Raw genomic sequence first — 57,671 nt, 5'->3', positions numbered from 1 at the left:
GAAACGAAAAAAGCAGTTTGTATGATGTGCGAAAGCTGCTGGGAAACCTTTTTAGATAAAACGGATGACGACCTAGAGGATTTTTTCGATGGAAAGAAGTAAGAAAAAATAGAGAGCATATTAGTGACGCACTCTATCACTAATATGCTTATTCAGCCTCGACCAGGAGAACAACTAGAGCGCTTTAGTCGAAACTATTTTCAACCTTTTCATTTTTATAGTGGTGCTTACATATTCCATAATATTATAATTAACTTAAAAGATACTGCCTAATAATCGAAGCAATAACATAAATTTACACCACAATCATATAGAGGTGAATTCTATGCTCGAAACATACAACCCAACAGATTTGACGCTTCAACGAAAATACCTGCAGCGCTTCCAACGAGTTGTTATATTGCAAATTATTCCTGGATTTTTTAATGAGGAGGGAGCGAAGCACTATTTTGACTATGCAGTTTATGCAGAAGAAAATAATCGTTGGTTATTAAAGCCAATCGCTTATGAGCATGCCAATCAACAGCTAATCATGATCTATGAAGATTTCGCTGGACAGCCATTGCCCTATTTAATTCAAAAGGGCATACCAGTAAATCAATTCTTATATATTGCCATTGAACTTGTAAATGCTCTTATTAGTCTTCATCAAAAGGGACTGCTAATTGGGCATTTAAACCCAAGGAATATTCTAATACATTCGACTTCCTTACAAATAAAGCTCGTTTCAGCATCTATGCTAACGAAATGGAACGCTAATACAGAGAATGCAGTAGAATTAGCCGTTTCTACGGAGGAGCTACCGTATATTGCTCCTGAACATACGGGCCGACTTCCGATTGAGGTAGATGAACGCTCTGATTTATATGTGCTTGGTGTACTCTTCTACGAAATGATTTCAAAGAAGCGTCTATTCAATGCGGACAATTCAGTGGATTGTATTTTTGATATTTTAACGAAAAAGCCGGATTTCACCCATTTCGAAAAAGAGAATGATTTGAAGATTTTAAAGATGATTGTAGAAAGGTTACTAGAAAAAAATCCAGACAACCGTTATCAAAGTGCAGTCGGCTTAAAGAAAGACTTAAAGCGTGTTAGGCAGCAATTAGCCGATGGTGTGAATGAAATTTTATTCCCACTTGGGCAGGATGATAAAAATTTGCAGCCTAAGCCTTCCACTAAGCTATACGGAAGAGACGATGAAAAAGCAATATTAAGCAGAACCTTCGCTAGAGTCCAAGCAGGTGAAAAGCAAATCGTCTTTATAAACGGCACGTCAGGCTGTGGAAAGTCTGCGCTAGCACTGGAGCTGCAAAATGACGTCGCGATGACGAAGGGCTATTTCGTTAGTAGCAAATATGATCAGCTTCCAAACCAAGAAACATTTTCACCTATTATTCAACCGCTTAGAAGGCTGTTAAAGCAAGTATACGTTGAAGGAGAAGGTGCTATTGTGCAGTTCCAAAAAGGGCTGCAGGGAGCAGACTTTATGATAACCGAAAGCTTATTATCATTAATTCCTGAATTAAAATGGTTTTTATCGGACAATACAGAATTGCTGAAAGAAAATTACCATTACACCCTGCAATTAAACGCCTATATATTTGCATCCATCAAAAAAATATTAGCCATCTTCTCTCGTCAGCGAATACCAATCGTCTGGGTAATCGATGATTTACAATGGGCAAACGCGATTACAGTCGATATTATTAAGCAAATATATGAGCAGCATCAAGGCGGATACTTTTTATTAGTCATTACGGTCCGAAACGATGAAGCAAGCATGCTGGAGCCCATTACAGAATGGCAGCAGGAGCTAGAATCTTTTTGTGCAGTTTATCCTCATTACTTATCTCCGCAGGATGTATCGGAGTGGCTAGAGGATTCATTAAAAGCAAAGTCCCCTTTTATAAGTGATGCAGCCCAGAGACTGTATCACATCACACAAGGGAACGCCTTATTTATGAATGAAGTATTTCGGGTTCTCCTAAATTCTAGAGCACTTTATTTCGATGCTGGCGAAAACATATGGAAGTTTGATGGGCAAAGAGTACAAAATACGATCTTCAATCAGGAGCTATTGGGCTTTATTAGTAACCGAATCGAGATGCTTTCTCCAAAAGCACAATCGATACTACAGGTTGCTTCCTGCTTTGGACGAGAATTCGAATTAAAGCTATTACTTAAGCTAGTCGAGCTACCTCCATATGAGTTAATTGACCAGCTAGAGGAAATGATTCAACAAGGGTTTATTATAGCGCGCGACCACCACTTTAAATGGAAAAATTCCGTAGCATTTGAGGATGGTCTTCAGCTTGCCGAGGTCAAATTCCAATTCGTACATGACCGTATCCAGGAAACTGCCTATGAGGCGCTATCACAGAAAAAACGAGAGGAAATTCACTATAAGATCGGTCAACTGCTTATAGGAATAGACGAGCATATAGAAGAAAGCGACTATTTACAAGAGATTGTTCGACAATTTAATTATTGTAACGGTCGATTATCGCTCGCAGAGAACCAGCAGTTAGCGATTTGGAACTATACTTTAGGCGTTAGACTGAAAAATGCCGGTTTATTTAAAAATGCCCTGCAATTTTTCGTTGCGAGCTTGAAGCTATTACCTTCAAATCATTGGGTTAGCATGCGTGAAACCGCACTCGAAATTTATACTAGCTTAGGAGAGTGCGAGTATTTAGTAGGCGATTATCAGGATTCTAAAAAGCATATTGAAGAGGCCTTAGAGCATACAGAAACAGTGCTCGAGAAGCTCATCATCTATCGCCTAATGACGCTTATTTATATTGAATCTGAAAGCTCAGAGCTAGTAATCAATGCTGGCTTCGCTGCCTTTGAGCTATGCGGTATGAGCATTAGCCGTGAACCGACCAAATTACAAGTTTTAAAAGAGGTTTTACTGTTAAAATGGGAGCTGAAAAATGTATCAGACCAAAAGCTCTTCAACCTACCAGCCATCGACGAGCAGGAGATGGATGTATTAATTCAAATAATGATTTACATCGTAACGGGTACCTATAGAATGAACCCGAATTTAACCGGTATGTTAATCCTACGAGTGTTTCGTTTACAGCTAAAATACGGGGCCACAGCAGAAAGCGCCATGGTGTATATGAATTATACCCTTATACTGATTTCTGGATTTAATGATATTAAGCAGGCGATGCGTTTTGGCAAATTGGCGATGTCTCTAGCGGATAATCAGAGCACTATGATTATTAAGGCACGTATTTATTTTACGTACGGCATCTTTTTAAATCATTGGGAGGAGGATTATGAATCAAGCATTCGAATTATGCGTCTGACGCAACAATACTGCGAGCAAGTAGGACTCAAATATCAAGTAACGGTGACCTCTTGTTTTTTATGTGCTACAAGGCTTGCAAATGGCGCTTCACTGAAAGAATTAGACGAGGAATTACAATATCAGCAGGATCGCTATGCGGAAATTCCCCATATATTATCGAGTGATTATTTAACAGAATTTCAAAGCTGGATTTCAGCGCTGCGCAATCCAGATACCATGCCCGATTGGGATAGCCATATTACGCTAAAGGATGAGGAAATGGTCGTAGGGATGCACTCTATCCTACGTTTACAAATGGCTTATCTGCTTCAAAATGAACAGCAGGCTGCCCTTATTTTAGAAAATATTTCTACGTCCATTGATACGATGACCTCCCTACCAACTGCACCGAGCTATTATTTTTACCGCGCACTTTGGCAGTTTGATTTTTTAAAGCAGCCTCGGAAGCATCGAGAAAAACGTCGTCAATATGTAACTGAAATTAATGAAAGCGTTCGAAAGTTTAAAAAGTGGGCAAAGGTGGCGCCTCATATTTATGAGCATTTATATATGCTGCTTCTAGCGGAAAATTGCCGTATGAAAAAATTAGACGGAGAAGCCCTACTCTATTTTGACCGTGCCATTCAGCTAGCAAAGGTAAATAAATTCCCGCAGGACGTCGCGATTATTTACGAGCGCGCGGCCAAATATTATGAGGGGTTTAAGGATATACCCAAAACAAGCGACTATATTACACGCGGTATTAAAGAAATGCGAAGATGGGGTGCTGAAACAATCGCCCGCAAATGGGAGGTGCTTTACGGAGAATACGTTCAAATTCAGCTGCAAAAGCAAGAGTATGCCTTATCCTTCGATATGATTACAGTACTAGAGGCTACACAATCATTGGCAAAGGAAGTACGAATGGAGGACCTATTACAAAAGCTGCTGTTTTCTCTGTTAAAGCAGGCGAATGCAACAAGCGGATTTTTTATTCGTTTCCAGCACGGTCGACTTCATGTTCAGGCAATGGCACAGGCAGAGGACATGCAATTCAAGTATTATAACCCTCCTGTCGAGCTTGTTTCACACATTAAAATGATTGCTGAACTGACTTTGCAAAGCAATGAACCGGTTATTATTTCTAATACACAGAAAAGTCCCCTCTTCTCGCATATTAAGATGGATACAAAGTCGATTTTATGCTTACCTGTGCACCATAAAGGGGAAGTAAAGGCGCTACTTTATTTAGATAACGCATTGTTACAAAACGCCTTTAACTCTACACAGGTCGAATTATTGACGATGATTTCTACACAAATTGCTGTATCGATTGAAAATGCAGAAATTTATCAGGATTTAGAGCAGCGTGTTGAAAATCGCACAAAGGAGCTTGGTGAAATCAATTTACATTTAAAAGAAGCGAACGAAAAGCTTGAAATGAATGAGCTAGAGCGAAAAAAATTGCTGCATAGCATTTCTCATGAGCTCCGTTCACCGATTACTTCTTCACTCGGCTATATTGAGGCCATTTTAGACGGACTTGTAACGACTGAGGAGGAGCAACACCATTATTTAATGCGAAGCAAGGATCGATTATTATCGTTAAATTTATTAATTCAAGACTTATTTGATTTAGCCAAGCTCGAAGCCGGGCGCTTAGAATATTCGTATTCTAAGGTGGCTGTACAAGATTTTTATGAGCAGCTTGCCATTTCCTATGGAGAGGACGTCCAACGGGCCAACTTAACCTATAAAACGGATGGTCACTTCGAACAAGAGACGTATATTTTAATTGATATAAATCGAGTGAAGCAGGTTGTCACGAATATGATTATGAATGCGATTAAATATACGAAGCACGGTGAGATTTCATTTAGGATGATGACGACAGATGAGGATTTAATTTGCGTTGTAGAGGATAGCGGCATCGGCATCCCAGAGCAGGAAATTCAATTTATATTCGACAGCTACTATAGTGCATCTAATATTAAAAACTCAGACTCACACGGCATCGGCTTAGCCATTTGCAAAAAAATCATCGAACAGCATCACGGCAAAATTTCTGTGGAAAGCATTGAAAAGCAAGGCTCACGCTTTAGCTTCAAGCTGCCGCTGATGAAGGAGATGGAGTAACGAAAATCCCTTACGCTATGCGTTTAGTTTTTGCAGCTTGCACAAATAAATGGCGAACAGGAGGCTCTATCTCGAATTTATAACGCTGCCATAGTCGTTGATTGGTATGGAAGGCGGCGACTCAAGCAAGTACCCTATCTAAAAATGATAGGGTACTTATTATTTGGCGTTTATTGCGCTTCATAGCGAACCATTGTCCACATGCTGATATCTACGAATCCTAATCGCTTATAAATACTTCCCGCCGCCGGATTATCATAAAATAAACATAGAGATTTTCCTTCCCCTAATAATTCACTGCAGAGCTTTTCCATACATAGTGTTGCATACCCTCTTTTTTCATACCCGGGTTTCGTCCCCACGCCTACAATCATAGCAGACTGGGAATTTTCTGCTGTGGTCGATGCAGAGGCAACCATAACACCATGCTGATCTCGTACAGTATACGTTCGACCTGTTTTATACTGTTCAGCTCGCTCCCTCCCTTGGACACTAAACGTCCCTTGTGCAAACTCAGGTATAGACTTTAGCATTTCGATATTTTCCTGATAAGAGGAAGGCAATAAATAATGCGTATGTTGGAATCTTTCTTCATCTATTTCATAGCTTAATTTTGTACATTTCGCATAATACGTTTCACTATATCTTCTAACCGATCTGTGAATAAGCGGATGCAGAGGCTCGATTAAATGCTTTAAGCCACTAATCTCCACCCGATTTGGATTTTGATTAATAATGTCAGCAAATCCTTGCACATCATAAGTAGACTCACAGTATGGAATATAGTTTTGATCATAACGTAACAGCACGGCAACCAACTGATCATTTTGGAATTGTCCCCAAATGTCCTGAATATCTGAATCGTAACCGTACGCTTCAATATCCCCAATAATAAAGAGATTTTCTGCAGGCTTAGAACTAATAAGCGCCATTACTGCCTCGTGGTCCTTGCTGTTTAGCTTTCTGATCATGATTGTTCCCCCTACTTTTTCAATTTCCTATGGTTAATTTTGTTAAATTATAGCATATTGATATTTTTATGGGTTGAGTATAAAAAATCGGGGGGGGTGCTATATGCACCGCACACTACACTCCGAGCGGACGCTTTCCGCGGGCTTGGCTTCAATCTCCTCGTCACTTCGTTCCTGCGGGGCTTTCAGCTCAAGCTCATCCCGCTGGAGTCGCCGCTCTCCGTTACGTGTGCTAAAATTGCAAAAATAGTTCTGGATATATCACTTATACACCTCTGTCTCGCAACCATTTTTCCAATTTACCTCGCATACGGTCATACCATTGTGAACTTAAGGCAAATTTTTTACCATTATATTCATAGAAACCTTTTTTATAATATCGAACATAACCTTGTTGATCCATTATTTGCTGGTTAATATTAGCTGTCACTGTGACCTCTTTTAATACTGGAAAATTCATATCAAATGTCTGCTTACTATACCGAGCATCTGCTAATCTTTCAATGTCTTCAGAAGATAATAAACCATGCCTTAGCATAAAAGGAAAGGCTGTTTGAATAAGTTCCCCTATTTTCATCGTAGGGCGGTTGCTGAACTTTCCAGAGTACTCCGTTGAAATAGCGTTTACAGTTGGTGGTCTATCAGGAACTGTAGGTATGGTATTCTGCTCCCGCATTCTAGGTTTAGGTAGTTGCTTTTCTGGTGACTTTGACACTGTTCTCTCGTCGTAAATTGGATGGAATAGCTTTATCAGTTGTACACTTCGCATAAATAGCTCTGAAGTATCCGCAACATTAGAAGAGTGATTTAATATCGGCGTTAATATTTCTTCATCAAAACTCTCATTAGCAATAAATCGAACGCTAAAATTGAATTGAAAGGTTTTTAAAATTCCTTCTATAGCCACTAACACTGGCCGAATTTCTTCTAAATAGCTATTATGTACTTTAGGTGATGTGAAAATAATCTCTCCCTCTCTTACTTGAAAATAGCCATATAAACAAATAACTGTTCGAAGTATTTTTTTAGCAATTCGAGCAGCTGTATCTGTTTTATTTCCATACGATAATCCACCCTCGTGAAATGCCACATCCACTGCGTACATTTTTTGAAGTTGTCCTTGCTGTAGCTCAATACCGAGCACATCAATCTCTGCCTGACGAATCGTTTGTAAGATAGATGCCGAATTTTTAAAAAGAGCGATCTTATATTCTTTTTGAAAATAGTCACTTGCAAATCCAACAACACGTTCAATTTCCTGTAGATTTTCCAGCTCCCATGACGCAATTGATGGCTTCCAATTTGCTTGAACAACCTGACATTTCTTTATGTGCTTTAACCAAGAAGTAATGAGTGATTCACCAATTTCCAATTTCATATTAACCCTCCACTAACTGCCTTATTTAGGAAGATAATAACACATAAATATGCTGCTGTGTCTTAGCGTTTTTCCGGCTGTTAACGGTTGATAGCTTAAGGATGGTTAACAATGAAAAGAAAAGCATCTCTACCCTAAAGTAGAAATGCCTAAAATCTTTGTCACTCGCTCAAAAATTTCATATAAAGGGCGTTCGGCATACGCAATTTCTAAGCCATCACAAACAAGTGCATCCTCCTGAAGAGCGAAGGCTTTATCCCCTACAATAAATCTAACCACCCTATTCGTGCCAGTAATTTGATGCTGATCTAACTGCACTTGTACGTCTTTTGAAATACGGCGGAACATCTTTAATAATTCAAGCTCTCTTCCTTGGACAAAAAGCTCCACAAACTCATCTGCCAAATCAAAGCTTTCTATATCAACAATAAAAGGTGTCACCCATTCATAAGGCTCTTTCAAAAGCAGCGTATGTGACTCTATATGGTCTAAATAAAACTTCACTTCGGTTGCATTACTTTGTATAAACTGAGCATTCGTAATCGTATGCACTCCTTGATCTTTGCCAATCGCTATCTGCTTAACAGCCTCGTATCCTTCCGGCAATGATTCATTTTCTAACGTGATAAATGTAGAAACGGAATCCTCTACTAATGCCTCCGGATTCACAATATTTCTTTCATGCACAACAAGCACGGTGCCTTCCTGCTCCTGCAAATAGCTCATTGCACCTCTTGGTAAAATACCTTCACGTTGCAATTCGTCGGCGTTTTTATGCAGTAAATTATCGATGACTTCTTCTACAAGTCCTGTGTGATGCGGTAAAAACGGAAGACCTCCGATATTGACTTCCCCAATGCTCTCATATAGTGGATGCTTACGGTACTCCTTTTCATTATTCCAAGGAAACAGCACGTATGCCCCAAAAGCCGTTCGCTCGTATTTACCACCCTGTTTCACGACAATCGAATCCCGGTAACGGTGCATCGTGTTAATATCCTCTTCCATTGGTCCAGGTTGCCCCTCTGCATTAATCCGGTACTTCGCATCAAAAATATATTGGAATAAATAATCTTTCCCCTTCTTCGCAATACTGAGCATCGAATCTGGATTTTGCCGCACTGTAGGCAAACTGTTCCCCGTATTATATTGATAGCGAAGTGTTACCTCTTCTTCTGTTATTGGGTGCTTAAACCTACGAGTAGCCGTTTGATTTTGCTTTAAGCTCACATATAAGCCACCACGGTCCACCCTTACAATATCCTGCTCTAAGCCAATACATTTCTTCGCTAAAATTTGCCCGAGCTTGAGGAATGTCCAGTATTCATAAAGTGTCGCAATATCCTTAACCGACATTTTATAAATATCCCCGTGCAGCACAAGACTTTGTGAAAGAATAGCATAGATTTGAAAGACTTCCCGGTAGCCCGTTCCCATCTGCATGACTAAACTATATACAGAACGGTCGAGCTGCCCAACCTGCTTCCATAGGGGTTTTCGTAAATGAACACAGATTCTTTGCTCCATATGCTCTAACAGCTGTAGCAATGCCCGATCCGGATTCACTTTTCGAGCTTTACACGATTTCAACACTTCTTCCTTTACATGACCAACCCGCGCCCGAATTCGTTGCATCGACCATTTTACATAGCGATTTTCGTGTGTATCATGGGTTTGTTGCTTCTTGACGAGCAAGCCTTTTTCCGGCATCACCGTTCGATTCGCTAACGGCAAACCATTCGCCACATCCACAAAGCGATGTGCATTCTTACGTAAATACGCCCGTCCCTTACTATCCTGTTTACGCAAACGGTCGCCGCGTACTTCCTCATACGTTGTCACAAGCCTATGATGTGGAAACCGTTCAACATTATTAACTGCCTTTATGTACTCATCAAAATGCTCCCTCAAAATACGATAAAACTCAGTCAGTGACGGTTCTTTATATTGCTTTCGACTTGCACGTAAATGAGTACGACGAATAAAACTAAACGCCAAATTATAAATTTCTGCATTCACTTCATCGAGTAGCGCCGTATAATCCTTTTGATAATCCAGCTTTGTCGGAAACACTTCAATGGTGAATGAAAAAAGCTTCTGACCATTTTTGTGGATCTCCATCGTCGATAAACCGACTTCATTTCGAAAATGAAGATTCCCAGTTAAAATATCTGACCTTGAAAGCTTGGTGACGGCATTTCGAAAGGGCTCATATTCATGATAAAAACTAAAAATATCCTTCGTTTTCGGTGGAGGCAAAATAATGAGCTCATAATTGCCATTCTCGAAAAAAATCGGTGCCATTGTATTCGGCTCAAAAGGTGTTAACTGCTCTCTTTCCGTATGATATATTTGCACATCGGCATCGATGGCATCTGTAGAAAATGTCATCGGTATGAACCCCGATGCGGAACGATGCTTTCTTGTGTCGAGTTTCCCTTTCAATACAACGGTTACCTCCGTCGTCTCAATGACTAATATTTCTATTTCTTTTGTCGTTTGGAGCATGGTATCTCCTCCTTACGATATCCAAAATGACGTGAAGCTATCTTTATGTAATCGTTTCAGCATCTCCGCCACTTTTTTAGCACTACGTGGATAAGGTGCATCTTCTGACACTGCTTTATCCTTCTCATATGCTTCTCCTGCAAACTGCTCAAATAAGTTTTTGAGCAAGTCTTCTACAGTCGAATCCGCACCAGAAATACGCGGTAAAATCTTTTGCATCACACAAAAATCGAAGGCTTCGTTTTCAGAAAGCAAATTCATTTCATCGTTATACAGCATGTAGAAGCAAATTTCATCACGTACACGATAGCCGACCTGTGCATAAATTGTTTGTAACTGTTGATTAATTAACTCAAGCTGTGTTGAAACTTTTTGGACAAGCTCCTTATTTTGTGGATAAGCCTGCTTTAAATACAGATACTTTGATTCAAATTGCTCGTTCCCTACACGGACTGCAGCTACCTCTTCTGTTTCCTGCTCAAACATATCAAAGTTGGTTAATCTAATATCATTAAATTCAATTGTATTCGCACGATCTAGCACCTTTTTACTGAACGGATGCGTCGTCTCATCCATATTCACCGTCCCGATGATGTACAAGTTATTCGGCAACGAAAACTCCCTATCATTCGTTGTCACAAGTGTCGAGGAAACCACTTCTCCATCCTCACCCACTCGGCGGCTCTCCATAATACTTAAAAACTCACTCAAATAATACTCCACTCGCGCCAAATTCATCTCATCCAGCACAACAAAATGCGGAAGCTGCGGATTATCATGTGCCCGCTTCACCATCTCCGTCAGCTGCCCCTCCACAAACTCATCCTGCAAATTTTTATACCCAAGTAAGTCCGAACTATCACTCCAATCCGGACGCACCGAAATCAACTTAAACTGCCCATCCTCCTCCGTTGCCCCCACACTCTCCGCAAACAACTGCACAATCTTCGTCTTCCCCGTTCCCGAAATACCGGAAATAATAACGAACGGTTTACTGCGGAGGGAGAGGTATAGGTTCGCGATGTTTTCCTTGGAATAGAGGAAGCCTCGGGAGGTTAGGTAGGCGTGGGTGTGGGAAGGGAGGTTTTCTAAGTGAACATTATCCACTATTACTTCACCTTCTTCATTCTCATTATCAATGCTTAAAAGCACATCTAAATTAGTATATTTAATAGGATTTCCTGAACCTTTATGAATAGAACTAACATCTAGACCAAGTAATTTATTTCGAGTTTCATGGTCTGTAACTTTTCCATGTAAAATATACCTAGACGGCGTTCTTTTCGGTATCTCTTCTTCATAACCCTCAAAATCATATACTTCAATAATTTTATTTGTATAAACTGCACAATAGTACTGAATATCACGTGTATCTGTCTTTTCAAGAGAAGCTACCCAACTACGACTTGTCGCTTCATATAATTCTTTAGGTGTCATACCCTCTCGATAACTTCGATTTATTTTAATTAAAACTACATCTTCAATTTGCAGCAAAAATATCACCTCTATTTTGTATATTTCTAGATAGAATTGATAGATCCTTCAAATCCCTCTAACCATTCACATTATTTAATTATAATTCATAATTAACCCAAAATTCCTTAATTATCTTTATTTATCTAGTTCCTTTCTAATATCGTTAACACCCTTTTTATCCACATCAGCTATATATTCATCCACATAGTAAGGCCACTCATTAATTACGACCTTTTGATCTTCATGCCCACCATCTAAATCCATAAAGATTACCTTAACCTCTTCTTCAGCTATTACACTCGTCACTAATCCATGTTGAATAGTTATCACAATTTCTTTCATTCCACTCACTCCTTTACTGAACACACTAAAAGGATCTTGAAAGATCGTAAAGCATTTTGTAATGCATTACTTTAAGCTGCATGCTATAAAAGAGTTCGGTATAATATTTTTATATAGGAAAGGTTGGGGTATTTGTATGAAAAAAACAGTGCACGTAGTTGGAGCTATTATTGAAAACGACAAAAAAGAAATCTTCTGTGCGTTAAGAAGCCCTGAAATGTCGTTACCAAACTATTGGGAATTCCCAGGTGGAAAAATTGAAGAAAACGAAACACCTGAGCAGGCACTTGCTCGTGAAATTAAGGAAGAGTTTAATTGTGAAATAACAGTTGGTAATAAGGTAGAAGATACAACTTATGAATATGAAAAAGTCATTGTTCGCCTTGAAACATATCAGTCAACTATTTTAAATGGTGTACCTGTTGCCTTAGAGCATGCGGAAACAAAATGGGTACCACGTAATTTGTTAACATCTCTAGATTTTGCACCAGCAGATATTCCAGCAGTTGAGAAATTAGCATCTGAAAAATAATCATTGAAGGTCGGTGGTTTAGAAATGGAACAATTAAAGAAAAAACTTGAGAACTCTTTGCATAAAGGATTTATCGATCAAAACAAACCAGTTTCTGCCCAATTTAAACCGAAGTTACTTACAAATAAAAAGCATGAAAATGTTCTATCAACACTTTTACAAGAGCTAAAAACATGTAAAACATTTATTTTTTCTGTTGCCTTTATTACAGAAGGTGGACTAGCTACATTAAAAACGATGCTGTATGACCTTGAAAAGAAGGGCATTCAGGGGCGTATTCTTACTTCTACATTTCTAAGCTTTAATCAGCCGAAAATGTTTAAAGAGCTATTGAAATTAAAGAATGTAGAAGTGAGACTATCTGGTGCAAAAGGGTTCCACTCGAAAGGCTATATTTTTGAGCATGATCATTACTATTCGCTTATTGTTGGAAGCTCAAATTTAACAGACAGTGCATTGAAGGCTAATTTTGAATGGAATGTATTCTTAACCTCTTTAGAGGATGGCGAAGTAATACATCACTTTAAAAATCAATTTGAGGAGGCTTGGGAGGCTTCTACACCCCTCTCCGAAGAATGGATTACCGATTATCAAGTCAAATATAATCTTGAAAATCCGAAGCAGTTTCCATCTCAAATTGTTCGATCCCAACCACTTTATACGACTAACAAACTACGAGATGCTTTAGAAATTAAACCAAATAAAATGCAAGAAGAAGCACTAGCTCAATTAAAAGCATTACGAGCTTCAGGGGCTACAAAAGGATTAATTATTTCTGCTACAGGTACAGGTAAAACCTATTTATCTGCTTTTGATGTTCGAAATGCTGGTCCAAAACGGATGTTGTTCATTGTGCATAGAGAACAAATTCTAAAAAAGGCGATGTCAGATTATCGTCAAATTTTAGGTGGTAATGATGAGGATTTCGGTATTTTATCTGGAAACTCAAAGGACTTAAATGCTCGCTATTTATTTGCAACAGTTCAAACAATCTCTCGTGATTCATATTTACAACAATTCGCAAAAGATCACTTTGATTATGTTTTAATTGACGAAGTTCACAGAGCTGGTGCAGATTCATATTTAAAAATCATTAACTATTTTGAGCCAAAGTTTTTATTAGGTATGACTGCCACGCCTGAACGAACAGATAACTTTAATATTTTCGAGCTTTTTGACTATAATATCGCCTATGAAATCCGCTTGCAGGCTGCTCTAGAGGAAGACATGCTATGCCCATTCCATTACTTTGGCGTGACTGACTATGAAATGGGTGAGGAAGTTATTACAGAAACAGCTTCACTTCAAAAATTAATTGCGAAAGAACGCGTAGACCATATTATCGACAAAATATCTTACTATGGTTTTTCTGGTGATAAAGTTCGTGGGCTAATGTTCTGTAGTTCAAAGGAAGAAGCTCGCGAGCTATCTGCCATTCTAAATTTACGAGGCTATAAAACTTCCTTTCTGACTGGAGATCACTCTCAGGATGAACGGGAAAAAGCAATCCAACTATTAGAATTTGGTGAGCTAGAGTACATTCTTACTGTTGATATTTTTAATGAAGGGATTGATATACCATTTATCAATCAGATAGTGATGCTTCGTCAAACACAATCAAGTATTATATTCATTCAACAACTTGGTCGCGGATTAAGAAAACACAATGAAAAAGATTATGTTACAGTCATTGATTTTATCGGAAACTATAAAAATAACTTCTTAATTCCCATTGCCCTTTCTGGCGATAAAACAATGAATAAAGATAACGTACGTCGAAATACTGTTAATACTGACTATATTCAGGGTGTCTCTACAGTTAACTTTGAGGAAATTGCAAAGAAACGAATTTTTGAGGCGATTAATAATACAAAAAACTTAACTTCTTTTACTAACCTAAAAAAAGAATATACGGAAATAAAAAACCGTATTGGCAGGGTACCTATGTTATTGGATTTTATTAAAAATAACTCAGTAGATCCAGAGGTGATAATTAAATCCGTTAAACAGAAAAATTATTATACATTTTTAGAAAAGGCAAAGGAAGAACAACCATCTTTAAACGAATATCAACAAAAAGTCTTATCCTTTATTACAAATGAATTGATAAATGGAAAACGAATACATGAAATCATACTCTTAAAATCTTTAATTAAACAAGAATCTATATCTAAAGATACATATATTCAACTTTTAATTGAAGGAAAAACTTATATTGACGAAGAAACTATTTTATCTGCTGAAAACATTTTGACATTCGATTTTTATGTTCCACAATCAATAGAAAAATATGGAACATACCCGCTAATTAGTAATATAGATAATGTTTATTCTTTAAATAATCCGTTTAAAAATTCGTTACAGAATGAATACTTCAAAAAATTAGTAAACGATGTTATTTTCTGTGCATTAGAAAAAAGTCAAAAATATGATTTACTTATACCCTTTACACATTATCAAAAGTATTCACGTAAAGATGTTTGTCGCCTTCTAAACTGGCCAAAGAATGAAGAAGCTACTTTAAATGGTGGACGAGCTAGAAATGGTGTTTGTCCTATTTTTGTTAATTATCATAAAAACGATGAAAATTACGAAGCTGCAATGTATATGGATGAATTCCTATCTAATGAGGTTTTCAAATGGTGTTCCACTAAAAAGCGAACTATTAGTGCTAAAGATATGCAACCAATTATTCATTCTTCAAAAATGAATGTAGAAGTATTATTGTTTGTCAAAAAAGATAATGCTGAAGGTATTGATTTCTATTACCTAGGGAAAGTCAAAGTTGATCCATCCTCTGCAAAAAATGAGACTCTAATTGACAAGGGCCAACCATATCCAGTAGTTACTATGGATATGATATTAGATGAACCAGTTCAATACGATATTTATCATTATTTAGTAGAAGAGTAATATAAAACCCAAATTCACCCCAAAACCACCCATTTTCGTTACGAAAATCGAGGTTGTTTTTGGGGCTTTTTTGATAGCGTGAGCGAAAATTATTATAGTGGGTTTCGTGCAAGGCATGAAGACCTATTAGCATCCGTGCTGTTTTGTGCGAAAAACGAGCAGAATTGGGCTGATTTGGAAGGTGATGCGTTGCTGGTCCAAACAACCGTTATAAGCCTTTTGTTTGTCAAACCCTACTAAAAATAATACGCTCTTTTCAATCGCTGTAATTTTTAAAGATCCCACTTACTTTTTTAACAGTAAATAATATCACCGTCATTTTTAAAACCCCCAAACGTCGATTTGGCAGCTTTGATATACGACTTAGATAAAAATAAGTGTCAGCTCGAAAAAATGGTATGGCACATATTTATTTATAAGTTGTATATGATTTCTGCCATTTTCGTGTTTTGCGGTTAAAAATCTTCCCTCTTCAAAATTTTTCTCCATTTTACTGACATCGATTGGCGAATGCTCAGATCAACAATCGGGGGCACATTATGAAAAGTCTTTCAATTAGTTAGCGTATAGCTTTAATAATTCCTGCACGTCTAAACTATCCGCATCCTCCAGACTAACGAAATACGGTAATTGCCATTTTTGTGTTGCTCTTGCTTGTTTACTCGTAGGCGTATCCCAGCTAGGGTACACTCGCATCGCCATCTTTCCTTTTTGTGTCGCTGTTTTTAGGATATTGTGTTGCAAGAGCACTTCTTTTGGAAAAACGAATTGTCCAAAACGCTTATCATTAGTGAACACAGTAATGACCAATAAATCCGTTCCTTTTTCAAGTGAAAATGCTTGATTTTTATTCTGATCATCCTTTTCCCAAAAGGCTACAAACTGTCCGGTCTTCGTGGGTGTTATTTTTGCTACTCGAAACCTGATTGATTTAGAATTTAATTGAAATATCCCCGCCCCATACTCCGCATTTTGAGTTTCTTCCATAATGTCTTTTATTACGAGATTATTGGGCTCATAAAACCGTTCATTTATGTATGTTAATGCCCTATGAAATTCATTCATTGTAAGACTCCTTCTATTCTTTTTATTTTGCGATAAAATGCTCCACTGCTTTAAACTGGGATACATTGATTTCACCCGTAGTAACCTGAATAACTTGCTCCCCTGCCCAGTAGTCAGACCCGTTTAATAATTGTAAATCAAACACTCTTTCCCACGACGCTTCTTTTGTGATGCTACATTTTCCAGCAGAGAACTCTTCATCTTCCTCTTCGTTTAAAGCTAGGAATTCATTCATTAAGACAATATGCCAGGCCATAAAATCAGACATCAATACTTGCTCGATTGGAAGCTCCACTTCAATTTGAACCCCTGATGTGCCGCTTGGGAGCAAGGCTTCATCATTCAAATCTCGTTTCTCCGTCCATAGCCAAATAGGATATGTGCCCCTATGACCGATTCGATCTTTCATCTGCCCGATCATCCAGTCGTAAGGAGATAAAAAATCTTCACAAACATAATCCTTTGATGTCGAAAGCGTTCCTGTTTTCACTGCCTGTTCATATGCCGCTTTACTTTGAATTGTATAGAATTTCACGTCATCCACCTTCCTCCATAAAGCCATTTTACTAAAAAGAATAGAGGTGAAGAAAGCGCTCGGCATTTCTCCACCTCTATTGCTCTTTTATGATTTTGCCATTAGGCTTCGTTTAATGCGAATGGATACGACCTCTAATATAATTGCGACTACGAGTGCGCAATACGTAATCATCCCGACTTCATGTAAATCATAATAGAAGCCAGACGCCATAAAGAGCTCAAAGCCAATACCACCTGCTGCCGCGGCTGCTCCCATGGCAACTGCTACACCGTAGTTTGTTTCAAAGCGTAGGAACGTCCACGATACCATATATGATGAAGACTGTGGCACGACAGCATGGGCGATGATATGCCACCAGTTCGCTCCTGATGCACGTAATGCCTCAATCGTGCCTTCATCTAGCTCCTCAAAGGATTCCGCATAGGCCTTCGTTAAGTAAGCCATCGTGTGCAGCATCATCCCGAGTACACACGCCACTGCCCCAAGTCCTGCAACAATCGCAAAGATCAATACCCATAAAACAGTAGGCACGGCTCTTATAAACGAATTAAACGCAATAATTGCATTCGATACGAACGGAGGCGCTAAATTTTTTGCGCTAAAAATCGCCAGGAAAAAGGAAACGACTGCACCTAGAATCGTGGCTAAAAAGGCTAACGCAAGCGTAATGCCAATTTGCTTTAACGCTGTCGCAAATGTAATTTGATGAAATGCCGGCTCTAAAAACATCATTTTTAAATTCCCGAGCGTTAATGAAATCGCTGTTGCCCACTCGATTGAGCCATAATCAAGTAAGAATGGGCCGATCACCGTCATCAGCAATAGGGCCCAGAGCACGAGGCGCATCATCACATTTGCCTTCGTTATTAGACTGATTCTAATACGACCATTTCTCATTTTAACGTTGGTTAATGAAGGTGTGACTCCCATTATGAAATCGCCCTCCTTACTTTATTCGATGTAAACTCAATAGCAAACACAACCACCACGATCATGATAGTAATCAGCCCTAACATGCCGTAATCGAGCCGCTTATAGTATAGGTCAAATAAATAGCCAATCCCTGTACCTGTTAATAACCCGACTAATGTGGCACTGCGAATATTCGTCTCAATCATATAGAATACCCAGCTGAGCATCTGAGGCATTGTATCTGGCAGCACGCCCTTGAACACCATCTGAAAATACGTAGCGCCTGTTGCTGTTAATGCCTCTACCCCTTCTGAGCTGGCCTCGTCAATGGTTTCAATGAACATACGTACTAAAAAACCAAACGTTGAGAAAAATAGAGCGAAATAGCCAGTCACGACATTATGTCCAAATGAAATGACGAGAATCAGGGCCCACGCTACAATGGGCACATTGCGGAAAATCGATGCGATTAACCTTGCTACAAAGCCAAAAGAACGATTGAACTGTGTCGTTTGTGCACCAAACATCGCAAAAAATAACGCAAATACGGCTGCTGTTGTAGAGGCGATCACCGATAAAATAATCGTTTCCCAAAGGCGTTCTAGTACTTTCGGTAAATTTTCCATTGCTTGCGCTGATGGCACTAAATTTTGAACCATCCAAGCAATCGTGCTCGGGATTGAGCTAATTCCGTCGATTAGATTAAACTCTGTAAAAGCCGCTGAGCCGTACGTTAATCCAATGAGAACAACTAATATCCCAGTCATTCGCCACTTTTTCATACGTAAAATATTCGTCTCTGTCATCATACCCTCCGCATTACTCCATGATTAATTCATCCACGTTTGATCCATAAATATCGCGTATCGCAAACTGGCTTAATTGGTTTGGTGCACCATCAAACACCTTTGCCCCTTTACTCAACCCGATAATTCGATCAGAATAACGCATAGCTACATCTACTTGGTGTAAATTCACTAACACGGTAATGCCCATGGACTGTGAAATTTCCTTTAAATGATCCATAATAACCTTCGATGAATTCGGATCGAGTGACGCAATCGGCTCGTCACATAATAATAGCTTTGGCTCCTGCACTAATGCCCTAGCAATCCCTACTCGTTGCTTTTGTCCGCCACTTAGCTGGTCACAGCGCTTATAAATATGCTCCTTCATTCCAAGTTTTTCTAGTATCGATAAGGCAAGTAGCTTTTCTTCCTCTGTATACATACCTAGCACGCCCTGGAGTGTAGACTTATAGCCAAAACGACCATGTAGGACATTTTCAAATACCGTCAGACGAGAAACCAAATTATAATGCTGAAAAATCATCCCGATTTTTGCACGCTGCTTTCGTAATTGTTTCTTCTTTAACGTTGTAATGTCTTGCTGGTCGAAAATAATTTCGCCACTTGATGGTTCAATCATACGGTTAATACAACGGAGCAATGTCGATTTTCCCGCACCCGATTGACCGATGATGGACACGAACTCCCCTTCGTGTAATGAAAAATCAATGCCATTTAACACTACTGATTTTTGATCATAGCTTTTAATAATTTTATTTAGCTGCAAAATCGTGTTTGCCTGTATCTTATCCGGTGTAACGATGGATTCAGCCTGCTGTGACTGCCTTTCTAATACAATCGTAGACATCCTGTTCTCTCCTTTAATAGCAAGTCTTTAGCGTGCTTCGCTTTTTAAAAAAAGGCTTCTATCGTGAGAGATAAAAGCCCTTTGGAATACTATTTTGACAGCTCACGAATCGGGTTAAACCATGCATCCTCTACTTCTAAGAAGCGCTCGTCCGCTGCCTTATAGAATAGAGCTGAACCGCCTGAATCTTCCGGTACAAAAATACTTGTATTATTTGCTGTTTCATCTGAGATTAACAGCTCTTTTAATGTTTGAACCTCGTCTTCCGCTAACACCGATGTATTCACAACGAATGGAGCATTTAATACTGGCGTTACTTGAATTAGGACAAACTCTTTTCCAGCTAATGTGTTAAATGGTGCTGCAGCATCGTCTTTTACTTTATATACGGCACCTGGTGTATTTTTTTCACCATCGACGATCTCCACATATGCCTCTACACATGTATTACAAAAGGCTGCAATGTCCGAGCGCTCCATTAGCATATTTACCGCTGAGCCTTGGTGCGAGTCACCGAATAGGACATCCGGGTATACTTCATTGCCTTCCATTAATGCTTCTTCTGTTAAATTTTTATCGCTAAAGTGAGAAATAATTGAACTTGCTGGTACTTTAAAGCCTGATGTTGAAGATGCCGATACGAAAGAAATGCTTTTGCCTTCTGTTGCATCTAGCGAAAAATCACCATTGATTTTATATTGCTCTGCCTTATCCTTTGGAACAGCTAGCAGGCTATAATAGATCGCATCGTCTAACGTACCAGACTCTCCTGATGGTACAACTAATGGCTCTACATCAGCACTTTTTTCCTTTGCTTCGATATACCCTTGTGCTCCCATGAAAGCAATATGTGCATTGCCGTTTGCAATCGATTCAATGGCAATCGCATAATCTGTCGTTAATTTATGTTCTACTTTACGACCTGTTGCCTTTTCGAAGATAGCACTAAAAGCATCACGAGAAGGAGCTAAGTCAGAGCCTGATTCATTTGGATACCAAACCATAGTTAGCGGCTCATCCGAATCCGCTTTTGCTTTCTTAGTTTCTCCTGCTCCCTTTTCATCATTTGAAGAACCACAAGCAGCTAAAAAAAGTACACTTAACATTATGCCCATCAAAATTGATAACCATCGTTTGTTCATTTTTTCTTCTCCCTTATCATTCAAATAGTTTGTCAAATCTCTCTACACGACTCATTTAACCATCCTAAACAGCGCTTGAAAATAGCCTCGCACTTTTCTTAATAATGCTTTACATTCACTTAATAAATGCTGGCTTTTGTAAACTAGGGATCGTATATTGCCCTAGCTTTACAGAAGCTCCATATCGACCGTGGTAATCCGATCCACCGGTTACTATTAAGCTATACTTGTCTGCCAACTGTTGAACCCGTTCCATATGCAAAGGGGTATGATCAGGGTGAATGAGCTCAATCCCGTCTAGCTCTTCTCGTACAAGCTCTTCTGCGATATCAAAGGAGTCGAGCTGTCCTGGATGGGCCAATACAGCCACTCCACCATCCGCATGAATGGCACGTAAGGCGGCAAAGGCATCCACATAGCGAATATCGCCTGCCGCGACCCCCGCCTGTTTAAATAAGGAGCGATACAATGTTTGATAATTTTTCGCGTCGTACGCTTCCGCTGTCAACGCATTCATAATATGCTGCTTATATAACGTGCCGCTTTCACGTGCAAAGGCGAGTGCCTGCTCCTTGTCTAACGCGAAGCTCGCCTCCTGTATGCGTGCTACTTGCCATAAGGAATGCGCATGTCGGCGTGCAAGAAGTGGCGCACACAGAGCTTGAATGTGCGGACATTCACCTTGAAAGCCATAGCCCAGCATATGCACCTTGCGTTGGCGCTGAAAGTCATAGGCCGATATTTCAACACCTGGGATAAATGCGATATTGTACTGTGCTGCAAGCTGTCGTCCCTCTGCATGATGGGCTGTTGTATCATGGTCCACTACCACTACCCCTAGATGTGTGATCCCTGCTGCCTTTGCTTGCTGAAATAACCCTTCCAATGTTTCGCTGCCATCTGAATAACGGCTATGCGTGTGCAAGTCGATTTTCACGCCAACACTTCCTTGTCGATATATTTCGTCATCGTAAAGACCTCATCACAAAGCCCTTCCATAAATTCGAGATCATGGAAAATCCCGATTAACGTTGTCCCCTGTGCCTTGAGCTTTTCAATCGATTCACGTACCTTGACCTTTGACGCCTGGTCTAAGCTCGCAGTCGGCTCATCTAAAAGGAGGAGGCGCGGTTCTTTGACAATCGCACAAGCAATATTTAGACGTAGCTTTTCACCACCCGAAAAATTATTCGGATAACTATTCCACAACTTTTCATCTAAATCAAAATGGCGTAGGGCCGCTTTCGCTTCGTCGTTTGCTTCTTCTTGTCCTACCCCAACATCCAATAGGGATTGCGTCACAAGCTCTAGGGCAGTCGTTCGAGGCATGACATTTAAAAATTGCGATACATAGCCAATCTCGTGCTTGCGTAAATACACAATTTGACGAGGTGTCGCCTGCAATAAATCAATCTCCCCAAAGGCTTCTGAATGAAACAGAATCTCCCCGGCTTGTGGCTCATATGTGCGGTAAATACTTTTTAGGATGGTCGATTTTCCACTACCACTTTTCCCGACAATCCCTAAAAAGCCACCTTCCTTTACGTGCAGCGAAATGCCATCGAGTGCTGGGAACGTTTTTTGTAAATGATGAATGGTAAATGATTTTTGCAAATTTTGTATAGTTAACATCGTGCTCCCCCTTAGCGATAATTCGTTTGCATAATAATGCTGCCGTCCACCATTGTTGTTGTGACAACAGGATAGCCGTCTTCCATTTGCTCAATAATTAATAGGTCTGCCTTTTTACCGACCGCAATGGAGCCAATTTCATGATCTAAATTAACCGCACGTGCAGGGTTAATCGTCACTAATTGGAATAAACGATGTAAATCTTCCTCATATTTTGTCACGAGCTCAAAAATGCCGTGGAGCATCGCCGGAGGGTAATAATCACTACAAATAATATCGATAACTTGCGCTTGAATCGCCTCGCTCGCACTTAAATTCCCTGAGTGTGAGCCACCAATTAAAATATTCGGTGCACCTGCAATCGTTCGCATGCCCATTTTTTTCGCTTCTCTTGCTACATCAAGTGTGATCGGAAACTCACTAATTGTTGTCCCGTACGATTGCACGAGCTGGAGTTTCGCTACGTCATCATCATCATGCGAAGCAACCGCAATGTTATGCTCAATCGCCAGTCGACTGAGACGCTCAATATCATCAAGTGTCATTTTCGCCTTATCAGCCTGCTCCTGAATTAACACATCTGCCTCTTGGTCTGTCATCGAACGATAGCCGCGCATAATATTTTTATAAATTTCAAGATTGCGATATTGCCCCTGCCCTGGGGTATGATCCATAAATGACAGTAAATGCACTTTGCCATCTAAAATATTGCGCTCTAAATTTGGAATTTGATCAATCGAATCAATTTCAAAACGTGCATGCAGGCGATGACGAATTAAATGCGGCTCGTCATGTGAAGCGTAAATCGCATCGACACATTTTTGAACGTTCTCTGGATTGCGAATTGCCTTATGTGAATATTTATCATCCCCGTAATACGATAAAGAATGGAAAATCGTCGTAATGCCGTGTGTCATTAAAATACGTTCACTTTCACGTAGCCCAATGTTCATGCTCATCACAGAGGTTGGACGCGGGCTCACAATCGTTTCAATATAATCTGAATGGATATCGACGAAGCCTGGTGACACATAGCCACCTCGTGCATCTAATACGTCCATGCCTTGTAAGTCCACATCTGCTTCTGGCACAATCGCATGAATCGTATTACCCTCTACTAATACGATATGATTCGTTAAAAATTGCTCTTCTGTCACAATAATTCCATTAATAATTGCCTGCATCGATGTGCCTCCTTACAGTAATGAGTAAACTAATTGTTGTGTATATTCATGCTGCGGATCCTCTAACACTTGATCCGTTAAGCCATGCTCGATAATTTCCCCGTTCAGCATAACGATCGTTCGGTCAGCAAGCATGCGAATGACTGCTAAATCATGTGATACGACAATCATGGAAATATTTAATTCACGCTGAATCGATTTGATTAAATCTAAAACATCCGCCTGTACAGATAAATCGAGCCCAGTTGTTACTTCATCTAATAACAGAATCGGCGGATTATTAGACAACGCCTTGGCGATTTGCACACGTTGCTGCATCCCACCTGAGAAGTTTTTCGGTGCTTCCTTACTTCGATGCACTGGAATATTCACATGCTGTAACAGCTCCAGGCTACGCTCCTCCATATTCCGGACGTGGCGATTGCCTGCTGCAATTTGCTTTTCTGCAATATTACTCATCGATGAAAAGTCCATTTTCAGTCCAAGCATCGGATTTTGGTACACCATACCTAAAATCGTATTGCGAATATGGCGCTTCATTTGGCTCGATTCCGTAAAAATATTGACCTCGCCATGTTCGTAATCCGTTAAATAGCCCTCGCCCGATGTAACGGTTTCATCAAAATAAAGACTTTTCATAAAGGTTGATTTACCGCTACCACTTTCCCCGACAATGCCTACTATTTCGCCGCGGTATAAATCCAATGAAACGTTACGACAGGCATAGACGGTTTTACAAACAGGGCAAAAGTTTTTTTCCAGCTTTGCCTCCTCTTGCCTACAATGCGCACAACCATCGCCATACTGCTTAGATAACTGCCGAATTGTTAATACCGGTTGTTCCTGCGTCATTTTGTTGCCACCTTTTGCTGTAATTTTTCTTGCATATAACTCGTATCATTACACAAATAGTACGTTTCCCCTGTCACTTCATCTGTAAGCTCATCTAAATAGACTCCTGTTAAGCCCGTTTCTCGACAAGCCTTCCCTTCAAATTGCTCGACGACGAATGGATAGTCCTCAAATGCAAGCGATTCTACTTTTGTGTAAGGTGGTACAGCGTAAATCTTTTTCTCACGCCCCGCCCCAAAAAGGATCAGCGCTTCACTTTCATGGATTTTCGGATTATCAAAGCGCGGAATCGGACTTGGATTCATCACGTAGCGACCATTCACGAGTACCGGATAATCCGCCCCTTGCGACGTTTGGTTATAGCGCATAATTTGCTCAAATAACATTAAATACGCACCGCTATATTCTTTTTCTGCATGATAGCGCTTTGTTTTATATTCACTTCGCTCAATGTCACGTAATGGCTCTGGCTCTGGCACTTGTAACACTAATACTTGATCCGGGCGCAATGGTACTTCTGGAATACGGTGACGTGATTGCACAAGCGTTGCATCCTGTGTACGAATCGTTGTTCTTACACCGGTTGTTTTCGTCACAAGCTTTTTAATATTGACCGCATTGACGGAGTCATCTGAGCCTTGATCGATGACCTTTAGCACATCCTCTTTCCCGATTAATGCAAGTGTCACCTGCAAGCCCCCTGTTCCCCAGCCGCGGGCAATCGGTAGCTCACGTGAGGCGAATGGTACTTGGTAGCCTGGAATCGCAATCCCCTTCAAAATAGCTCGTCGGATTTCACGCTTTGATTGTTCATCTAACAGGGCAAATGGTACTGAGCTCATCGGTTCCCCTCCTTTTTGATGCTGCGGATTCTTTCTAACAATGCTTGGAATGTCACGTAATGTGGCATTTTTAAATGTGAAATGAAACCTGTCGATTCAATGATATCAACGTGAAGTAGGACAAACTCTTCATCATGGATTGGCGAATCGCCTCCGACCTCTAATGCATGGTCCACGATCGACATCGCAATGGCCTTCGTTTCGTTTTGTCCAAAACATGCACCATAGCCAATATCAAATTCCAACACTTGTTGCCCTTCTTCATCTACATCCACGGGAATAAAGGACTCTACTTCCGTCAGCTTAATGGCCCCAATATAGTAGGGTTCGGCCTCGTCTTCTAATGCCACATAAATTGGTTGTAAGCCTACTCGTACCTCGCCCACATTTGGATGGGATGCACCGTAGCCACGTAAACCAGCATAGCCAAGGGATGTAACGGTACCCGTTTGGCCTCGCGTTAATGTTTGCAAGCGCTGAGAACGATTCGTCGGAAACGCCATTGCTTGCTTCGTCACATCGCTGGGCTCCTGATTATTTAATGGAAACTCTCGCACTAAGCCCTCTTCGCGTAAATAATCCATGACTTTTGGGAGATGCTCTAAAGGAAGCTCACTTTCTTCAGGTAGATCGATTTGCTCAAATTGTGCTTTCTTTCGCACAACATCTGCCGCAGTCTCCTCTAGCAGCTCAAAGTCTAGTAAACGATGTAAATAATCATGGGAAGCCCCTAATATTTGTCCACCTGGAATATCTTTAAAGCTAGCTGAAATGCGTCGTAGGACAAACATTTCACGCGCATCCGTTACTGTTGAATAATATAACCGTGGCAACGTGGAACGGTGGGCACGTAGTAAAAACACGGCCTCCTCTGCATTCCCCTCACTTTGCTTCATCGCTAAAGAAGCCAAACGTTCACTATATAAGCTACTTTCAGACATCACTTGATCTAAAAAGCCGCGCATCGTTGCCTGTAACGTTTGCAAGGATACGTGGGCACCATGCTTGACGCGCTCATACTGCAAATGCTCTAAAGAAGCGTCAATCGCCTCTGCCCCGCCTCGCACTGCTACATATGCCATTAGTTGCTCACCTCTTTCATCATCGTTGTTCGTGGTATAGCAAGTACCTTACCTGCTTCATCAATCAAAATGAGATCGACCCCGAGCGGAAACTCGCGATTTCGCTTCGCACGTAGCTGCACAATGTCCGAAGATAATGCGATTTCCATTACTTCCTGATGCTGAATGCCTGGTCCCGTTAATTTATATACCGTCTTTCTTTGCGCCTGCGCTACTTCCATCACGAATGTAGCCGATTGTTGCGGGTCAATTAAATCTCCTATTTTTGCTACCGCTAATGCTTCTAGTACCTGCTCCGACTTCGCTTGTGCAGGCACAATGATAAATTCAGCCGCGCCAAACTCGTTCACCTTAGCACCTGTCCATGCACGTAGCTCGCGTTGCAGTCGCTCCTCTTCACCAACCGTTTGGAAGCTCACTTCTCCATCGAGCAATGTCATTAAAACAGATAGTGTTTCAGGGTATAGTCCGTCAACAGTATGCAATGGTTGCACTGCCTCTTTTTTGCCTGGTCGCGCAAAGCAATCCATTAACGTCCGAAATGTTTGCTGAGTAAAATGTGTCATTTCCATTTTTTCTCCTCCTTAAATCGACATCGTATCGAACTGTACCTTTGTTCGTTCGATGGAGCGTTTCACCTCGTGCTGTTCCTGTTGAAGCCGTTGTGAAAGTTTTGTAAAAGTTTCCTCCCATGAGGCCACTTCAGGAAGTTGCCCATTATAGGCCGCATCAATGATCGCCAGTGCTTTTGACAGCTCCGGCTCATACTCTCGAACGAGTCCGAGCCCAAATGCCTCACCAATTTTCACCTTTGTTTCTGTGACTAACGTTTCCCCTATATAAAAAAGTGATTGCTGTGCGGATTCCCGCATTTTAATCATGACAAGCCCCTCTCTTGGCGCTTGTATTTCAATCACCTCGTGTTGTGTACAAATTTCCTTTGCCATCTTTAATGCCTCTTCACGTCCAACCTCAATTAGTAATTTGGTCCGTTCAGCTCGTTTCACATGACCAACTCCTTTCACCATTACCTTAACTTGTCGCCAAGTAGCGTAGTGAAAAGGTTTCGTGAAGTTCCTGTAAATGTACTTTTACAAAAATGGCGCCATGAGACGATTTATTTCTTCTCCATCAAAAAAAGGCATATCCTGAAAGCAAAAACTTTCGGGATATGCCCTTCATTTCTTAATGAATATCTACTAACTCATAATGAGCAAATTTTAAAACATATATTACCATTTGAGTAACCGTTGCTTTCCGCTCCGGCACTCGCTTTCCACGGGCGAGATCAAGCCTCCTCGTCGTTCGTACCTCACTCCTGCGGGGTCTTGATTGTCTCGCTTTTCCCGTAGGAAGCTTTGCTCTGTAGCGAAAAGCGCATGCCGTCAGCTACACTCTCGCGCCTGCGCTACAAGCAACTATTGTTCAATACAATAATCAGTTGCTAAAAATAAAGAACGATGCTCACTCATTACGGTAGAGGCTAGGCAATTATACTTGCAAATAGAAAGAAATTGATTTCTTTTAGAGAATAGTAATGTTTTTCTAAAATATCGAAAAGTATTCACTTTTGCCGTAGCGCACCATAGCCACAGGAGCCAAGATTCTCTTTGCGACTAAGCATGCGCGTCAGGAGCAGGAACAGGAGATCCAAACAGGCCGCGCCTGTTTTAGCTCCTGTGTAGGCTGTGGCAAAGCGCGGAGGCTATGTTACATACCTTCCACTATTTAACTGGTATTTTTAGGATGCATTTTTCACTCATTACGAGCACTAAAAAACACGCTATATTTGAAAGTAAAAGCGATCTGTTCGATATAAAATTTCTGTGTATTCAAGCAGCACATTACGCTCCTCATCCCAATTATCCGATTCTACTTTCACAAGGGGCACTAATATTTCACAGTCAAGCAATGTCCGGTCCAGCTCATTTGGAAATGTCACAGATAATTGCGAGAAGGAACTACGGAATTGATTGACACCATGCTGCTTATAAAATTGATACATAGAAGTTAAACGGTTATTCACTTGCTTCACCTCAGGCATATTTTCAGCCACAACATACGAGCGATGAATCGCAGCCTGTTCCCCGTCAATAAAGCGTAACCGTTCAATTAAGTAAAGTGTGCCACCAGTAACATACGGCTTACTAAAGATAGCATGGTCTTTTGATACCTGCTCAATTTTTGTCACAATCGATTTATAGTTCGTCGTATGGTTGAGCATTTTTTCGCTAAAGCTGATATCCCCTGACATCACAACCTCTAACGGCTTTTGCTGATGCCTTAAAAAGCGGCCAATCCCTTTCTTCGAATAAATAAAACCCATTTTTTCTAACAGAGTATAGACATTTCGTACTTTAATACGTGGGACCCCAAACATCTCTACTAATGTATATTCACTTGGCATTTTTCCATCATGCAAAAAAATTCCTGCAGCGATTCCTTGAAGTAAATAATCCTTCACTACTAACTCCTGCTCATCCAACCTCTTCACCCCACAACCTTTATGTTGCCATAGCATAAAATTCTCTCAAAAATTATGCAAGTTCATTTTTTCCTAGAACAGAATACACAGGCCTCCAAAACATTGGTACATAGGGGTCAGTACATATATATGAAGTGATTGTTAAAAATACTTAAAGGGTGCGTAAATTGAATTCTCGGGAGATACATTATGCTAAAATCCCACTACAAACTTAGGTAATATACTACTAAAGTGTGAATTGCATTAAACGGTAGGCTTCTCTATCACTGTGGAGATTTTTTTGATCCAACAATAGAAAATACCACAATCCGAGGACTGTGGTTGAGACAAAATTTATACGTATACTTAACGAAAAGCACAAGCTCGCGTTTGCACGTGACGATAGTAAACGCTCCTCCACTTTCGCCTATGAAAGCAGACCGAGACCCCCAGCGTGCGGCGCGAATGCCTAGACACTGCTCCAACTTCAAAATTATCCTATAAAAAAAGATAGCCGGTGCCCCGACTACCTCGAACTTTTGTTTAATGTGATAGGAACACTTCGTAGCTTCTTCTATCCCTCAATTGTATGTATGTGCATACTATTTATGCACTATTTTAATAAGTATCTGGCTGTGTACTAAAGCTAATTATAATCGCGATAATAAATACTACTATGAGGATTAGATAAATAATCCCAAAGATTATTAGGTATGCTCTAGCAAAATTTTTCTTTATTTCACCAGTACCCATTATACCTGTCGCCCATATTATTAGAACTACAAAATTCACTATAGGTATCGTGAATATCAGTAAGTTAAGTGTCCAATGCCATACCGATCTTGGATTTCCAAATGTTGATACTTCAGGGGTTTGATGCCCTTCAGGATAGGTAATACTAGAATCATTCATACTCATCTTATCATTCTCCCATCGTCTCTATGTTTTATTTGAGAGCTACCATTTCAGCCTCTATGGTACTTCTCAAGCATTTTATAAAGGGTCCTGCCCTGTAAACACTATATATATAACTCCACTAATCACAACCACTAATAAAAAGGCAAAAATAATTCCATATACGACTAGATGTGCTCTAGCGAAATTTTTCTTTATCTCACCAGTCCCCATTGTACCTATCGCCCAAATTATTAGAAATACGAAACCTACTATAGGTGTTATGTATATCAGTAAGTTAAGTAGCCAATGTTTCACTGATTTTGGATTACCAAATGTTGATACTTCTACAGTTGGATGCACTTCTTGATAGCTGTTATTCATGCTCCTCATCTCCTTCTCTATAGCAAATCACACTTTTTACTATATTTATAAATTTTACATCATATTCCTAATTTTACACATCGTCACTTTTTCCTTAAATTTCAAAAATGAACTTTGCATTTTTTTGATAAGGGCTATCAAAAACAAGAAAAACCAAAACTCTCCTTTATTTAGGATGATTTTGGCTTTTCGACATTTATTTTTCTGAGGGTACTAAGTATGTATTTAAAATTTCGCCTTCCTCACTAATGAGCAGAGCGTTAAGCTGGCCGCCATAAGCACAGGCGCCGTCAATGCCGATGTAGGTTTGGCATGGGCTAATCCAAATATCATCGGTTTCGTGCATATTACGTGTTGGGGTATGACCAAAAATATTCAGCAGTCCCGTTTTGTTTTCGTTGCGGTAGTGCTCACGTATCCACAGGAAATCATGGCTAGCAGTTTGTTGCCAATCATGGAGTGCGGAATCAAACCCGGCGTGCGTGATGAGCAGGTTTCCATATTGAAAATAGTGACGAGCCCCACGCAAAAAATCAATTTCGGCTGCGAATTGTGTTTTCAGAATTTCTGCATTTTGCTCGACAGCCTCCTCGTCGATATCCTTAATAAACGATCGCAGCATCTCAATGCCACCATTCACAAGAAACGGCGTTGGATCCTCCATCTTGCCATCGATATAGTACATAAGCATATCCTCATGATTGCCTTTTAAAACAACCACCTTATCCGGGAACTCCGCCTGCAGACTCATAATTCGCTGCACGACCTCGTAGGAATATTCTCCACGGTCAATCATATCCCCTAAAATTACGAGGATGCTTTCCTGATCCCAGTGCCTTAAGATTTCTTCAAACTGCTTGTACATGCCATGGATATCACTAACAATCAATAAATTCATCGTATGTCACCTCTCTGTTGTGGATATTTATTATTTCGGAAAAGCTTAGATTGCCCAATAAAAGAGCAAAACCGCATGTTTTATACATATTCCACTTTTTGCAATTACTTTTCTATTGTAACATGCCGTATCGTTAGAAGAAATTTTGGCCAATGGGGTTTGCATCCTTGTGAAAGGAATTTGTAATATTTGAAATAAAATTGGCTGTGTAGAAATTTTAGACACTATTATTTCGCCCTTATCGAAGCGTGATTCATTTTTTCAATGGTTGGATAGTTTGGTATTAATAAGCTGTTATAAACAGATAGATATAGAAGAGAACATGTTATGAGGCTGTTTAAATAGATGCTTAAGGACCACTAAATGTACAGATGTAACACGATTTTTAAAAGACTGTAACCCTGACTGAATTGGTTTTTATTACACTTTAAACAAAGGAGATGAGCTACATTGTTAGTAAAAACTAATCAGGATTTATTACAGTTGCTAGATAATTTACTGCGTGAACCAACACAGTTTTGGGATGACTTTTATCAGGATCAAAAAAAACCAATCCCCTTTTTTAAGAATATTCCGGATGAGCATTTAGTGAGCTATTTCGAACGAGAAATGATTCGTCCTACTAAAGTGTTAGAGCTAGGCTGCGGAGCAGGTAGAAATGCCATTTATCTCGCCAAAAAAGGATGCTCTGTTGATGGGGTTGATTTGTCAGAGCAAGCTTTACAGTGGGCGAAAGAACGTGCAGAAAAAGAAAGTGTAAACATTCATTTTATATGCCAGGATATTTTTGATTTACCACTGCAAGAAAATAGCTATGGTCTTATTTATGATTCTGGCTGCTTTCATCATCTAGCACCACATAGGCGAATTTCTTATCTTCAGTTAGTCGAAAAATTATTAAAACCGAACGGCTATTTTGCAATCTGTACATTTGAAGAAAACGGTCCTTATGGTGGTTCGTCTATTACAGATGAGGAAGTATATATTAAACGTAGCTTAGATGGAGGACTTGGCTATACAGCGCATAAGTTACGAGAAATTTTTCAATCCTTTGATGACATTGAGATACGTAATATGGCATTTGAAAATTTACCAGATGACCGCTTCGGTTTGGATGGATTCTTGATCGGGCTTTTTAAAAAATCGAATAAATAATTGTGGATTTGGATTTTGTGCGGATGGGTACGGCTTTTGTGCGGTTGGGTACTCGTTTGGTGCGGATACGCCTACCTTTTGTGCGGTTGGTCTCCTTTTGTTCGGATAGGCACCTCTTTTGTGCGGATAGACTCTCGTTTGGTGCGGATACGCCTGACTTTTGTTCGGTTGGCTCTCTTTGGTGCAGATAGACACGGCTTTTGTGCGGATGGACATCCCTTTGGTGCGGATACGCCTGCCTTTTGTGCGGTTGGCCTCCTTTTGTGCGGATAGGCACGGCTTTTGTGCGGATGGACATTCCTTTGGTGCGGATACGCCTACCTTTTGTGCGGTTGGCCTCCTTTTGTTCGGATAGACATCCCTTTGGTGCGGATAGACAACTCTTTTGTTCGGATAGGCACCTCTTTTGTGCATACGCCTACCTCTTGTACGGATAGACACTCATTCTGTGCGAATACACTCATCTTCTGTTCAGATAAGCCCTGCTCTACTAGTACAAATAATCCCCTTCTGTGAGAGAAGATCCCGCGCTGGTGTGGCGGGATCTTGTTGTTCGTGAATATTCTGGATTTCTCAGCTATTCAAGCTTAGAAATCTTCCACACATCATTTTCTCGAGTAAATTCTAAAGTAATAAACGGAATGTCCCAGCCTTTAATATGCATACTAGCGGTATCTTTATAGACATTAGCAGGCACAGCCTCGAGCATTTCATCAAACTTCTCCTCATGATAAGCGAGATCACTCGGCCATTCAATTTCAAATTGGGATAAGGCTAATACCTCTACTTCAGGGGCCCTACTGCCATCCTCTCCTAAAGTAAATAAATATGTTTTTAAAATCATTTCTGGCGACACACCGACTAAATATCCCTCATCACCAGATTCCAAATAGTTCGCCACTTGCTCTCTTTCATCTGTTGAGGGGCGCTGTATGTGCTCAATTTTAAAAAGGGCTGATGCCTGTTCGGCTAGCACTAACGGAGTAGTTACCCAATCATACGACGAAATGATATATCCGGAGTCCACTTTTTCAGGTAGCTTAATCACGGGCACTTTCCCATCGTTCGCTTCGAAGGCTGTCGCATCCATTCCGGCAAATAAGTACTGATTGAACCGTTTGTCGTTGATATATAGCTCGCCATTCTTGATTTCTACGCGATCATTTGGTGTGGCGATAATATTGCCAATAAGAAGTTCTTCATTCTCACTCCGGTGCACCTTTACTAAATCGCCAATGTGTAAATCGCCTTCAGGAACGGATGTAAAAACGTTAAAGTTTCCCTTCTGAAATAAGCCATTAGATTCATCATAATAGTAAAGGTCGAGATTCGAAACTTGCCTATTTTCAGGCGAAACCGACTTAGTATCATCCACCATAACCCCATAAATAGACGTCAATTCAATTTGAGGGGAGGTCCCCGTTTTCGTTGGTGCAAGGTCGCCTGTTAATAGCATAAAGCTCCCAACAATGACGATGATCCCAAACATAACCGAAGCTACCAGTGGCATGATTCGAGCATTACGTTTAGTACCTTTTCGACTTAATACAGCATTTTTAATACGCTGCTTTTGAGATGGTGAGATGGGTGTTTCCTCTATTAATTGCTTCTTAAACCGATTCATGTAAAAGCACCTCCCATTCCGAGTGATCATTTAAATACCTCTTCAGCTCATCTCTTGCTCGTTTTAAGCGAGATCTGACTGTGCTCTCATTAAGTCCGAGTAATTCTGCAATTTGTACCGTGGAAAGCTCCTCAAAATAATACAGGATAATCGTTTCTCGGTATTTTTCTTTTAATCGCATGACGGCCTGCAATAAGGCAGATTTCTCGTTAGAAAGGACGACTTCCTGCTCGGCACTTTTTGCATTTTTAAATGGTAAAAATAGCTGCCATCGTTTTTTCTTTCGTAAATAGTCGTGACAGCGATTAATAACTATTTTCCTTAAATAGTTTTTGACAGAGGCCTCCCCTTTGTATTGAGCGGCTTTTTCATAAAATGCCATGAAGCTTTCCTGCACTATATCCTCCGCCACCTCCCAGCTCTGTACATAAAAATATGAGAGCCGAAGAAGGTGCTCGGTATGCAGATCCATCGCTTCATTCAATAATTCATCTCGCATCCTATCACCCCATTTTCACGCTATAGACGTTAAAAGTCGGAAACCGTTGCAACATTTTTTCTATAATAAAACCCGGAGCAAATTTACCCTGCTCCGGGATACTAAAATTAGTTATTAATATATTTCTCAAACACATCGCCAAAATCCTTTTTGACGTGAGCATCTTTTTGCTCAAGTAGCCAGTTGTGCGAGAATTTTGTGATGTTCTCGAAGCTCGTTGCTGGAGGCACCTCATCATTTCCAACACGACCAAGTGCACTTGCCGCAAGCGTTAGGCTTTGCTTAGCCGAGTCTAGCTTAAATTCATTCGATTTTTGCTGAAGCGAAATTGCGTGTAGTGCCTTATATAAATCTTTAATTTCTGAAAGGAATTTCTTGTGGATATCAATTGACAGAGGTACATTGCTAATCGTGAATTTAATTTCTACATCTAGATCGATTGTACCGGCCGTTTCAAGAAGCACATTGTCAATCGTGTGATGCTCGTATTCATAGCGACGCAGCATACGCTTTTTACTGAGTGCGTTGGCACCATCCACATGAATCAAGCCGTAATTCGTAAAGCAATATTCATCCGCCTTTGTTTTGATGAGGAAGAAAATCCGCTCATCGATTTCATTGAAAATAAAATCATCAGAATCCGTTTTGTCGAAGTCAGAGCGTGGCACAACTACCCCAATATCAGATAGACCAAGTGCATCTGAAGCAAGTTTTTTGAACATCCTAAAGCCCCCCTTTTTTTGAATTCTACTACAAATGAATTTGTATGCAAGTAGATTTCTAACGATTCACAAAATTTACATAATAGGTACTCACTCCGGATATAGTTCAATTTCAATTACTCCTGCTGGTGGCATATCCATCATTACAGCGATTTCACTTGCTGTAACTGTAAAAGGGCTTTGATTGCATTGTGTTCGATTTCTATTGTTTTTTTCTGCATGTAGTGCTCGTTCTTAGGCTCACTTTTCTGCTTCCACTATGCGAAGGTGCGCTTCGATTGCGGCAGATTTTTCATCCAAAATATGCTTTAAACGAGCTTCGTATGTAAGCTTTTCTTGCAAGGACATACTTAACTCCTGCCACTGCGAAAATGCATCCACTAACCTTTCGTCCTTCATCGCAATCTCCTCCAGTTCTCGGTAAGTATCCTCAGATACCTTTGGACATATCGCTATCGCCCCTCATTGTATAAAGCATGCATTATCCATGCAGCTATCAATAATTTTTCTCGTCCAAACGAAATCCTTGTTTCTCTTCTGAAAAACAGCCTTATCACATATATTAGGTTGTTACGTTTTTGGCTTTAGGGAAATGACAAGAAAAGGGGCGACACTATAGTGGAATTTCTATCAATGGATTTTTTAACAGCCATACTGTCGATCGTGCTCATTGATTTAGTGCTGGCGGGTGATAATGCACTACTTATTGGACTTGCTGCAAAAAATGTACCAAAGCGTTTGCAAAAAAAGGTCATTCTAGCAGGTACTTTTGGGGCCATTATTATTCGCACACTCTTAACTTTAGTCGCTGTCAAGCTGCTCGAAATTGATGGGCTTATGCTAATTGGTGGCGTACTTTTAATTTATATTTCGTTCAAGCTTTTGCTTAGTGCCGTAGAAACGGATATTAATCCATCAAAAAATACTTTTTGGGGTGCATTATGGACTATTCTGCTTGCCGATATTTTAATGGGTGTAGATAATGTCCTCGGTGTTGCAGGTGCGGCAGAAGGCAACTATGTACTCGTTGTGTGCGGGCTACTGATTTCCATTCCGATTGTCGTATGGGGAAGCACAGTTGTTATTCATTTAATGGAACGATTCCCGATTATTATCGTTATCGGGGCAGGCGTATTAGTCTGGACAGGCTCTAAAATGATTATAAAGGATACGTATGTGGCGCCATTTTTCAACTATCAACACGAGGTCATCGTCTTTCAAATACTGCTAGTTGGATTTGTACTCTCTCTGGGGCTAATTTATAAAACAATAAAAAAAGGGAGATCGGCAGCATCTATTCAGTAATATGAATTAATACGTCGATCTCCAAAACCTAATTTCATTATTTCTCTCATCAAAGGCAAACACTTCCACTAGTTTAGAGAATTTTAATGATTTAGGTAGCTTGCTTGTCACAACAAAATGCTGTTGCTTTGGAATATTGAATTGTATAGAATAATTTTCTTTGATCAAATTAGCCTTTACCGTTGTTATTGCTTCATCCTCGTTCTCACCATAAACAATTGCGTAGCGACCTTTATTTGTAGTCTTTACTGTATAGTTTATTTTATTTTTACCATAGCTAGCTGAATGAATGCGAAAACGATTATTCCACCCTTTTTGCAGCTCAACAATGCCTTTATCACCATTATCAAGTTCAATCCATGAGATATACGTAGTAGATTCGTGCACTTGCATTAATTCGGGCTTGTTTGTGAGTGTTACATCTAGCCATTGTTGGATTTCATTTTTGAGTGTTTCATCATTTTTAACGGAATGCTGAAAATATGACTCTAAAGCATAAATTCCTGTAGCTACAATAGTTATAATCAATATGTATATCGCTATTTTTTGCCTCATGGAATCACCCCTTTTCAAATGCTTATATCTATCATTCTATGCGGATGGAAGGAATACCTTTTTATGGAATAAAATTTCTATCTGCTTTTTATGATAAGATTGCTTTAGGGGGGATCATTGTGGATAATCTCAGTATTTTATCATTTCTTGTGGCAGCGGTTTTGTTAACGCTCATGCCTGGACCAGATATTTTATTTGTCATTGCACAAAGTATTTCACAGAATGCTCGTGCAGGAATTTCAACGGCACTCGGGCTTTGCACTGGTTTACTCGTACATATTTCAGCTGCTGTCGTCGGGATTTCTGCGATTATTTATAGCTCGGCCACTATCTTTACGATGGTGAAATGGGCTGGTGCGATTTATTTGTTGTATTTGGCAGTGGGTGCCTTTCGCGCAGGGAGTAGTGCGATTGGGCTTGATGAAAAGCCCGCTATTTCTTATAGCAAATTATATAAAAAGGGCATTATTATGAATGTGCTAAATCCGAAAGTATCAATTTTCTTTTTAGCCCTCTTGCCACAATTTGTGCATGGAACCGAAAACGTACCCTGGCAAATGCTCCTACTAGGGCTTGTATTTTTAATACAGGCATTCGTTATTTTCGCAACAGTTAGCGGACTTGCTAGCCGGGTCCGACAAGTATTAGTTCGCAGCTCTTTTATAGCGAGGCATTTAAATAAAATAGAGGGTTCACTTTATACCGTGATCGGGGTTAGCATTGCATTTTCGGAAAGATAGCTGAATTTTGTTGCCATAGGTTTTACTAGCCACTTTTTTTTGAAATACTAGCCGGAATTTCGAAAATACTAGCCACTTTTCCGAAAATACTAGCCACTTTTTGAAATTTACTCGCCAACGGGATAATTCACTCTTACATACTTACTTGGAACACAAGTCAACTCATTATAATGACCCGAAGTAAAATAAACGAGCTACCCCTACGAAAGGTAGCTCGCTTAATCCACTCTCTATTTAGGCAATGTAATAATAAACTCTGTCCCGATGCCTACCTCGCTCGAAGCAGTAATGGTCCCATCGTGTAGGGCTAGGATGTCTTTTACAATCGCGAGACCAAGTCCTGTGCCATCCTTTGTACGAGACTCGTCTACTCGGTAAAAGCGATCAAAAATCCTCTCGAGCTCTGCCAGCTCCATTCCGATACCTGAATCTCGCACTACTACAAGAACAGTCGATTCAGAGGAAGCTAATTCTACAAAAATCGTCCCGTTCTTCTGATTATATTTCATTGCGTTCGTTAATAGGTTCTCCCAAACGTTTTCGAGTAAGCTCTCATCTCCGTTGTAGAGGACGGGCTGAATAGAGTAAGAAATATCTAGCTGTAGCTCCTCTAACCGCCAACGATATTTTTGTATCATCGTTACGAGCTGTACATCGAGTGCAAATGGGGCTTTACGTATCATTCTTGTGGATTGATCAAGTGACGTTAATAAGAGCAGCTGCTTTGTTAAGGTTGATAAGCGCTTTGCCTCTTTATCGATAATGCTCGAATATTCAAAGCGTTCCTCCTCAGTTAGCTCCTTCATCTTTAGAAGATCCGCATAGCCTTGAATATTAAGAAGTGGTGACTGAAAATCATGCGAAACATTGCTAATAAATTCCTTTCGCGCACGATCATTTTCCTGCAATTGCACGACCATACTATTAAAGCTCTCCGCCAGCTGACCGATTTCGTCCCGACGATTAATTTCAAGGGAGACATTATAATTATCGTTCGTAATTTGCTGAGTGGCCTCCGTTAGCTGTGCTATTGGTCGAATTAGCTGCTTCGCCATCCAAAGCACGGCGATGACACTAATAATAATCGTGCTAAGAAGTAGACTTGCCAAAATAGAATGCACATCAGAAAACATGAGTTTAATGTTCGGTCGAAGGAATAATCCATACTGCACGTCATTATACGTAAATGGTACTCCTACCGTATTGTTTAACTCATTTGCAAAAAAGCCCGTCATAAATGTTTTATCAGAATACTCTTTCATGCCATGATAAGTATCGCCAGCTAGCACCTTCTCACGAGCATCCTCAGGCAGCTCTGTATCACGAAATTCTCCACCGAAATACTTTTCGTAGCCATCCTCATTGATAACATAAGCCTGGTAACCAATATTACCAATGGACGTTAAATAATTTTCCAGACCAACCCCGTGCATTTGCTCGAGAGCCGATTTCATTTCAAGGGCGACCTTCACATTATTTTCATCATTGATCTCCTTTGTGCTTGTTAAATAAAAGTAATTGGCAATAACAAATCCAGCAACAAGACTAAATGATAATATAAACAGCATCGCTATTAAAAATTGTCTGTATAAGGTTTTCATGCCTGTACCTCTAGCTTATAGCCCACGCCCCGCATTGTTTGAATTTCAACCGATGCCCCAATTCTGCTGAGTCGCTCACGAATTCTTTTAATATGCGTATTTAATGTTTGCTCACTACCTTCATAATCATAGCCCCAAATCTTTTCCATTAAAGTATCTCGGGTGAACACCTGCTCCGGACGTGAGGCGAGCAGACTGAGCAGTTCAAATTCCTTCAGCGGCATAAGCAGTGTTTCAGTACCTGCGATAACCTCGAAGCTTTTGCGGTTAATTGTTAAATTCCCTACCTTCATGACCGTATGTGAGGCTTTATCAAAGCGACGTAAAATGACCGCTACTCGGAACAATAGCTCACGTGGCTCAAACGGCTTTACTACATAATCCTCCGCCCCTGCTAAATAACCCTGCTCTTTATCATCAATCGCTCCCTTTGCTGTCAAAAGAATAACAGGCGTAGCATACTCTTCTCTTAAGATTTCAGTTAGTCGGATTCCATTCATTCCGGGCATCATCACATCAACAATCGCTAAATCTACATGCTCCTCACGAAGTATGGCAAGCGCCTCCTGAGCATGATTGGCCTTGTGCACCTTATAGCCCTCTCTCGTTAATTGAATGGCAACGAGCTTTAAAATATGCGAATCATCATCAACAACTAGGATTTGCAAGTTTGTCGCCTCCTTCTAGTGGAAATTATTTAGCTTCCTCTCTTACTAACTCTTCCAGCAACGCACAGCCTGCCCCATCCTGAAGACTACTATCCTTCCAATAGATCATAATGTTTTCGGGCGGATTAGACGGGTCTAGCTTTCTAATTATTTTTCGGTTGTTTTCATCGGGATAATAAAATAAGTTCTTCTCTACTTTATATGGACTATTTACACCGTAGTGCTTTCGATTTCGATCATTAACAATATATGACTGGTCAAAGTTTGCACCTTTTAACGTTTTACCCGATGCCTCTTTTACCTTATTACTTACCCATTTTTTTAAATCCTCATAAGCTATGTCTTGTTCAAAGGGCGAAATATCGTAGTAGTCTTTTATGTATTGAATAACCGGCTTTCCATAGTCCGTTTTCTCATGGAACAGATTTTTTTCCTCTTTATACGATTGGAACCCTGAATAAATAAAGGAGATAAACGATTTAATTGTATGCTTTGTATATTCATAAATCGGCTCAATCCTTCCAACCGTTTCTTCTTTTAGTAGGTTGCTAAGCATATCGACAACCGTCACTTCTATACTATCTCCTTCTTCTGCACCCCAAACTTGATGAAAACAGGGCACTTTTATACCTGTAGATTCTAGGTTTACTAATAAATTCTGGAATTCATTCACAGCCCTCTTACTACCGCTATGAGTTAAAAAAATAAACGAAACGAAAGGTTGTTCTTGCTCTAATGAAGAATCTTTATAGGAATTAATTAGTCCCACAGTTTCTTCAAAAAGCTGAGAATCCCCTTTTTGTATGGCACCATCCTTAATTTTATTTTCTACACAAAATGAATACTTTGGCAGACTTTCAGAAAACGTTTGGTCAAATAGCTCAATAACAATATCAATATCTCTTGTCTTTTTGGTCCATTCACTTTTTAAGCTGACGACCTTTACCTCCGCTTGTACTCTTACTTCATATTTCGAATTTCGTGATAGATCTCGAATTTTATCGAGATAGATAAGATCCTTAAACTGCTCTTTATTCGCCAATACGATGGGCGTTAAAAAGCTTTCAAGAAACCTCGAGCCTAAACCGTGATTTTCGTTTGGATCTAACAAATACGAAACGAATGAAGTTACATTTGGTTCATTAATAGACCCATCGTTAGAAGATAATACTTTAAAAATATTCATTTCGATTCCCCCTTTTGTACATCCATTTTATTTCAATAATCAGAAAAATACGAGAGTACTGTGCGCACCCCCGTATTTCAAAAAATTAATTCTTATCCTTCTCAAACAGTAAAATTAAAGCGGGTAGGAGAACACCTCGCACTAGGAATGTATCAATAATAATCCCGATCGCGACAATAAAGCCAAAGACAAATAAGTCTGCAACTGGCATTGTAGTAAGTGCCGCAAATGTTGCTGCTAAAATAATCCCCGCGGATGAAATTACCCCACCTGTGTTACGAATCGCAATTTCTAATGCATCCTTCACCTTATGGATTTTTCTTTCCTCAATAAATCGCGATACTAAAATAATATTATAGTCGATTCCTAGCGCAACAAGGAAAATAAATGAATATACCGGTACCCTTGAGCTAACCGCCTCAAAGCCGAATAGCGTATCCACCAGGAAAATCCCTAAGCCTAGAGCCGATAAGAAGGATAATAGGATCGTTGCCATCATATATAGCGGCATTTTCCACGATCTTGTTAGGACAAATAGCAGCACTAAGATTAATAGCGTTTCTAAGCTAACAATTGTAAAAATATCCCCATTATTAATTTCGCGCTCATCTAGAATTTTCGCCGTTGTGCCCGCATAATGTAGCTCACCATCGATGCCTGCTTCTTCTAATACATCCTTCGCATCCTCCCGCATTGTTGCTAGCGAATCTATAGCTTCATTTGAGTACGGGTTTATCGCAAGGGCTAATGTATATTTTAAAGAGGTTACATCCTCATTTTGGGCTGTTAAACGAACGGACGCTACAAGATCCTGTTGAGATAATAGGCCCGTGATTTCCTCTATCTGTGCCTCTGTTATTTCCTGTTTACTTTCCACTAACACCGTTGTTGGCGCAAGCTCTCCTTTATCAAATGTAGATTCGACAATTTCATAGCCTACACGGGAGGGCATATCCTCCGGGAAGGATTTTACGACATCAAACTCAAATTTCAGATTAAACATATTGAGTGCTGTAATTACCATAAACACGGCTACGATACCGCCTGTTACAAATGGTTTATTCACAACAAACTTCGCAATCGGTCCCCATATTCCATGCTTCACTTCTTTTTTATCGCCAAACTTCGGTACTTTTGGCCAGAACGCTTTACGACCGAATAATGTAAATAGCGCTGGTACTAGTGTAATAGACGCCAGCATAATCACAAAAATGGCTGTTCCAAAAATCGGGGCGAAGTTTTGATAATCACGGAAATCAGCAAAAAGAAGAATCAGCATTGCAGCTAAAACCGTACCGCCGGCAAAGAATACTGGTTCACCTGTAGCACGCATTGCGTATTTCATCGCCTCATATTTACTTTCGTAGCGATTTAACTCCTCTCGGTAACGCGAGAAGACGAATAACGAATAATCAATGAGTGCTGCAAATAGTAGAATACTCATGATCGATGTTGTTTGGTTATTAATCTCTAAACCTGCTGCTCCCATTAGCGCAACAGATTGGTTGACGATTTGATATACAATGACTGTTGCAAACAATGGAATAAAGGCAAGTAATGGTGAACGATAAATACCGATTAACAACACGAGAATGATACCAATTGTTGCAAATAGTAATACAAAATCGGCTTGCTCAAATAATTTTATTGTATCGCCTGCAATTCCAGCTGGCCCTGTAATATAAAATGCCACATCATTTAAGCTGTCAGCAGCCTCATTACCGATTTTTGATACCTTATCGTTAATTGCCTCATAATCTTTACTTCCAAGGTCTGGTGCCAAATTCATCGGGATAATCATCGTCGATTTATCCTCTGATGTGAAGCCCGCTAAAGCCGCTTCCGGTAACTCTTTAATATTGATAATTGTTTCGACACCTTCAATGTCCTCTGCAATAATAGCATCAGTTATTTTTGCCACATTAGACGAGTCGATCTCTCCATTTTCATTATGAAACACTAATATTCCTGGTGTACCTTCATCATCCGGGAAAGCCTCTTTTATTTTTTCCGCTGCAATAATAGACTTTGCATCATCCGGTAAGGATTGAAAGTTCGATACTTTATAATCATTCAACCGTGGCCCCATACTAATAACGATCATAATAGTAAACCACGCAATGATCGTAATCCACATACCACGCTTTGTAGACACCCAATCCGTTATAGCTTGTAGCAACTTATTCATGTTTTTCCTCCTCATGTCCTTGGGAATTTTCAAAAAATCCACCAATCATACAAGAGGCATTATAAGGGAACAACATAAACTGAACATGAACTTTAAGTTACACTTGTGAAACTTAAAGCATGATTTTCTCCACTAAAAAAACGAGCAGGGCTCTTGCCATACTCGCTTCCACTCTTATTACTCACCAAAAACCGTTACAATTTCTGCTGATGTTTTACGTTGTTTCGCTTTTGGTATTTCATCAAAATAGCCCACCTGTAGCATAGCTATTATGCGCTCACCAGGCTGTACCTTTAATGCTTCGCGGAATTTTGGTTGGTCCAGGAATGGCGGTGTTTTCCAGCAAGAGCCGATGCCTTTATCCCATGCTAGAAGCTGCATGTTTTGAATAAAGCTTGATACTGCGCCTAGATCCTCTAATCGCTCCTTTTGACGTACATCCTCAGGCACGATGACGAATGCATAGCCACCCGGTAAAGTGAATTTTTTCATTTGCTTTTCAAGCTCTTCTGCTGTTAGCTCCTGCCACTTCGGAAGTGTAATATCGCGTAATACATCATGTAATGCGAATAACTCCTTACCACATGCAATAACAACACGCCATGGCTCACGATTTCCGTGATTCGGTGCCCATACAGCATCATCAATAATTGCTAGTAGCTCCTCACGATCAACTGGTTGACCGTTGAATAGTTTAATTGAACGTCTGCTCGTAATTGCTTCTCGTACAGATAATGATTGTGTATTCATTTACTGATTCTCTCCTTAGACTAATAGAAATTACTTCATTGTAAATTATGCGTTTTCCTACATTTCACCTTAACATAAATAGGATTTTTTTAAAATATACGTGCTTTTCGTATGGAGAGGAGGAATTCAATTGAGAGCCGCTCTATCCTGCTGCTATGTGGCTGCCCGGTCAGTTAAATACATCATCAATTTTGAAGAAAAAGTACTCGATATTCGGGGTATAGGCGGCTGAATTCTGATATTCGTATTGCCTGTTTTGGCTATTGTTTGTATGAGCATTTACAAATGGAATACCATCGACAACACTTGTTACCATTGCACTATGGTCAATGACGCCATTGCCTTGAAAATCATACAAAATGACATCGCCCGGCTCGAGCTCTGCCGGCGATTCGACTCGTTTTGCTGTCAGCCCTGTTCGAGACGTTTGCAAATACCATCTCAAGCTATGTGCAACAGACCAGCTATAGCTCCACGTTTCCTTTGGGTAAAATCCTGGTCTCATGCTCCCACTTTTCCAGCCACCAGTTATCCACCACCCTCTCCCCCGGTCCGGCGCCCCCCACATCGGTGCCCCACCAGCCAATAAACATTGAGAGACAAAGTTGGCACAATCAACCGAAAAAGTTGGAAAACTCGGATTTTGTAAGTTCCACCACGTTTGTGCATACGCTACAGCCGCACTACGATTATAATACGTTGGAATTTTCACTCCCCCTTTCTACCTTTTATATGCCTTAGTTATTGCCTTTCATTACAGCAAGTTTATTACAAAAATTTCTTTGTGTAGAGCAAGCAAACATCACCGTAATTTTGCTACAATAAGATTACTAGCTAACGAAGAAGGAGGGCGCTATATGCAGCATGCCGAAAAGGAAATACTTTATCCGACGATGTTATGTGATAAAAAGGGGAACTTAAATCCTGAGGCGATTGGCTTTGCCCGCAAACCACTTATCGACTGTAATTTGTCCGGACATTTTATGCGCAAGAAAAAATGGAATTATTGGTGTGTGTTTGGAGAGGAAATATTATTTTCGGCAACGATTGCTCATCTTGATTATGCTGCTGTATGCTTTGTGTATTTTCTTGAATATGAAACACAGCGCTATTTCGAAAAAACAATTACAATCCCGTTAGGCGGCAAGCTAAAAATGCCAACACGAGTGCTTGAAACAGTCTCTTATGCTAATAATGAGATGTCGGTTAATATCGCTTTTTCTAACGGTGATACACATCTGTCTGTCTTATGTGATGACTTTGATGGAGATCGTTTGCATGCAGAGCTTATCATTCATCATCCAAAAGCAGATGATTCTTTGAATGTAGTGATCCCTTGGAATCGACAAACATTCCAATTTACGGCAAAGCATCATACTTTACCGACGACAGGTATTGTCAAGATTGGCAACAAGCACTTTACTTTTAATGATGAAGATTGTTTTGCTGTGTTAGATTATGGTCGTGGTGTTTGGCCACGTAAGGCAATTTGGAATTGGGGGATGGCTAGCCAGCACGTACGTAATCGCCGCATCGGCCTTAACTTTGGCGGTAAATGGACGGACGGTACAGGTATGACCGAAAATGCTATTTTTATAGACGGAGCTATGACCAAAATTCACGAGGATGTCCTTTTTGCTTATGACCGTTCTAATTTCATGAAGCCGTGGCGCATCACGTCCAAATTTAGTCATACTGTAAATTTAACCTTTAAGCCCTTCTTTGAACGCAACGCCTCAACCGATGCCAAGCTTATTCGTACCGGCGTTCATCAAATGATCGGCTATTACAATGGTACGATTCATCTAGAGGATGGAGAAATCCTTCACATCCAGCAAATGCTCGGCTGCATCGAGGAGCACACCGCCAAATGGTAACATTCATATTGAAAGCCACCCTTTTGTAGAGGGCGGCTTTTATTTTGTGCGGATGGGGGTTGTTTTGTGCGGATAGGGGCGGCTTTGGTGCGGATGGAGTGTGTTTTGTGCGGATGGATGCCGCTTTGGTGCGGATGGCTCCCTTTTGCGCGGATGGCCGCGGCTTTTGTGCGGTTGGGCGCTGCTTTTGTGCGGATACGCGTTCCTTTTGTGCGGATGGACACTCCTTTTGTGCGGATACGCGTTCCTTTTGTGCGGATAGACCCGGCTTTGGTGCGGATGGCTCCCTTTTGCGCGGATGGCCGCGGCTTTGGTGCGGTTGGGCGCTGCTTGGGTGCGGATACGCGTTCCTTTTGTGCGGTTGGCCCCAGCTTTGGTGCGGTTGGCTCCCTTTTGTGCGGATAGCCGCCGCTTTTGTTCGGATACGCGTTCCTTTTGTTCAGATAGCCGCCGCTTTTGTTCGGATACGCGTTCCTTTTGTTCAGATAGACGCTGCTTTTGTTCGGATACGCGTTCCTTTTGTTCGGATAGGCATTCCTTTTGTTCGGATAGCTCCAGCTTTGGTGCGGTTGGCTCCCTTTTGTGCGGATAGCTGCGGCTTTGGTGCGGATACGCGTTCCTTTTGTTCGGATGGCTGCTGCTTTGGTGCGGTTGGCTCCCTTTTGTGCGGATAGCCGCTGCTTTTGTTCGGATACGCGTTCCTTTTGTGCGGATGGCTGCGGCTTTTGTTCGGATACGCGTTCCTTTTGTGCGGTTGGCTCCCTTTTGTGCGGATAGACGCTACTTTTGTTCGGATACGCATTCCTTTTGTGCGGTTGGACGCCGCTTTTGTTCGGATACGCGTTCCTTTTGTGGGGTTGGCCCCAGCTTTGGTGCGGTTGGCTCCCTTTTGTGCGGATAGACGCTACTTTTGTTCGGATACGCATTCCTTTTGTGCGGATGAACACTCCTTTTGTGCGGATAGACGCAGCTTTTGTTCGGATAGACACTCGGCTTTAAAAATACTCGCCATAATTCCAAAAATACTAGCCGGATTTTTTGAAATACTAGCCGATTTTTTTGAAATACTAGCCACTTTTTGAAATTTACTCGCCAATGTGAAAATTCACGGTAAAAATACTAGCCATAATTACTTACTGGCACTCATTTGTGCAGATACAACTCCCTTTTGTGCGTACGGGCACTCTTTTGGTTAGGATAGTCCCATCTTTTGCGCGGACAACTCCCTTTTGTGCGGATGGACACTCCTATTGTGCAGTTGGATCCGGCTTTTGTGCGGATACGGCACTCTTTGAGGATGGCCCCCTTTTATTCGTTCAATGAACTATTTAGTGAATATTTTCTATCTTTGGATGAAATCAATTATGCTTTCCTACTGTAACTTCCCTAAAAAACGCAGTACTTTCTCAGTCGACTTTATTCACGAATGCTCCCCTTTTCGGTTTCGTATATCGAGTGTCTTCAGTAGTAATTCCTTCGCTAATTCTTTTTCCCCTAGCTCGATTAAACATTTGGCTTTATGCTGATATATAAAATCTTCGTAATCTGAAATTTCATAATTGACCCGGATACAATGGGCTTCATCAAATAGACTTAATGCTCGATCATGCTGATTATTGTACTTATACGCCTCGCCTAATCGAATCAGTGTCACCAATTTCTTTTTAGGGATTTCCTCTGCTAGGGCTAAACATTTATCAAAATACAAAATTGCTTCACTGGTGCAATTTAATATTCGATAGCAGTTACCGATTGCACCTAGTAAAAAGTACTTTTCATCTAAATTGTCTGTTTGCTGAAGCATCAGTATCCCATCAGCAATCCATTCATTCACAAAATTCGCTGCATTCGTTTGTTCACGTAAATAGTTCATTTCATCAAAATAAATAAACTCTGCTATCTTTTGAAAATTATCCTTAACCATTTTAAAATCCAATATGCATCACCCCCCAATCCGTAAAGCCCGTCCTAAAATTGTTAATCTTGAGCTTCTTGAAAATTTAAATAGTCACGTATCATTATTTTTAAAATCAAACTAATTAAAATTAAACACCCTATCAACTTCGGATATGAAATCGAAATTATAGAATTTTGAATTAACAAAGTGCCAACAAAAAAATCTACCCGCCCCTACAGGCAAGTAGATTTTATGCTATTACTCTTATACATCAGTAATGTTCAATAGTTTTTCTGCTGTGCGGTTAATGCCTGTGTATGCATCGCCGAGTTCCTGCATGCTTGCGGAAAATTGCTGTGTGAAGGCTGCGATTCCGTTTGTAGATTCATTGACATTATCAATCGATAGCTTAATATGCTCAAGCTGCTGGGCAATATTATCAGCACTTTCTGTACTGTTTTGTGCCATTTTTTGAATTTCATTCGCGACAACTGCAAAACCGCGGCCATGCTCTCCTGAACGTGCAGCCTCAATAGAAGCATTTAAGCCGAGAATTTTCGACTTCATGGCGATATCCTTTACAACGGTTACGATTGAATTGATTTGTACAATGTCTGTATTCATCGACTCGGCGAATCTTGATAGATGCTCTAGTCTTCCCGAAACATCGACGCTTGCTGATGTTAATTCAGTATTGGTTGCGGTCATTTCTTCTACAGCACTTGAAAGCTCTGTTGCTAATAAGCGCATATTGTCCATCTTTTCATTCGAGATAATGGCGCTTACGATCCCAATAACCTTGCCATTATCATATATAGGCTGAGCAGTGGATACATACGCAACGCCAAAAGCTTCTGGCCCTCGTTCTTCTCGTAGGAACTTACCTGCAGAAAGTGCCTTTTCTGTCGTTGTTCCTCGGAAGTTTTCCACTTTAGCGCCAACTGGGACTTTTAAATCAATAATTTTACCAGGTCGATACGCCAGTACTTCCTCCGTGCTTGCTACAACTACACAGGCATCTTCTGGATACGTTGCCTGATAAACATCAATTGCATCAACAGCTGCCTGTAATTTTGGATGCATACGTTCCCTCCGTTCTAATCTAGATTATAATATTCTTATTACTTATATCGGCAAATTACAGTCTTTTTTACTCTTTACATAATAAAGGCCACGAACTCGCATTCGTGGCCTCTCCTTTTTCATAGTGCATCTAACAGAATCTCATATTCATTTGAAGTGCGAATTTCGATTGTTAAATAGCCCTTCCCATAAATCGTTGTGATTAATAATGGAACACCGCTCGTATTTTGGAATCGGAAGTCTAATGAGTCATACGCTACTGTAGCATCTCTTCCCTTTGGAACGTAGCCAACATTTAATGAATGATGATGCCGCTCAACAAACGTTACCGGCACCTGGTCAATCGCATTAAACAATGTAGAGGATGTTTGACAAATCCCTCCGCCTATTCCCATAACCCGTTTGGCATTAATAATTTCGGGTGCAGGCTGATAACCTGTTTCCTCTGTCCTTGGCCCAACCATGACATTAAACGAAAAATAATCTAAATTCCCAACGATTGTATTATGAATAGCCTTCGCTGATAACTCGATATTTTTACTTCTGCCTGTATCTCCAGCATTAAAATACGTTGTATAAGAGCCGATGACGACTTCGTGGAGCGATTGCAAATCTTCTTCGCTATAGCCGCTATCTCTAACTTCTAGTGGTAGCTCAATATTCCCCCCTGTACTTGAAGCGGATAATATGTCCTCCACTAATTGACTTTCCTTTAAAATCACCATCGGACGCCCTTTCATCACTTGCCCGTTCTCTCCAAGACGATCGAGCACCATTCGTTGATCATAGCCCTTTTCTGTCTCAGTCCCTCGTGCCAGCTCTTTTGCTAACGTTTCGATTTCGTCAATATACGTTTCAATATCGGTTTCATAGCTAAAGTCCTTCAGCTCTAATGTTTTCACAACGGTGGAAGTATTCGGGTCGATTAAATTAATCCTATGTGGCTGAATTTCTTCGGGGATTTCCTGCTGCTCCTCATAGTAAGCAACTTGCTTTTTTAACGTCTCTAGTTCCTGCTCAAGTTGCATTACTTGTTCTTCTAATAACTGTTCCTTTGCCGTTTCGTCATTACAGCCAAATAAACCAACTATTGCAAACATCATCCCTATACCAATCCATCTTTTCACAATAAAACAACACCTGCCTAGGTATTTAATGGACGCTTTATAGCACTTAAACATTGTATTCAATAGCAAAAAAAATGTGCTTACCGTAATTATTTTGCGTGATATTTGCAAACTTTATGTAATACTTCAAAAAACAAAGGGAGCGTCTATTTTTAGACGTCCCCTCTTTCGTTAAGAATGCTGTAGCTTTTTCTTCCTATAACGATTTTTAATTTTATCCATTGTAAAGACTATAATAAAAATCACCCCAACGATTGTCGCCATCATGCCTGCAATTGATGTATCAAACCATTTCGCAGTATAATAGCCGATCACTGCCGATGCCATACCAAAGCTTATACTCCATATGAACATTTGCTTGATCGACTTACTGATTAAATAGGCCGTTGCTGAAGGTCCGATTAGCATCGCTACAACTAAAATAGCACCCACACTATCAAAGGCCGAAACAGTTGTTAATGAAATTGTTGTCATAAAGCCGTAATGCAGAAGCACAACTGGTAAACCAATCGTTGCGGCATAAACCGGATCGAATGTTGATAGCTTCATTTCCTTATAGAATAACAGCAGGAACGCAATATTTATAACGAGCACTAAAAGCAGCATCCAAACCGCCTTTGGCATCGTAATGGATAAAAATGTCCACCTATCCCACGGAACAAAAGCGATTTCCCCCATTAAAACGTGCTCTACATCTAAGTGCACATTTCCTGCAAATAATGTAATGAGCAGCACACCAATAGCAAATAATGTTGTAAAAGTAACACCAATGGCTGCATCCTCTTGAATACCGGACGTTTGTAGCAGCTGGACTAAATATGCGGTTAAAATCCCTGCAAAGGCAGCTCCAACTAGCATCCAAAATCCGTTTAATGATTGCGTTACAATAAAGGCCATTACAATGCCAAACAGTACTGTATGGCTAATCGCATCCGCAATCATTGACATTTTACGAAGAATTAAAAAGACACCGGCTATTCCACACGTAATACCGACTAGTATACCTGTTATGATTACCCAAAACTCTATCATGATACTTCACCTTGCTGTTGAAATTTCTTTTTTCTCAAAAACTTGCTTAACTGACCGGATTTTGGGCTGAATACGTAGGAAACGAAAAAAATACTAGCCGCAATTAGCACGATTATCGGACCGGTAGAGAGTCCTGTGCGTAGGGAGCTAATATATGTCCCCACAACACCTGATAATCCGCCAGCAATACCACTAAATAGGAGCATCGTATTTAACCTATTTGTCCAGAGCTTTGCACTTGCTGCTGGGATAATTAGCAAGGCCGACATTAGAATAACACCGACCGCTTGAATGCCCGTTACAATTGTCATGACAATAAGTGCCGTTAAGCACGCTTTCAACGCCTCAACAGGTAGCCCAATTCCTTTCGCATAAACAGGATCGAAAATCATCAGCTTCCATTCCTTATATAATAAAAGACTGACAATAATAATGATCGCGGCAGAAATAAATAACCACGTTAAATCCGATTTTGTCATCGTGGCTGCTTTTCCAAATATAAAATCATTTAGTCCACTTTGATTGCCGAGTGGACTCCGATTGACAATCGTTAAAAAGACAATTCCGATTCCAAAAAATACAGCTAGCACAAGCCCAATGGCAGCATCTGCCTTTAGCTTGGAGTACGTAACAATCCACTGAATGCAATAAACAGAAAGGGCGGACGTAATAGCGGCGCCCAGCATTAAAACAGGCAGCTCTTTTTGACCCGTTAATAAAAAGGCTAAAGCGATGCCAGGTAATGCAGCATGTGCAGCTGCATCACCTACTAAACTTTGCTTTTGTAAAAAGGAGAACGTCCCTGTAATACCTGCTGCTATACCTAGAAGCATAGTACCAATAAGTACCCACAGTAAATTTCCCGTTAACATCGTTTTTCCTCCTTACATCGCTTCCATCATTAACAGCTTCCCGCCATAGGTTTGCTGGAGCTTTTCAGCCGTGAATATTTCCTCTGTTTTCCCAGCTGCTAAAATCGTTTTATTTAATAGAATCGTATAGTCGAAATACTCCGTTACTGTTTGTAAATCGTGATGAACAACGAATATACTTTTCCCTTGTGCCTTTAAATTTTTTAAAATATCAATAATTGTTTTTTCTGTTGCAGCATCTACCCCTGCAAAGGGTTCATCTAAAAAATAAACCTCGGCATTTTGTGCTAGCGCTCTTGCAAGAAATACACGCTGCTGTTGACCACCAGAAAGCTGCCCAATCGAGCGATCTGCAAAATCCTGCATCCCAACACTCGTTAATGCTTGCATTGCGACCGTTCTGTCTTGCTTTGTCGGGCGTTTAAATAAGCCTCGATGTCCGTATCGTCCCATCAATACAACATCAATTGCTGTCGTTGGAAAATCCCAGTCAACGGCATTTCGCTGTGGTACATATCCAACCTGTAAGCTTTTTGGAGAAAAAGCCTTCCCTAAAATCGAGACTTTTCCGACCTTGTTTGGCAGCTGATTTAATACCGCCTTTAAAAACGTTGACTTTCCAGCTCCGTTTGGACCAATAATCGCTGCTAAATGGCCAGTTGGTACTGACACGCTTGCATTTTCAAGCACTGTTTTTTTATCATAAGCCACCGATAAGTTTTGAACTTCTAACGCTTCCATCCTTTTTCACCTACTTTAATGAATCGACAATCGTGTCGACGTTATGTTTATACATACCTAAATACGTGCCTTCTTCTGTTCCCTCAGCTCCCATTGCATCTGAGAACAGTTCACCGCCAATGACGATGCTATGCCCTTTTTCCTTAGCTCCTTCAATAACCGCCTTCATCGCCTTATCGGAAACACTCGACTCTACAAATATCGCTTTAATATTGTTCTCTACTAAATAGTCAACCATATTTTGCACATCTTTTACGCCATACTCTGAATCCGTACTTAAGCCTTGAAGACCTCGCACCTCAAACCCTTGACTTTCACCAAAGTAGCTAAAGGCATCATGCGCTGTTACTAAAATTCGTTGCGATGCTGGAATTTCTTCTATTCTATTAGAAGCATACTGTTTTAGTTCATCTAACTCGGCTAAGAAAGCTTCTTCATTTGCCTCAAATTCATCCTTATATTCAGGGTATTCTTCTACTAACGTATCGCCAACTGTATCAACAATTTCCTTCCATAAATCGATGTCAAACCAAACGTGAGGATCGTGTAAGGACGCATTATCTGGATCCGCTAATAATTTTGTCTTATCAATTTCCCCCGCTACCGCTTGCACGGTTTTTTCCTCAGCCATTTGGTCAAAAATCTCTTGCATCTGCCCTTCTAGATGTAAGCCGTTGTAAAAAATAACCTCTGCCTCATCTAGCTTTGTCAAATCGCTTTGTGTCGCCTTGTATAAATGTGGATCGACGCCAGGTCCCATAAGAGTCGTCACCTGTAAATGATCGCCCCCAATAATTTTGATAGCATCTCCAACTTGACCTGTTGTTGCAACAACAACGCCCTCTTTTTCCTTTGTTGAGCCACCATCGTCATTACAGGCAGCAAGCAACAACGATAAACCTAGCACTCCTAAAATACGTTTCATTCTCACTAAATCTCCTTTTTACTTTTCCTTATTTTTTCGCATCATATATCGCCAGCCAATCCATACAGCCAAAAATAATATTGCCATTGATACTGAATTTGTTATGAGCCATAGCGCTAATATCATCAACCACAGGAAAAACCCAAGCAATATCCTATCGTCAAATATCATAATATTCAGTCCTTTTCGTAAACGATAATATGTTTCCCTTAGGAAAAATATATGCTAGAACGAAAGAAATAGCAACCGATTTTTTAAAAAATAAAAAAACACACTACAAAATACATGTAATGTGTTGTAAATTTTTATATTAATTTTGAAATAGGGTAACCATTTTTTCCACTTCGTTCGTAATAATCGCATGTACGCCTAAGCTTGCAAGTGCCAATGCATGGTCCTCCCGATTCACTGTGTAAACTCGCACAATAAAGCCATCCTCAAGCGCCATTCGAACAGGCTTCCGCAAAGCATAATACCCAGACACATGCATGGCGTCCGCCTGTAAATGCTTCATATATTCACTCGGCTGCAAAATGATATTACTAAACAAGGCCGCCGTTTCAACCTCAGGTTTCAATTTTTTCACTCTCTTTATTGCTTCATGATCGAAGGAGGAGATGATGGCCCGTTCAAGCATGCTATATTTTATCAGCTCTTTTAGGACAAGCTCCTCAATTCCTCCATATACAAAGCGATCCGTTTTTATTTCAACATTAATGCGGTGTTTCGTATGCTGAAAAAGCTGAAGGACCTCACCTAATGTCGGAATCGGCTCCCCTTTAAATTTTTTGCCAAACCAGCTACCATAATCGTACTGCTTTAGCTGCTGCAGTGTGAGATCTTTTACAAACCCATTCCCATTTGACGTACGTTGAATCGTTTCATCATGAATCACTACAAGCTCCCTATCCTTACTTAAATGGACATCCAGCTCCACGCCTTCTATCGGATAGCTTGCCGCTGCACGAAATGAGGCTAATGTATTTTCCGGATACCTTGCAGAATAACCTCGGTGGGCGTAAATCTTCACTTTTTTTCCTCCTTACTCTCTACTAGCCACTTTTTTCGAAATACTCGCCACATTTTTGAAAATACTCGCCGATTTTTTCGAAATACTAGCCAATAATTCAAAAATACTCGCCATTTTTCGAAATTTACTCGCCAATGAGAAAATTCCCCGCCAATTTTCCAATCCATTTCCAATATTCTTACTTGAAGGTTACTTACTATGTATAGTAGTATGAAATTCTGACTTACAGGATGAATGGAGGAATGAATATGATTCAAAACCATCCCGATTACGAGCAGGAAGTTGCCAGATTAGCGGAAACAAAGCAGTATATGAATATCATTTTGGAGCAATCACAACGAGACTTAATTTCAGCTCAGGAAAATATTCGAGCAGCGATGACAAACTTGGAATATATCGATTCAAGTGATAGTTATTTAAATATACTATCTAATGCTCGTTTTTTTGATATGGCCCGTAATCAAAAGGAAGGCTTGGAAGCAGTTATGCAAAAGCCATATTTTGCTCGTATTCATTTCCAGCGTAAGGGTGAGCAGGAGGAGCTTTTATATATCGGGAAAACTTCTCTTTTCCACCGTGAAACGCATGAGCCAATTATTGTCGATTGGCGTTCACCTGTTGCGAACGTGTATTATGATGGGCGCCTTGGCGATTTAACATACAGGGTGCGGGATGAGGAGCTTACGGGACATCTGTTTGCGAAACGCCAATATAAAATTGAAAACGCCGAGCTACTGGATTTTCAGGACGTCGATTTAACAACAAATGATGAGCTATTGCAGGAGGCGCTTGCTGGCAAAGCGGATGTCCGTTTAACCGAAATTGTTTCGACAATACAGAGGGAGCAAAACGAAATTATTCGCGCGCATCTTCGTCAGCCGATCCTTGTGCAGGGGGCAGCTGGTTCCGGCAAAACAACGATTGCCCTGCATCGTATTTCATATTTTTTATATACAATGGGTGAGCATTTTAAACCCGAGCAGCTGATGATTCTAGCACCGAATAATTTATTTATCGAATATATTGGCGATGTGTTACCCGAGCTTGGTGTTGATCGAATTTGCCAAACGACGTACGCGCAATATGTACAGGATGCAATTGGAGTAAAATTAAAGCTCCAAAATCCTAATGATCAGCTTGAGCAAATCATTACGCATCATGCAGGCACAAAATCTTCTTTTAATATTCCACAAATTAAAGGTTCGCTATTATATAAAAATATTATTGACCGTTATATAAATCAATATGAACAGCAGCTTGCCTCATTATTCGAAGATGTGTTTATAGAGAAATACCGCATACTTCGAGGCAGCCATTTAAAAAAATTATTTCTTTTAGAATTTGCCTATATGCCGATTGAAAAACGTCTCGAACGCATTAAAAAGGTGATTCAGACCGAGGTAAAAAGGAAAACAACAGCCGTTTTAACGAATTTAAATGCAAAATATGAGGAAGCGATTGGGCGGGCTTTAAATGGGATTCGTGACGCTGAAAATCGCCGCCGTATCGTAACAAAATACATCGATGAACGTGACGAACGTATTCCTAAAATTAAGCAGGAAGTTAAATCAACCGCTTCTGCTTATATGCGCCGATTTCAAAAAAGTAAAATTAAAACGATGTACCGTGCTCTCTTGACTGACCGACTGTTGCTACAGGAGCTTGCACCGGAATGGACCTTTGATGAGATCGAAACATTTATTGCCGTGCACAAAAAAGAGACGTGGGCACTGGAGGATTTGGCTGCGCTATTTTACTTACAAGCTCGCATTAAGGGCATTGATGACAAGTGGAAAATGCGCGTCGTCTTTATTGATGAGGTGCAGGACTATAGCTTATTTCAGCTCGCTGCATTAAAGGCAGGCCTAGAAACCGATATGTTTACGATGGTGGGTGATTTGGCACAAGGCATTCATAGCTACCGTTCACTAACTGAATGGAGACCGGTGCTTGAGCTTTTTCCACGCGCAACGTATGCCACACTACAAAAAAGCTATCGTACAACAATTGAAATTATGGAGATAGCTAATAAAATTTTAGCGAAAATGGATGAGGAGTTGCCGTTAGTAGAGCCCGTAGTTCGGCATGGCATGGAACCGACCTTTATTCCGTCGGAGAAGTTTGATCCAAATATTATTGCAGAAGCATTTCAATCGATCCTCTTAAATGGGCATCGCTCTGTTGCGCTAATTTGCAAAACGACGGCAGAAGCTAATGCGATTGTAAAAGCTTTACTGGAATTCGGACTACCGGTTGAAAGCTTATCTGAAAACTCTAGTACATTGGATACATCCAAATTATTAGTTATTCCAAGTCATCTTGCAAAAGGTCTGGAATTCGATGCTGTCATTCTTGCAGCCTTTGACACGCCATACTACGATCATGCTATTGACCGTAAGCTCTTATATGTTGCGTTAACCCGTGCAATGCATGAGCTATATTTAATTGGTCCGAGTAAGGAAACATTTTTATTATAGAAAAAAGCTGTTCTGTAATTGGCAACAGAACAGCTTTTATTTTTTGGGTGGCACTTTTATATACCGGCGTTTTTTCGGTAGAATACTTAAAACCGAATTCCGAATGGCCTCCCACCTAGTAGGCTTGGGCGAAGCTACTTCCTTTTCATTTTTCGGCAATGCAGGCATTCTCATCTTCATCATCTCCTTTTTAAAAATTATATGAAGATAATCTGCGGAATATACTATCCGAGCGCATAAAGAGCATTGGGTATCACGCGAATGGGAGAGCTATGTGAACAAAACGTTGGCGTATACGCACAAAAGACTGACCTATCCGAACAAAACGGAGCCCCATCCGCACAAAAGTTGCCTCCATCCGAACAAAATGAGACGCTATACGCACAAAAGCACACCCTATCCGAACAAAACGAAACCCCATCCGCACAAAAGCACACCCTATCCGAACAAAACGAACCCCCATCCGCACAAAAGTTGCCTCCATCCGAACAAAATGAGACGCTATACGCACA

At 40.4% G+C, this 57,671-nt stretch carries 55 protein-coding genes (1 of these 55 running past the window's edge); 10 read left to right on the top strand and 45 right to left on the bottom strand.

Features of this window, described 5'->3' with window-relative positions; translation table 11 throughout:
• Positions 1–102, top strand: partial view of a hypothetical protein gene (locus V4T18_RS13300; protein ID WP_332650082.1) — the 3' portion only. It extends 75 nt beyond the left edge of the window; 102 of the gene's 177 nt are visible here — the last part of the coding sequence; its start codon lies beyond the left edge, outside the window; the stop codon is at positions 100–102.
• A 223-nt stretch (positions 103–325) separates the two neighbouring features.
• Positions 326–5,440, top strand: a complete 5,115-nt coding sequence (locus V4T18_RS13295; protein WP_332650080.1) for an ATP-binding protein — start codon at positions 326–328, stop codon at positions 5,438–5,440.
• Between the two features lie 170 nt (positions 5,441–5,610).
• On the opposite strand, the gene V4T18_RS13290 is transcribed toward V4T18_RS13295, so the two are convergent.
• The 5 genes from V4T18_RS13290 to V4T18_RS13270 form a co-directional block, all read right to left on the bottom strand.
• Positions 5,611–6,411, bottom strand: a complete 801-nt coding sequence (locus V4T18_RS13290; RefSeq protein WP_332650078.1) for a GNAT family N-acetyltransferase — start codon at positions 6,409–6,411, stop codon at positions 5,611–5,613.
• Positions 6,412–6,676: 265 nt separating this feature from the next.
• A complete protein-coding gene (locus tag V4T18_RS13285; protein WP_332650076.1) occupies positions 6,677–7,789 on the bottom strand; it encodes a hypothetical protein in 1,113 nt (370 codons plus the stop codon).
• Between the two features lie 129 nt (positions 7,790–7,918).
• Positions 7,919–10,297 (bottom strand): restriction endonuclease-like protein, encoded by a 2,379-nt coding sequence (locus V4T18_RS13280; RefSeq protein ID WP_332650074.1) that lies wholly within the window; start codon positions 10,295–10,297, stop codon positions 7,919–7,921.
• Positions 10,298–10,309: 12 nt separating this feature from the next.
• Complete coding sequence (locus V4T18_RS13275) at positions 10,310–11,791, bottom strand: McrB family protein (protein WP_332650072.1); 1,482 nt, start codon at positions 11,789–11,791, stop codon at positions 10,310–10,312.
• 117 nt (positions 11,792–11,908) lie between these two features.
• Positions 11,909–12,115, bottom strand: coding sequence for a hypothetical protein (locus V4T18_RS13270; protein WP_332650070.1), 207 nt, complete (start codon positions 12,113–12,115; stop codon positions 11,909–11,911).
• A 136-nt stretch (positions 12,116–12,251) separates the two neighbouring features.
• Here V4T18_RS13270 and V4T18_RS13265 point away from each other — a divergent pair, with 136 nt between their 5' ends.
• Positions 12,252–12,647 (top strand): (deoxy)nucleoside triphosphate pyrophosphohydrolase, encoded by a 396-nt coding sequence (locus V4T18_RS13265; RefSeq protein ID WP_332650068.1) that lies wholly within the window; start codon positions 12,252–12,254, stop codon positions 12,645–12,647.
• Positions 12,648–12,671: 24 nt separating this feature from the next.
• The gene (locus tag V4T18_RS13260) at positions 12,672–15,560 is read left to right on the top strand and encodes a DEAD/DEAH box helicase (protein WP_332650066.1); all 2,889 of its coding nucleotides are present in this window, start codon (positions 12,672–12,674) and stop codon (positions 15,558–15,560) included.
• Positions 15,561–16,115: 555 nt separating this feature from the next.
• Here the strand turns inward: V4T18_RS13260 and V4T18_RS13255 are convergent.
• From V4T18_RS13255 to V4T18_RS13170, 18 genes are all read right to left on the bottom strand, one after another.
• A complete protein-coding gene (locus tag V4T18_RS13255) occupies positions 16,116–16,625 on the bottom strand; it encodes a MepB family protein (protein ID WP_332650065.1) in 510 nt (169 codons plus the stop codon).
• 22 nt (positions 16,626–16,647) lie between these two features.
• Positions 16,648–17,160 carry a DUF3841 domain-containing protein gene (locus tag V4T18_RS13250; RefSeq protein WP_332650063.1) on the bottom strand — a complete coding sequence of 171 codons (513 nt, stop codon included), beginning with the start codon at positions 17,158–17,160 and terminating at the stop codon, positions 16,648–16,650.
• 87 nt (positions 17,161–17,247) lie between these two features.
• On the bottom strand, positions 17,248–18,093 hold the full coding sequence (locus V4T18_RS13245) for a PhnE/PtxC family ABC transporter permease (RefSeq protein ID WP_332650061.1): 846 nt from the start codon (positions 18,091–18,093) through the stop codon (positions 17,248–17,250).
• Complete coding sequence (locus V4T18_RS13240; RefSeq protein WP_332650060.1) at positions 18,093–18,881, bottom strand: PhnE/PtxC family ABC transporter permease; 789 nt, start codon at positions 18,879–18,881, stop codon at positions 18,093–18,095. The genes V4T18_RS13245 and V4T18_RS13240 overlap by 1 nt, the downstream gene beginning before the upstream one ends.
• Positions 18,882–18,894: 13 nt before the next feature.
• A complete protein-coding gene (phnC, locus tag V4T18_RS13235) occupies positions 18,895–19,731 on the bottom strand; it encodes a phosphonate ABC transporter ATP-binding protein (RefSeq protein WP_332650058.1) in 837 nt (278 codons plus the stop codon).
• A gap of 89 nt (positions 19,732–19,820) precedes the next feature.
• Positions 19,821–20,873, bottom strand: a complete 1,053-nt coding sequence (locus V4T18_RS13230; protein WP_332650056.1) for a PhnD/SsuA/transferrin family substrate-binding protein — start codon at positions 20,871–20,873, stop codon at positions 19,821–19,823.
• A gap of 115 nt (positions 20,874–20,988) precedes the next feature.
• On the bottom strand, positions 20,989–21,810 hold the full coding sequence (locus V4T18_RS13225) for a PHP domain-containing protein (RefSeq protein ID WP_332650054.1): 822 nt from the start codon (positions 21,808–21,810) through the stop codon (positions 20,989–20,991).
• Positions 21,807–22,505, bottom strand: a complete 699-nt coding sequence (phnL, locus tag V4T18_RS13220; RefSeq protein ID WP_332650052.1) for a phosphonate C-P lyase system protein PhnL — start codon at positions 22,503–22,505, stop codon at positions 21,807–21,809. Before phnL ends, V4T18_RS13225 begins: the two co-directional genes overlap by 4 nt.
• 11 nt (positions 22,506–22,516) lie before the next feature.
• Positions 22,517–23,689 carry a phosphonate metabolism protein PhnM gene (gene phnM / locus V4T18_RS13215; protein ID WP_332650050.1) on the bottom strand — a complete coding sequence of 391 codons (1,173 nt, stop codon included), beginning with the start codon at positions 23,687–23,689 and terminating at the stop codon, positions 22,517–22,519.
• A gap of 12 nt (positions 23,690–23,701) precedes the next feature.
• Positions 23,702–24,541, bottom strand: coding sequence for an ATP-binding cassette domain-containing protein (locus tag V4T18_RS13210; RefSeq protein WP_332650048.1), 840 nt, complete (start codon positions 24,539–24,541; stop codon positions 23,702–23,704).
• The gene (locus V4T18_RS13205) at positions 24,538–25,383 is read right to left on the bottom strand and encodes an alpha-D-ribose 1-methylphosphonate 5-phosphate C-P-lyase PhnJ (protein ID WP_332650046.1); all 846 of its coding nucleotides are present in this window, start codon (positions 25,381–25,383) and stop codon (positions 24,538–24,540) included. Before V4T18_RS13205 ends, V4T18_RS13210 begins: the two co-directional genes overlap by 4 nt.
• The gene (locus V4T18_RS13200) at positions 25,380–26,465 is read right to left on the bottom strand and encodes a carbon-phosphorus lyase complex subunit PhnI (protein WP_332650045.1); all 1,086 of its coding nucleotides are present in this window, start codon (positions 26,463–26,465) and stop codon (positions 25,380–25,382) included. The genes V4T18_RS13205 and V4T18_RS13200 overlap by 4 nt, the downstream gene beginning before the upstream one ends.
• The gene (gene phnH / locus V4T18_RS13195; RefSeq protein WP_332650043.1) at positions 26,465–27,037 is read right to left on the bottom strand and encodes a phosphonate C-P lyase system protein PhnH; all 573 of its coding nucleotides are present in this window, start codon (positions 27,035–27,037) and stop codon (positions 26,465–26,467) included. Before phnH ends, V4T18_RS13200 begins: the two co-directional genes overlap by 1 nt.
• 12 nt (positions 27,038–27,049) lie before the next feature.
• A complete protein-coding gene (phnG, locus tag V4T18_RS13190) occupies positions 27,050–27,472 on the bottom strand; it encodes a phosphonate C-P lyase system protein PhnG (protein ID WP_332650042.1) in 423 nt (140 codons plus the stop codon).
• A gap of 776 nt (positions 27,473–28,248) precedes the next feature.
• The gene (locus V4T18_RS13185) at positions 28,249–28,986 is read right to left on the bottom strand and encodes a GntR family transcriptional regulator (RefSeq protein ID WP_332650040.1); all 738 of its coding nucleotides are present in this window, start codon (positions 28,984–28,986) and stop codon (positions 28,249–28,251) included.
• A 561-nt stretch (positions 28,987–29,547) separates the two neighbouring features.
• Entirely contained in the window at positions 29,548–29,847 is a 300-nt protein-coding gene (locus tag V4T18_RS13180) for a hypothetical protein (protein ID WP_332650037.1), read from the bottom strand.
• A 75-nt stretch (positions 29,848–29,922) separates the two neighbouring features.
• Positions 29,923–30,207, bottom strand: a complete 285-nt coding sequence (locus tag V4T18_RS13175) for a hypothetical protein (RefSeq protein WP_332650035.1) — start codon at positions 30,205–30,207, stop codon at positions 29,923–29,925.
• Positions 30,208–30,403: 196 nt separating this feature from the next.
• Entirely contained in the window at positions 30,404–31,105 is a 702-nt protein-coding gene (locus V4T18_RS13170; protein WP_332650033.1) for a metallophosphoesterase family protein, read from the bottom strand.
• Positions 31,106–31,555: 450 nt separating this feature from the next.
• On the opposite strand from V4T18_RS13170, the gene V4T18_RS13165 reads away from it, so the two are divergent.
• Entirely contained in the window at positions 31,556–32,260 is a 705-nt protein-coding gene (locus V4T18_RS13165) for a class I SAM-dependent methyltransferase (protein ID WP_332650031.1), read from the top strand.
• Here V4T18_RS13165 and V4T18_RS13160 read toward each other — a convergent pair.
• The 5 genes from V4T18_RS13160 to V4T18_RS13140 form a co-directional block, all read right to left on the bottom strand.
• Entirely contained in the window at positions 32,195–32,674 is a 480-nt protein-coding gene (locus tag V4T18_RS13160; RefSeq protein ID WP_332650029.1) for a hypothetical protein, read from the bottom strand. The genes V4T18_RS13165 and V4T18_RS13160 overlap by 66 nt on opposite strands.
• 163 nt (positions 32,675–32,837) lie before the next feature.
• Positions 32,838–33,884 (bottom strand): S26 family signal peptidase, encoded by a 1,047-nt coding sequence (locus tag V4T18_RS13155; RefSeq protein WP_332650027.1) that lies wholly within the window; start codon positions 33,882–33,884, stop codon positions 32,838–32,840.
• Positions 33,871–34,383, bottom strand: coding sequence for an RNA polymerase sigma factor (locus V4T18_RS13150; protein WP_332650025.1), 513 nt, complete (start codon positions 34,381–34,383; stop codon positions 33,871–33,873). The genes V4T18_RS13155 and V4T18_RS13150 overlap by 14 nt, the downstream gene beginning before the upstream one ends.
• 107 nt (positions 34,384–34,490) lie before the next feature.
• Positions 34,491–35,105, bottom strand: a complete 615-nt coding sequence (locus V4T18_RS13145) for a PH domain-containing protein (protein WP_332650024.1) — start codon at positions 35,103–35,105, stop codon at positions 34,491–34,493.
• A gap of 240 nt (positions 35,106–35,345) precedes the next feature.
• Positions 35,346–35,504 carry a hypothetical protein gene (locus tag V4T18_RS13140; RefSeq protein ID WP_332650023.1) on the bottom strand — a complete coding sequence of 53 codons (159 nt, stop codon included), beginning with the start codon at positions 35,502–35,504 and terminating at the stop codon, positions 35,346–35,348.
• A gap of 219 nt (positions 35,505–35,723) precedes the next feature.
• Between V4T18_RS13140 and V4T18_RS13135 the strand changes: the two genes are divergently transcribed.
• Entirely contained in the window at positions 35,724–36,410 is a 687-nt protein-coding gene (locus V4T18_RS13135; protein ID WP_332650022.1) for a TerC family protein, read from the top strand.
• A 6-nt stretch (positions 36,411–36,416) separates the two neighbouring features.
• Here V4T18_RS13135 and V4T18_RS13130 read toward each other — a convergent pair whose 3' ends face one another.
• The gene (locus V4T18_RS13130; protein WP_332650020.1) at positions 36,417–36,965 is read right to left on the bottom strand and encodes a hypothetical protein; all 549 of its coding nucleotides are present in this window, start codon (positions 36,963–36,965) and stop codon (positions 36,417–36,419) included.
• Positions 36,966–37,084: 119 nt separating this feature from the next.
• Between V4T18_RS13130 and V4T18_RS13125 the strand changes: the two genes are divergently transcribed.
• Positions 37,085–37,705, top strand: a complete 621-nt coding sequence (locus tag V4T18_RS13125; protein WP_332650018.1) for a LysE family translocator — start codon at positions 37,085–37,087, stop codon at positions 37,703–37,705.
• Positions 37,706–37,935: 230 nt separating this feature from the next.
• Here the strand turns inward: V4T18_RS13125 and V4T18_RS13120 are convergent, their stop codons facing one another.
• The 6 genes from V4T18_RS13120 to V4T18_RS13095 all read right to left on the bottom strand — a co-directional run bounded on the left by V4T18_RS13120 (position 37,936) and on the right by V4T18_RS13095 (position 44,810).
• Positions 37,936–39,306, bottom strand: coding sequence for a sensor histidine kinase (locus tag V4T18_RS13120; protein WP_332650016.1), 1,371 nt, complete (start codon positions 39,304–39,306; stop codon positions 37,936–37,938).
• Positions 39,303–39,974 carry a response regulator transcription factor gene (locus V4T18_RS13115; protein WP_332650014.1) on the bottom strand — a complete coding sequence of 224 codons (672 nt, stop codon included), beginning with the start codon at positions 39,972–39,974 and terminating at the stop codon, positions 39,303–39,305. The genes V4T18_RS13120 and V4T18_RS13115 overlap by 4 nt, the downstream gene beginning before the upstream one ends.
• Positions 39,975–39,999: 25 nt before the next feature.
• The gene (locus V4T18_RS13110; RefSeq protein WP_332650012.1) at positions 40,000–41,160 is read right to left on the bottom strand and encodes a PD-(D/E)XK nuclease family protein; all 1,161 of its coding nucleotides are present in this window, start codon (positions 41,158–41,160) and stop codon (positions 40,000–40,002) included.
• Between the two features lie 85 nt (positions 41,161–41,245).
• Complete coding sequence (locus tag V4T18_RS13105) at positions 41,246–43,348, bottom strand: MMPL family transporter (protein WP_332650010.1); 2,103 nt, start codon at positions 43,346–43,348, stop codon at positions 41,246–41,248.
• Positions 43,349–43,525: 177 nt separating this feature from the next.
• Positions 43,526–44,098, bottom strand: coding sequence for a nitroreductase family protein (locus V4T18_RS13100; RefSeq protein ID WP_332650009.1), 573 nt, complete (start codon positions 44,096–44,098; stop codon positions 43,526–43,528).
• Positions 44,099–44,267: 169 nt separating this feature from the next.
• Positions 44,268–44,810 carry an amidase domain-containing protein gene (locus V4T18_RS13095; RefSeq protein ID WP_332650007.1) on the bottom strand — a complete coding sequence of 181 codons (543 nt, stop codon included), beginning with the start codon at positions 44,808–44,810 and terminating at the stop codon, positions 44,268–44,270.
• A gap of 145 nt (positions 44,811–44,955) precedes the next feature.
• On the opposite strand from V4T18_RS13095, the gene V4T18_RS13090 reads away from it, so the two are divergent.
• Complete coding sequence (locus tag V4T18_RS13090; RefSeq protein WP_332650005.1) at positions 44,956–45,975, top strand: DUF2804 domain-containing protein; 1,020 nt, start codon at positions 44,956–44,958, stop codon at positions 45,973–45,975.
• Here the strand turns inward: V4T18_RS13090 and V4T18_RS13085 are convergent.
• From V4T18_RS13085 to V4T18_RS13040, 10 genes are all read right to left on the bottom strand, one after another.
• A complete protein-coding gene (locus tag V4T18_RS13085) occupies positions 45,924–46,901 on the bottom strand; it encodes a hypothetical protein (protein ID WP_332650003.1) in 978 nt (325 codons plus the stop codon). The two genes, V4T18_RS13090 and V4T18_RS13085, sit on opposite strands and share 52 nt — an antisense overlap.
• Entirely contained in the window at positions 46,880–47,071 is a 192-nt protein-coding gene (locus V4T18_RS13080; protein WP_332650002.1) for a hypothetical protein, read from the bottom strand. The genes V4T18_RS13085 and V4T18_RS13080 overlap by 22 nt, the downstream gene beginning before the upstream one ends.
• Positions 47,072–47,395: 324 nt before the next feature.
• On the bottom strand, positions 47,396–47,911 hold the full coding sequence (locus V4T18_RS13075) for a tetratricopeptide repeat protein (protein ID WP_332650000.1): 516 nt from the start codon (positions 47,909–47,911) through the stop codon (positions 47,396–47,398).
• A 225-nt stretch (positions 47,912–48,136) separates the two neighbouring features.
• On the bottom strand, positions 48,137–48,955 hold the full coding sequence (locus V4T18_RS13070) for a methyl-accepting chemotaxis protein (RefSeq protein WP_332649998.1): 819 nt from the start codon (positions 48,953–48,955) through the stop codon (positions 48,137–48,139).
• Between the two features lie 119 nt (positions 48,956–49,074).
• Positions 49,075–50,082 (bottom strand): VanW family protein, encoded by a 1,008-nt coding sequence (locus V4T18_RS13065; RefSeq protein WP_442916942.1) that lies wholly within the window; start codon positions 50,080–50,082, stop codon positions 49,075–49,077.
• Positions 50,083–50,253: 171 nt separating this feature from the next.
• Positions 50,254–51,114, bottom strand: a complete 861-nt coding sequence (locus tag V4T18_RS13060; RefSeq protein ID WP_332649996.1) for a metal ABC transporter permease — start codon at positions 51,112–51,114, stop codon at positions 50,254–50,256.
• On the bottom strand, positions 51,111–51,986 hold the full coding sequence (locus V4T18_RS13055) for a metal ABC transporter permease (RefSeq protein WP_332649995.1): 876 nt from the start codon (positions 51,984–51,986) through the stop codon (positions 51,111–51,113). The genes V4T18_RS13060 and V4T18_RS13055 overlap by 4 nt, the downstream gene beginning before the upstream one ends.
• A 12-nt stretch (positions 51,987–51,998) precedes the next feature.
• Complete coding sequence (locus V4T18_RS13050) at positions 51,999–52,727, bottom strand: metal ABC transporter ATP-binding protein (RefSeq protein ID WP_332649994.1); 729 nt, start codon at positions 52,725–52,727, stop codon at positions 51,999–52,001.
• Between the two features lie 10 nt (positions 52,728–52,737).
• Complete coding sequence (locus V4T18_RS13045; protein ID WP_332649992.1) at positions 52,738–53,652, bottom strand: metal ABC transporter solute-binding protein, Zn/Mn family; 915 nt, start codon at positions 53,650–53,652, stop codon at positions 52,738–52,740.
• 310 nt (positions 53,653–53,962) lie between these two features.
• On the bottom strand, positions 53,963–54,682 hold the full coding sequence (locus V4T18_RS13040) for a glycerophosphodiester phosphodiesterase (protein WP_332649991.1): 720 nt from the start codon (positions 54,680–54,682) through the stop codon (positions 53,963–53,965).
• A 248-nt stretch (positions 54,683–54,930) separates the two neighbouring features.
• Between V4T18_RS13040 and helD the strand changes: the two genes are divergently transcribed.
• A complete protein-coding gene (helD, locus tag V4T18_RS13035) occupies positions 54,931–57,159 on the top strand; it encodes an RNA polymerase recycling motor HelD (protein ID WP_332649989.1) in 2,229 nt (742 codons plus the stop codon).
• A 261-nt stretch (positions 57,160–57,420) separates the two neighbouring features.
• Positions 57,421–57,671, top strand: a 251-nt coding sequence (locus V4T18_RS13030; protein ID WP_332649987.1) for a hypothetical protein, incomplete at its 3' end; no start/stop codon positions are given.

The sequence above is a fragment of the Lysinibacillus sp. 54212 genome (assembly GCF_036662795.1).
Classification (GTDB): domain Bacteria; phylum Bacillota; class Bacilli; order Bacillales_A; family Planococcaceae; genus Lysinibacillus_B.
This window is presented reverse-complemented; position numbering and strand designations above follow the sequence as displayed.

Coding starts and splice junctions, on each gene's coding strand:
- V4T18_RS13295 (WP_332650080.1), top strand. CDS start 326: ATGCTCGAAACATACAACCCAACAGATTTGACGCTTCAACGAAAATAC.
- V4T18_RS13290 (WP_332650078.1), bottom strand. CDS start 6,411: ATGATCAGAAAGCTAAACAGCAAGGACCACGAGGCAGTAATGGCGCTT.
- V4T18_RS13285 (WP_332650076.1), bottom strand. CDS start 7,789: ATGAAATTGGAAATTGGTGAATCACTCATTACTTCTTGGTTAAAGCAC.
- V4T18_RS13280 (WP_332650074.1), bottom strand. CDS start 10,297: ATGCTCCAAACGACAAAAGAAATAGAAATATTAGTCATTGAGACGACG.
- V4T18_RS13270 (WP_332650070.1), bottom strand. CDS start 12,115: ATGAAAGAAATTGTGATAACTATTCAACATGGATTAGTGACGAGTGTA.
- V4T18_RS13265 (WP_332650068.1), top strand. CDS start 12,252: ATGAAAAAAACAGTGCACGTAGTTGGAGCTATTATTGAAAACGACAAA.
- V4T18_RS13260 (WP_332650066.1), top strand. CDS start 12,672: ATGGAACAATTAAAGAAAAAACTTGAGAACTCTTTGCATAAAGGATTT.
- V4T18_RS13255 (WP_332650065.1), bottom strand. CDS start 16,625: ATGAATGAATTTCATAGGGCATTAACATACATAAATGAACGGTTTTAT.
- V4T18_RS13245 (WP_332650061.1), bottom strand. CDS start 18,093: ATGGGAGTCACACCTTCATTAACCAACGTTAAAATGAGAAATGGTCGT.
- V4T18_RS13240 (WP_332650060.1), bottom strand. CDS start 18,881: ATGACAGAGACGAATATTTTACGTATGAAAAAGTGGCGAATGACTGGG.
- phnC (WP_332650058.1), bottom strand. CDS start 19,731: ATGTCTACGATTGTATTAGAAAGGCAGTCACAGCAGGCTGAATCCATC.
- V4T18_RS13230 (WP_332650056.1), bottom strand. CDS start 20,873: ATGAACAAACGATGGTTATCAATTTTGATGGGCATAATGTTAAGTGTA.
- phnL (WP_332650052.1), bottom strand. CDS start 22,505: ATGTTAACTATACAAAATTTGCAAAAATCATTTACCATTCATCATTTA.
- phnM (WP_332650050.1), bottom strand. CDS start 23,689: ATGCAGGCAATTATTAATGGAATTATTGTGACAGAAGAGCAATTTTTA.
- V4T18_RS13210 (WP_332650048.1), bottom strand. CDS start 24,541: ATGACGCAGGAACAACCGGTATTAACAATTCGGCAGTTATCTAAGCAG.
- V4T18_RS13205 (WP_332650046.1), bottom strand. CDS start 25,383: ATGAGCTCAGTACCATTTGCCCTGTTAGATGAACAATCAAAGCGTGAA.
- V4T18_RS13200 (WP_332650045.1), bottom strand. CDS start 26,465: ATGGCATATGTAGCAGTGCGAGGCGGGGCAGAGGCGATTGACGCTTCT.
- phnH (WP_332650043.1), bottom strand. CDS start 27,037: ATGGAAATGACACATTTTACTCAGCAAACATTTCGGACGTTAATGGAT.
- V4T18_RS13185 (WP_332650040.1), bottom strand. CDS start 28,986: ATGCTATGGCAACATAAAGGTTGTGGGGTGAAGAGGTTGGATGAGCAG.
- V4T18_RS13180 (WP_332650037.1), bottom strand. CDS start 29,847: ATGAGTATGAATGATTCTAGTATTACCTATCCTGAAGGGCATCAAACC.
- V4T18_RS13175 (WP_332650035.1), bottom strand. CDS start 30,207: ATGAATAACAGCTATCAAGAAGTGCATCCAACTGTAGAAGTATCAACA.
- V4T18_RS13170 (WP_332650033.1), bottom strand. CDS start 31,105: ATGAATTTATTGATTGTTAGTGATATCCATGGCATGTACAAGCAGTTT.
- V4T18_RS13160 (WP_332650029.1), bottom strand. CDS start 32,674: ATGCACAAAAGAGGTGCCTATCCGAACAAAAGAGTTGTCTATCCGCAC.
- V4T18_RS13155 (WP_332650027.1), bottom strand. CDS start 33,884: ATGAATCGGTTTAAGAAGCAATTAATAGAGGAAACACCCATCTCACCA.
- V4T18_RS13150 (WP_332650025.1), bottom strand. CDS start 34,383: ATGCGAGATGAATTATTGAATGAAGCGATGGATCTGCATACCGAGCAC.
- V4T18_RS13145 (WP_332650024.1), bottom strand. CDS start 35,105: ATGTTCAAAAAACTTGCTTCAGATGCACTTGGTCTATCTGATATTGGG.
- V4T18_RS13140 (WP_332650023.1), bottom strand. CDS start 35,504: ATGAAGGACGAAAGGTTAGTGGATGCATTTTCGCAGTGGCAGGAGTTA.
- V4T18_RS13130 (WP_332650020.1), bottom strand. CDS start 36,965: ATGAGGCAAAAAATAGCGATATACATATTGATTATAACTATTGTAGCT.
- V4T18_RS13120 (WP_332650016.1), bottom strand. CDS start 39,306: ATGAAAACCTTATACAGACAATTTTTAATAGCGATGCTGTTTATATTA.
- V4T18_RS13110 (WP_332650012.1), bottom strand. CDS start 41,160: ATGAATATTTTTAAAGTATTATCTTCTAACGATGGGTCTATTAATGAA.
- V4T18_RS13105 (WP_332650010.1), bottom strand. CDS start 43,348: ATGAATAAGTTGCTACAAGCTATAACGGATTGGGTGTCTACAAAGCGT.
- V4T18_RS13100 (WP_332650009.1), bottom strand. CDS start 44,098: ATGAATACACAATCATTATCTGTACGAGAAGCAATTACGAGCAGACGT.
- V4T18_RS13090 (WP_332650005.1), top strand. CDS start 44,956: ATGCAGCATGCCGAAAAGGAAATACTTTATCCGACGATGTTATGTGAT.
- V4T18_RS13085 (WP_332650003.1), bottom strand. CDS start 46,901: ATGCGTATCCGAACAAAAGTAGCGTCTATCCGCACAAAAGGGAGCCAA.
- V4T18_RS13070 (WP_332649998.1), bottom strand. CDS start 48,955: ATGCATCCAAAATTACAGGCAGCTGTTGATGCAATTGATGTTTATCAG.
- V4T18_RS13060 (WP_332649996.1), bottom strand. CDS start 51,114: ATGATAGAGTTTTGGGTAATCATAACAGGTATACTAGTCGGTATTACG.
- V4T18_RS13055 (WP_332649995.1), bottom strand. CDS start 51,986: ATGTTAACGGGAAATTTACTGTGGGTACTTATTGGTACTATGCTTCTA.
- V4T18_RS13050 (WP_332649994.1), bottom strand. CDS start 52,727: ATGGAAGCGTTAGAAGTTCAAAACTTATCGGTGGCTTATGATAAAAAA.
- V4T18_RS13045 (WP_332649992.1), bottom strand. CDS start 53,652: ATGAAACGTATTTTAGGAGTGCTAGGTTTATCGTTGTTGCTTGCTGCC.
- helD (WP_332649989.1), top strand. CDS start 54,931: ATGATTCAAAACCATCCCGATTACGAGCAGGAAGTTGCCAGATTAGCG.